Raw genomic sequence first — 54,598 nt, 5'->3', positions numbered from 1 at the left:
GTTGTCGAGCACATAGCGCCAGTGGCAGAGCATATCGAGGATGATGCCGCCGCCGTCGGCCTTGCGATAATTCCAGGAGGGGCGCTGGGCCGGCTGCCAGTCGCCCTCGAAGACCCAATAGCCGAACTCGCCGCGCACCGAGAGGATCTTGCCGAAAAAGCCGGAGTCGCGGAGCATCTTGAGCTTGAGCAGACCGGGCAAAAACAGCTTGTCCTGCACCACGCCATGCTTGAGGCCGGAGGCGCGGGCGGTCTTGGCGAGGTTGAGGGCCACGTCGAGGGAATCGGAAGTCGGCTTCTCGCAATAGACATGCTTGCCGGCGGCCAAGGCGCGTTCCAGCAGGCTGGCCCGCATCAGCGTGGTGCCGGCATCGAAGAACACGGTGTCGTCGGGGTTGGCGAGCGCGGCGTCGAGGTCGCTGCTCCAGCGCTTGATATCGTGCTTTTTGGCCAGGCGCTCGATCTTGTCGGCATCGCGGCCGACGATGATCGGGTCCACCACCAGGCGGTCGCCGTTGGACAGCACAACGCCGCCCTGGTCGCGGATCGCCAGGATCGAGCGCACCAGATGCTGGTTGTAACCCATGCGCCCGGTGACCCCGTGCATGATGAGTCCGAGCCGCCTGTCTGCCATTTGTAAACCTCCCATGCCGCATTCGGCGTGTAACTGATTGGTTACTTAGCTATACGCGATGAGGAATGGCGTCAAGCGGGATCGGTGGAGGACTTTGGGATGAGGGCTGCTGGGGCGACTGAACGGCGCCTCCTACAGTCCCAGCACCATCTTCAATCCGATGAGGCCCAGGAAGACCAGGATCATCCGGTCGAAGGCCTTGCGGCTGAGCTTGCCGCTGATCCAGTGGCCGACAGGCATGAAGGCGAGGATGGGGGCCAGCGCCAGCACGCCCTGCAGCATCCATTCGGGACGCATGACGCCGGCAGCCCACAAAGCCGGCAGCTGCACCACGGCAAAGGTGAGGAACATGGTCGAGACGGTGAAGACATGGGCATCGCGGTCGAGGTTCATCGAATGGATGAAGGTCACGCCAACAGGCGCCGAAATGCCCGTTGCGCCCTGCAAGGTGCCGCCGCCAAGGCCGGCCAGCGGCCCCAGGCGCCTGGCCAGAGGCAGGCCGAGCGACCAATGCGGCGTGGCGAGGCGCAAAGCGATATAGGCCAGCAGCAGCAGGCCGAGCGTCAGCACCAGCACCCGCTCGGGCAGGTTGGTCAGCGCCCAGGTGCCCACGCCGATGCCCACCACGCCCCCCACCAGGAACAGCGGCATGAAGGAGAGGCGCGGCGACCCCGCCTCGGCGCGGAAGCGCCAGACCTGCCAGGCATTGGTGACGATGAGCGGAATGGTCATCAGGCCTACGGCATGCTGCAGGCCGAAGGCGGCTGTCAGCACCGGCAGCGCGACCAGCGGCAGGCCCATGCCGGTGGCGCCCTTGACCACGGCCCCCGCCGTCAGGGCCAGGGTCATGATGACGATCGATTGCGGTTCCAAGCCCGTTCCCCAAATCTACTATCGGTTCAGGTTGCGTCGGTTGGCGCGCCAACGCAATGGCTATCTATTGGCAGCAACGGGAAAAACTTCCAGCACCGAAAACGTTTGCGGATAACCAGATAGTTACTTCACAGGTTGACTCTGCTGAAAATGCCCCCCAGTCTGCCCCGCGGCGGGCACTGGAAATATCCGGGCACCGCGCACCAAGGGAGGAACACGATGAACAGACGACTGCTGTTTGTCCTGGCTGGCGGCGCATCGGCGCTGTTGCTGGGCACATCTTTGGCCGCCGCGCAGGAGTGGAAGCCCGATCGGCCGATCAACCTGATCGTACCCTGGGGTGCTGGCGGCTCGACCGACCAGGTCACCCGCGTCACCGCACCCATCCTGGCCGAGGCGCTGGGCGTCGAGGTCGTGGTGGTCAACCAGCCGGGCGCCTCGGGCGCCATCGGCACCCAGGAAGTGCTCAACGCCGCCCATGACGGCTATACCTGGACCGCCAACGCCATCGCCAACAACGCGACCTACCATGTCTCGGGCCTCCTGGCGGACACCGATATCGACGACTGGCACATCTATCTTTCGGTCGCCAACGTGCCCGTGGTCAGCGTGCCGGCCGACAGCGAATTCACCGATTTCGGCCAGTTGCTCGAAGCGCTCAAGAGCCGCGGGCAGGGCATCACCGTCGCCACGGCCGGCATTACCTCCTCCGGCGGCACGGCCATTGCGGCGCTTTCCGACGCGGCCGATGGCTTCCAGTACAACATGATCACCTATGACGGCGGCGGCCCGGCCGCCATCGCCACCGCCTCGGGCGAAGCCATGGTCACCACCCAACTGGCGGTGGAACAGACCGAACTGATCCGCGGCGGCCGCCTCAAGGCCCTGGCCGTCTTGTCCGACCACCCGCTGGTGCTCGATGGCGTCGACCCGATCCCGCCGATCACCGACTGGCTGCCGGACATGGAACTGGCTCCCGACTATTTCGGCATATTCATCCCCTCCGACGCGCCGCCCGAAGTGCTGGCGACGGTCGACGCGATCTGGGCCGACAAGGTGATGAACTCGCCCGAGCTCAAGACCTATGCCGAAACCTTCGGCGCAGTCTTCGCCCCCTCCTATGGGCCCGAGGCCCGCGCGCTGGCCATGCCGGTCGCGATCCTGGAAGCCTGCTCGTCGGTGGCGCGCGGCGAGGCGGTCAACGATCCGTCCACCATCGGCATCGACTGCGAGACGCGGACGGAAGTCGGGAAGTAAGCTGCAGTCACGGGCCGCAAGGTCCGTGGCGGTTCCCTTCTCCCTCGAGGGAGAAGGTGCCCGAAGGGCGGATGAGGGGTGTCGCGCTACCCGCACCCATTGAAGCATGGGATGACGCAGGACCCCTCACCCGGTTCTTCCCGCTGAACGCGGAAGAACCACCCTCTCCCTCAAGGGGAGAGGGATAGAGGTGGCCTTACCGAGAGGACCAGCATGGACGTGCCGACCGAACCCAATGAAACCGCCGTCCGGGCGCGGGCCGATCTGTTGACATCAATCGTGCTGGTGGCGCTGGGCCTCACCATTTTCTACCTGTCCTGGACCATGCCGCGTCTCGAGGCGCGGCATATTCATCCCGCCACCATTCCGGGGCTGGTGCCGCTGATCCTGTCGGTGGCGCTGACCTTGTGCGGCACCCTGCTGGCCTGGCGCTCCTGGCATATCGAGGCCGAGGGCGGCTGGCGGGGGCTCGCTGCGGTCTTCACCACACGGCAGGCCATGCGCGTGCTGGTTATCCTGGGCCTGGCGCTGGTGCATACGCTGATCCTGGTGGGCTGGCTGCCCTTCTGGGCCGCGGCCATGCTGTTCATCTTCGCCTTCATCATGATTTTCGAAATCTGGATGGCCGATGGGCCCGTCAGTCCGCTGTCGTCGCTGGCCTGGGCCATCGCCATTGCCGTGCTGGGCGGCGGGGGCATCTACCTGGTCTTCGAACGCATCTTCCTCGTCCGCCTGCCCTAAGGAGCAAGCCATGTTCGACGGACTGCTCCTTCTCGGCCAGGGCATCGGCCACTTCCTCACCCCGGCCGCCTTGTTCAACGTCGTCTGGGCCACCCTGCTCGGCGTGGTCATCGGCATCCTGCCGGGGCTGACCGCCACCATGGGCGTGGCCCTGCTGGTCACGCTCACCTACAAGATGGCGCCCGACCAGGCGATCCTGACGCTGATGTGTGTCTATCTGGGCGCCATCTATGGCGGCAGCCGCACCGCCATCCTGCTCAATATTCCCGGCACGCCCGCCAATGCGGCGGCAACGCTCGACGGGCATCCGCTGGCCCAGCAGGGCCGGGCGGGGCTCGCCATGGGGCTGGCCACCACCTCGTCCACCCTGGGCACGCTGGTCGGCATTTTCTTTCTGGCCATCATCGCGCCATTCCTGGCCGAAGCGGCGCTGAAATTCGGCTCCTACGAATTCTTCTGGCTGGCTTTGTTCGGCGTGGTGATCTCGGGCCAGATGACCGGCAGCGATACCCCGCTCAAGGGCTATATTGCCGGCATTCTGGGCCTGCTCGTCGCCATGGTGGGCATGGAGACCTTGCATGCCCATCAGCGCTTCACCTTCGGCATTCCTGCTTTGGGCGGCGGCATCGACCTGATCCCGGCCATGGTGGGCGCGTTCGGTCTCTCCGAAATCCTCTCGGCCATGAAGCGCAACGCGGTGGCGCATGTCGCCTCGGTCAATGACCGGGTGGTGCCGACCTTCCGCGAAATCTTCCAGTATTGGAGGACCATCCTGCGCTCGGGCATTATCGGCACCTTCATCGGCATCATTCCCGGCGTGGGCGAGGATGTCGGCTCCTGGACCTCCTATGCCGCGGCCAAGCGGGCATCCAAGCATCCCGAGGAATTCGGCAAGGGCAGCCAGGAAGGGCTGATCGCGGCGGAAACCGGCGACAATGCGGTGGTCTCGGCGGCGATGATCCCGACGCTGACGCTGGCTCTGCCCGGCTCGGCGGCGGCGGCGGTGCTGATCGCGGCCATGTATATCCACGGCATAAGGCCGGGCCCGATGATCATGGTGGAGAACCCCACCTTCCTCTACCAGGTCGTGGCCATGCTGCTGCTGGCGACCCTGGCCAACCTGGTGTTCGGGCTGTCGCTGACCAAGCTGTTCATCCAGGTGCTGCGGGTGCCGCGGCAACGGCTGATGGCGGTGATCTATATTCTCTGCGTGGTCGGCAGTTTCGCCATCACCCAGCGCATGTTCGACGTCTATGTCATGCTGGCTTTCGGCGTCGTCGGCTTCATCCTGCGCGAGATGAAATATCCCATGGCGCCACTGGTGCTGGGGATCGTGCTGGGCGACCTGCTCGATCTCAACCTGCGGCGCGGATTGCTGTTGACCAATGGCGATCCCAGCCCGTTCTTTACCCGTCCGATCAGTGCTGTTATCTGCCTCATCATCGTCTTCACCATCCTGATGTCCATTCCGGCGGTATCCAAGCGTGTCAGATCCCTCTTCACCCGCGGCAGCCCCGCCCCAGCCGAAAGCTGAGGCGGCTCCGGCCAAGCGGGCGCGCAATTCGATCCGGACCAAGGCGGCGATCCTGGTCGCCGGCCGCGCCGAATTCGCCGAACGCGGCTTCGAGGGCGCGCGGGTGGATGCCATCGCGGCGCTGGCAGGGGCCAATAAACGGCTGCTCTACCACTATTTCGGCAACAAGGAAGACCTCTACCGGGCGGTTTTGCTCGATGCCTATCAGGAGATCAGGCGCGGCGAGCGGGCGCTGTCGCTCGACCAATACGGCCCGGTCGATGCCATGGACCGGCTGGTGCGCTTCACCTTCCGCCACTTCCTCGCCAATCCGTGGTTTCCGCGGCTGCTCGGCACCGAGAACATCGAAAATGCCCGGTTCCTCAAGACCCTGCCCGATATCCAGGCCTTGCATTCCCCGCTGGTGGGGCAAATCCGCACCATCGTCGAGCGCGGGGCGGAGCTGAAGATTTTCCGCCGCGACGTCGATCCGGTGCAGCTCTATATTTCCATCGCTGCCCTGGGCTTTTTCTACGTGTCCAACATGGCGACGCTGTCGGTGATCTTTGCGCGGGATTTGTCCGGCATCGACATGGTGCAGGAGCGCGAGGCGCAGGCGGTGCAGATGGTGCTGGACTACCTCTTCTCCCCTTGAGGGAGAAGGTGCCCGAAGGGCGGATGAGGGGTCACGAGTTATCCATCCGCATTGAAGCATGGGCGAGCGCAGCACCCCTCACCCGATTTTTCCGGCTGAACGCCGCAAAAATCCCCCTCTCCCTCAAGGGGCGGGGAAGAAGACCTATCCCAGCGGCGGCAGCACCGCGCTGGCCTTTTCCTTCAAGCGTTCGATCAGTTCCACCACGCGGGGCTCTTCGGCGCGCTCCTGCAGGACGTAGATGCCGATCAGGCTCTGCCGTGTCGGTTCAGTGATGCTGATGCGCCGCAGCCCGCGGCGGATGAATTCGTCTTCCATCACTTCGGTATGGCCGATCACCGCATCGGTGCGCTCGACATAATCGAGGCAGGCGGCCAGCGAATTGGAGGCGAAGACATATTTGCCCTGGTCGAACGGGGCGCTGCCGCCGGTGGTGCGGCTCCAGGCCTCGAAGAAGCGCTGATGGCGAATCTCGGGCAAGGAACTGGTCACGGCGGGATAGGCTTCCACTTCGGCAATGGAGCGCGGGCGGCTGAGCAGCGGATGGCCTTCATGCACGAAATAGCCCTGGCCGACCCGCGTCAGCGGGATCAGCCGGGCCCCGGTGCTGCGGCTCAGCCCTTCGATTTCATGGGCGACGAACAGCGATATGTCGCCACTCAGCAACTGGTCCATGCAGCGCAGCTGGTTGCCCAGGCTCACATGGATGCGCGCATTGGGATAGCTCGCGGAATAGTCGAGCACCATGTCGCGGATGAACAAGGTCCACCACGAATAGCCCGAGCCGATGCGCAAGCCCTGCTCGGTGCGGCCGCGCTGGTGAGCAATGGCATTGAGCGTATTGTCGTAGAGCCGGCGCATCAGCCGCCCGTTCTGGTAGAGCGTCTCGCCATATTCGGTCAGCTCCACCCCGCGCGGCGTGCGGATCAGCAGCGGCACGCCCAGATTTTCCTCGAGCTTGCGCATGTTGAAGGTCAGCGTCGGCTGGGTGACGAACAAAGCCGTCGCCGCGGCGCTGATCGTGCCGGCCTCGGCCACGGCGAGGAACTGGTTGAGCAGCTTGTCCATGGCGTGTCCCTAAGACATAGAAGAAATCTATATCGGACAGGATATTTCGTATTTTTCTTTTGGTCGAGACTGCGCCAGTCTAGGACCAGCAAGACAAAAACCGGCCGCCGGACGGCCAGGGGAGAGCGGCGCGTCCCGGCTGTGGGGGCGGCCTGAAACAGCGGGAATCCGGGGCGATCTGCCTCTGCGGGACACTTCCCCGATCGGGGAATTCACCAGCTTTCCGCATCTTCCATACAAGTGATTGCCTTGCCGCAAAAGTGTGTGCTATGTCGTAACCAGTCGGTTATTTGTGCAATTTGCGTAGGGAGATTCCGGGCAAAAAGCACGACCCGCGGCTTCGGTGACCATTGCCGATACCGTAACAGACGAAGTAACCGATTGGTGATTTAGCAGCGGGGAGGCTGCGGATCGCTTCCGTTCCGGACATCGGAACGATCACAGTTTCATGGGAGGAAAACCTGATGACTACTCGTATCGATCGCCGCCAGTTCCTGATGGGCACGTCTGCGCTCGTCGCTGCTGGCGCTGCTGGCGTGATGCCGGCCTGGGCCCAGGGCGCCGACCTGCGGCTGATCTTCTGGGGCGGCCAGGCCCGCGCCGATCGCACCTATGGCGTGACCGACCTTTACACCGCCGCCAATGGCGGGGCCGTCGAGGGCGAATTCCTCGCCTGGAACGACTACTGGCCCAAGCTGGCCACCCAGACGGCCGGCGGCAATGCCCCCGACATCATCCAGATGGACTACCGCTATATCGTCGAATACGCCAAGCGCAACGCCATCGCGCCGCTCGATGAATTCGTCGGCGGCGTGCTCAAGCTCGACGACTTCGACGCCGACCAGCTCGAAGGCGGCAAGGTCGACGGCAAGCTCTACGGCATTTCGCTGGGCGCCAACTCGGTGGCGACCCTGGTCAATACCACTGCCTTCGAAGAAGCCGGCGTCGAAGCCCCGACCAATGCCTGGACCTATGACGACCTGATGACCATGGGCGAGGCCTTCAACTCGGCCAATATCCGTGGCGGCATGAAGGCCATCTCGGACTCGTCCTACAACGAGCCCTCGCTCGACAACTGGCTGCGCCAGCGCGGCAAGGCGCTCTATACCGCCGACGGCAAGCTCGGCTTCGAAGAGCAGGACGCCGTGGAATGGTACCAGCTCTGGGCCAAGCTGCGCGAAGCGGGCGTCTGCGTCTCCCCCGACGACCAGGCGCTCGATACCGGCCCGCTGGAATCGACCATGCTGGTCCAGGGCAAGGCCGCGCTCATGCCGTCCAACTCCAACCAGCTCGTCGGCTACCAGGCCCTGGTGCAGGACAAGCTCAACATGGTCGGCTACCCCCGCATCGCCGCGGGCGTCGGCGGCGGTCACTATCGCAAGCCCTCGATGTTCTTCTCGGTCGGCGGCTCGTCCGCCAACAAGGAAGCGGCCACCAATTTTGTCAGCTACTTCGTCAACGACGTGGAAGCCGGCAAGATCCTGGGCGTGGAACGCGGTATTCCCTGCTCCGCCGCGGTTCGCGACGCCGTGTCGCCGACCCTGGACGAGGCCAACCAGATTGCGCTGAACTTCGTGGCCAACCTGGGCGACCTGCTTGGCCCGCTGCCCCCGCCGCCGCCGGCCGCTGCCGGTGAAGTCGATCTCTCCCTGATCCGTACGCTGGGCCAGGAAGTGGGCTTCGGCGCCAAGACTCCGGAACAGGCCGGCAAGGACCTGGTTACCGGCGCTGCCGAAATCCTCAGCCGAGCATAAGACATGACCGCGCGCTCCCTGGAATCGGGCGCTCCCGCAAGGGAGCGCGCGGCCTCACCCTCGCTCTGGGCTCGTATCTGGCAGAACGATGCCCCGGGCTATCTCTTCCTGCTGCCCTGGCTGATCGGCTTTTTCGGCCTCACCATCGGGCCGATCATCTCCTCGCTCTATCTCAGCTTCACCGACTTCGACCTGCTGACCGACCCCAACTGGGTGGGCGCCAGCAACTATGTCCGCATGTTTACCAACGACCCCAAATTCCTGGCGTCGATGCGCGTGACCATGGTGTTCGTCATCTTCTCGGTGCCGCTCAAGCTTGCCTTCGCGCTGGCCGTTGCCATGCTGCTCAACCGCGGCATGCGGGGCCTGCCGCTCTACCGGGCGCTGTTCTACCTGCCCAGCCTGCTCGGCGCGTCGGTGGCCATCGCCATCCTGTGGCGCCAGATCTTCGCCCGCGAGGGTCTGGTCAACGATTTCCTCTCCATCTTCGGCATTGTGGGCCCGAGCTGGATTTCGACGCCGCAATATTCGCTGTGGACCATCATCATCCTGGCGGTGTGGCAGTTCGGCTCGCCCATGATCATCTTCCTGGCCGGCCTGCGCCAGATTCCGCAGGACATGTATGAGGCGGCCAGCCTCGACGGCGCCAGCAAGTGGCGGCAATTCGTCAAGATCACGCTGCCGCTGCTGACTCCGGTGGTGTTCTTCAACGCCATCATCCAGACCATCGAGGCCTTCAAGAGCTTCACGCCGGCCTTCATCATCTCGGGCGGTACCGGCAATCCGATCAATTCGACGCTGTTCTACACGCTCTATCTCTACCAGGAGGCCTTCGGCTTCTTCCGCATGGGCTATGCCTCGGCGCTGGCCTGGGTACTGCTGGCGCTGGTGGGGCTGTTCACGGCCTTCTCCTTCCTCACGTCCAAATACTGGGTGCACTACGATGACTGATGCCCCCGCCAAGCTGACCGTGGTCGGCGCCAACCGGCTCACCCCGACGCAGCGCCGGATCGTCTCCGTGCTGATGCATGCTGCGCTGCTGACGGTGTCGGTGTTCATGCTCTATCCGCTGCTGTGGATGCTGGCGGCCTCGTTCCGGCCGGAAAACGAGATCTTCACCTCGGCCAGCATCATTCCTTCCGAATGGAGCCTGGACGCCTATGTGCGCGGCTGGAACGGATTGCGCACCGGCTTCGGCACCTTCTTCACCAACAGCTTCATCGTCTCGATCCTGTCGGTCTGCGGCAACGTGCTGGCCTGCTCGATGGCGGCCTTTGCCTTTGCCCGGCTGAACTTCAGGTTCAGGAGCTTCTGGTTCGCCATGATGCTGATGACGCTGATGCTGCCCTACCAGGTGACGCTGATCCCGCAATATGTGCTGTTCCGCCAGCTCGGCTGGGTGAACACGTTCCTGCCCCTGGTCGTGCCGAAATTCCTCGCTGCCGACGGCTTCTTCATCTTCCTCATGGTGCAGTTCTTCCGCGGCCTGCCCAAGGAGCTGGACGAGGCGGCGCAGATGGATGGCTGCTCCCCCTGGCGCATCTACTGGAAGATCATCATGCCGCTTTCCATGCCGGTGCTGGCCACGGCGGCGATCTTCACCTTCATCTGGACCTGGGACGACTTCTTCGGCCCGCTGATCTATCTCAGCGAGATGAAGTCCTACACGGTGATGCTGGGCCTGCGCACGTTCACCGACAGCACGGGCGAGAGCGATTATGGCGGGCTCTTCGCCATGAGCGTGCTGAGCCTCGTGCCGATCTTCCTGTTCTTCCTGTTCTTCCAGCGGCTGCTGATCGAAGGCATCGCCACGACGGGGATGAAGCGGTGAGTGACACCCTTTCTGATCGCCTCTCCCCTGAAGGGAGAGGTCGACCCGCAGGGTCGGGTGAGGGGTTCACACTCTCGGCTCGAGCGGAGGCGGCTTCACCCCTCACCCCAGCTCTGCCAGGTCGCTGCGCTCCCGGCGCCGCTACCCTCTCCCCTGAGGGGCGAGGGGGTCGCCCGGCGCCCGTTGATCCATCCAGTTTCCACCAAGGCCTCTTTCTATGACCGATATCAAATTTGCCGCCATCGGCATCAACCACAGCCATATCTACGGCCAGGTCGACTGCCTCAAGGATGCCGGCGCCCAGTTCGTCGCCTTTCATGCCGTCGAGGACGATCTCGCGGCGGCCTTCGGGGCGAAATATCCCGAGGCCAGGCGTGTCGGCGATGCCAGGGCCATCCTGGAGGATGCCTCCATTGCCGTGGTGCTGACCTCGGCCATCCCGGCCGATCGCGCCGCGATCTCGCTCGCCGCCATGCGGCACGGCAAGGACGTGCTGACCGACAAGCCGGGCATGACCACCTTCGCCCAGCTCGACGAACTCAGGCGCGTGCAGCAGGAAACGGGCCGCATCTACTCGGTGCTCTATTCCGAGCATTTCGAGGTGCGGGCGACGGTGGAGGCCGGCAACCTGATTGCCCAGGGCGCCATTGGCAAGGTGGTCAATACGGTGGGCCTGGGGCCCCATGCCATCCGCAACAACCAGCGGCCGGAGTGGTTCTTCGACCGCCAGCGTTATGGCGGCATTCTCTGCGATATCGCCAGCCACCAGTTCGAGCAGTATCTGTTCTTTTCCAACGCCATGGATGCCGAAGTGGTCTCGGCCAGCGTCGCCAATCGCGGCAATCCGGACCGGCCGGGCCTGCAGGATGTGGGCGACGTGCATCTGCGGACCGCCGATACATCGGGCTATATCCGCGTCGACTGGTTCACGCCGTCGGGACTGCCGACCTGGGGCGACGGGCGCCTGACCATCCTGGGCACCGAGGGCTATATCGAGCTGCGCAAATATATCGACATTGCCGGAAGGCCCGGCGAAAACCACCTTTTCATCGTCAACCATGAAGGCCCGCGTCACATCGACTGCTCCAGGGTCGAACGGCCCTTCGGCAGGCAGTTCCTGGACGATGTGCGCAACCGCACCGAGACGGCCATGCCGCAGGAGCGGTGCTTCAACGCCATGAAGCTGGCGCTGACGGCCCAAACATTGGCGGAACGCGGCACGGAGTGGGCGCAATGAGTTCGATTTTCAACGTCGCCGTCGTCGGTTGCGGCATCGGCCGCAGCCATATCGTGGAGGGCTACCTGCCCAATGCCGACAAGTTCAAGGTCAAGGCGCTCTGCGACCTCAATGTCGAGCGCATGACCCCGGTGGCCGACGAATTCGGCGTCGAACGCCGCGTCACCAGCTTCGAGGACGTTCTGGGCATGGAGGATATCGACGTGGTCGATATCTGCACCCCGCCGGGGCTGCATTTCTCCATGGTCATGGCGGCGCTCAAGGCCGGCAAGCATGTCATCTGCGAAAAGCCGCTGGTGGGTTCGCTCGCCCAGGTCGACGCGGTGATGGAAGAGGAAAAGCGGAGCCGCGGCATGCTGATGCCGGTGTTCCAGTATCGCTTCGGCAACGGCATCGAGCAGGCCAAGGCCATCATCGATGCCGGCATTGCCGGAAAGCCCTTCATGGGGACGGTGGAAACGCTGTGGCGGCGCGATGCGCCCTATTATGCCGTGCCCTGGCGCGGCAAGTGGGCCACCGAGCTGGGCGGCGTGCTGATGGGCCATGCCATCCACCCGCATGACCTGTTCACCTATCTCATGGGCGATATCGAGCGTGTGTTCGGCAGGGTCGCCACCCGCGTCAATCCGATCGAGGTGGAGGACACCATCTCGGCCTCGTTGCTGATGAAGAATGGCGCACTGGCCAGCCTCACGGCGACGCTGGGTTCGGCCGACGATACGACGCGCATTCGCCTAGCTTTCGAGAATGTCACCTTCGAAAGCGACCATGCGGCATATAATCCGGGCGAAAAGCCCTGGAAAATCCAGGCGCGCAATCCTGAAACGGCGGCCAGGATCGATGCGCTGCTCAAGGACTGGAGCCACGTACCATCGCGCTTCCAGACGCAGATGGCCCGCTTCCACGATGCACTCACGGGCGTCGGCCCGCTGCCGGTCACATCGGCGGATTCGCGCCGGTCGCTCGAACTGGTCACCGCCTTCTATCATTCGTCGGCAACCAACGAGGATGTCGTCCTGCCCATCGGCCCCGGCCATCCGCTCTACGAAAGCTGGGTTCCGGCCCAGTTCCGGGCGGCTTAGGAGAGTTCCATGTCGACACCCATCCAGATCCGGCAACTCGTCAAGGCCTATGGCGATATCGAAGTGATCCACGGCATCGATCTCGATATCGATCCGGGTGAGTTCACCGTCTTCGTCGGCCCCTCCGGCTGCGGCAAGTCCACCTTGCTGCGCATGATTGCCGGGCTTGAGCCGATTACCGGGGGAGACCTGCTGATCGATGGCGAGCGCATGAACGACGTGCCGGCGGCGCGGCGCGGCATTGCCATGGTGTTCCAGAGCTACGCGCTCTACCCGCATATGAATGTCTACCAGAACCTGGCCTTTGGGCTGGAAACGGCCAGGACGCCCAAAGCCGAGATCAAGGAGCGGGTGCAGCGCGCCGCGGAAATCCTGCAGATCGTGCCGCTGCTGCAGCGCAAGCCCAAGCAGCTCTCGGGCGGCCAGCGCCAGCGCGTCGCCATCGGCCGGGCCATCGTGCGCGAGCCGCGGATATTCCTGTTCGACGAGCCGCTCTCCAATCTCGACGCGGAACTGCGGGTGCAGATGCGCGTCGAGATCGCCAAGCTGCATAACGACCTCGGCAATACGATGATCTACGTCACCCACGACCAGGTGGAAGCCATGACCATGGCCGACAAGATCGTGGTCTTGCGCTCCGGCGTCATCGAGCAGGCCGGGGCGCCGCTCGAGCTTTACAACAATCCCAAGAACCTGTTCGTCGCCGGCTTCATCGGCTCGCCCAAGATGAACTTCCTCGCCGCCAGCGCCGATGGCGCCGCAATCAATGTCGCGGGCAACACCATCGACGTCAAACGCATGGTGACGGGCGCCACGACCATGGGCGTCCGCCCCGAACACATCACCCTGGCCGAGGGTAGCGGCATCAAGCTGGCCGATATACGGGTCGACCTGGTGGAAAATCTCGGCGGCCAGACCGTGGTCTATGCCACCACCGCCGACGGCCAGCCGATCAACATCGTGCTCGAAGGCCAGCGGCCGGTGGAACTGGGGTCCACCGTCGCCGCCCATATCGACCCGGCTCGCATCCACCTGTTCAACGCCGAAGGCAATGTGATCCAGGGGTAAGCGCCGCGGGAGCCTGTCGGCCCCCGCGCTCCCGCTCGATCATCACGGCCAGCCCCTCCAGGATCCGTTCCAGGCCGAAATCGAAGGCGCCGTCCGGGTCGCCCAGGCCGTAGAGTTCGCCGACCACCGGGCCGATGTGCCGCGACGGGGTAGGGAGTATGGCCCCGGCAAGCATGACGGGAACCTGTTCTACCCCGTCAGCCACATCGCCCGCTTGACTCATTCATACCTCCATGGCTATACATAAATTCATAGCCGACGAGGTATGAATTGTCTCAGCCATCGACTGCCCAGGATGTGATCTTCCGCACGCTTGCCGATCCGACGCGGCGCGCCTTGTTCGAGCGGCTGTGCCGGGAAGGCGAGGTTACGGTGGGGGCGCTGACGGCCCAGGCCGGGGTTTCCCAGCCGGTGGTGTCGCGGCATCTGGGCGTGCTCAAGCAGGCCGGGCTGGTGCGTGATCGCCATGCCGGCCGGCAGACCCATTACCGCGCCCTGCCAGGTGCGCTGGCGCCGCTGGTCGATTGGACCAGCGAAATGGCCGGCTTCTGGGAGGGCCGGTTCGACGACCTCGAAAATTTGCTCACAAGGATGGACCAATGACCGAAACGCCGCCCATCCGCACCGTCGTCATCGAACGCGAGGTCGCCTTTCCGCCCGAGAAGATCTGGCGGGCGCTGACCCAACCGCACCTGATCGAGGAGTGGCTGATGAAATCCGATTTCAAGCCGGTCAAGGGTCAGAAATTCACCTTCCGCAACCAGCCCAGGCCCGAGGTGAATGTGGTGGTGGATTGCGAAGTGCTCGATGTCGAGCCCAACAGGACGCTGTCCTATAGCTGGGAGGCTTTCGGGCTCGAAAGCGTCGTGACTTTCACCCTGGAGCCGACACCGGCCGGGACCGTTATCCGCATGGAGCAGACCGGCTTCCGGCCGGATCAGGACTTGGCCTTCAAGGGTGCGCGGGCCTCCTGGAAGCAGTTCATTGCCGCATTGGAGAAAGTCGTGGCCGACCTCGATTGAGGGTCAGCGCCCACATTCGTAACAAGGAGTATGACCATGAAGATCAAGGTAACGACCATCTATGTCGATGACCAGGACAAGGCGCTGGCCTTCTATACCGGCACGCTGGGCTTCACCAAGAAGAACGACTTCGGCAATGGCGGCTATCGCTGGCTGACCGTCGTTCCGGCCGAAGATCCCGAGGGTGTCGAGCTGCAGCTGGCCTCCAATGCCAATCCGGCGGGCAAGGCTTTCCAGCAGGCGACCTTCGAGCAGGGCCAGCCGGCCATCCAGTTCTTCACCGATGACGTCAGGGCCGATTGCGCCGCCATCAAGGCCAAGGGCGGGACGCTGCGGATGGAGCCGACCGACGTCACCGCCTCGACCATTGCCCAGCTCGACGATGGTTGCGGCAATATCATCCAGCTCACCCAGCTGAACTGGTAGGAGATCCTGCCATGGCAACGCGCAAGACCGCCAGCCAGTCCTTCTCCGCCGAAGAAATCGAGGCGATGAAGGACAAGGTCGCCGAGGAAAAGGCCGAAAAGGCCGCCCGCCGCAAGGGTGGCAGGAAACTCGACGGCGAAGCCGACCTGCTCGCCAAGGTCGCCGAGATGGAAGGGCTGGACAAGGAGCTGGCCGAGGGCCTGCATGCCCTGGTCAAGGCGCATGCGCCGAGCCTTGCGCCCAGGACCTGGTATGGCATGCCGGCCTGGGCCGGGGAGGACGGCAAGGCGGTGTGCTTTTTCACCCCCGCCGTCAAGTTCAAGGAGCGCTACGCCTCGCTGGGCTTCAACACTGGCGCAAAACTCGACGACGGCAATATGTGGCCGACCTCGTTTGCCCTGCTCAAGCTCGGCCCCGCCGAGAAGAAGGCCATCGGCGCCTTGCTGGAAAAGGCTGTCGGCTGACGCCGAAAAATCGGCCACACTGTCGAAATCGGGCCTGCTGACGCGTCATGTCAGCAGGCCTGGTGTTGATCAGGACTGCAGTGCCATGACCTCGTCCCTCGACAGGCCCAGGATGAGGTCTGCCGAGATTTCCGAACGGACCTCATGGTGAGCCTGTCGAACCACGAGGCCCCGGCCCAACAGAAGGACTGCCCGTGACCACCCCCGATTACGGCTCGATCATTATTCGCGGTGCCCGCGAGAACAATCTCAAGAATGTCTCGCTCGATATTCCCAAGCGAAAGATCAGCGTCTTCACCGGGGTTTCGGGCTCGGGCAAGTCGTCGCTGGTCTTTGGCACCATCGCGGCGGAAAGCCAGCGGCTGATCAACGAGACCTATCCCAGCTTCGTGCAGCAATTCATGCCGCGCTATGGCCAGCCCGATGCCGACCAGTTGGAAAACATCTCGGCCGCCATCATCGTCGACCAGCAAAGGCTGGGCGGCAATTCGCGCTCGACCGTCGCCACGGTGACCGATGCGGCGCAGATGCTGCGCGTGCTGTTCTCGCGGCTGGCCGAGCCGAAACTGGGGCCGCCCAGCCTTTATTCCTACAACGACCCGCGCGGCATGTGCCCGGACTGCGAGGGGATCGGGCAGGTGGCGGCCATGGACATGGCGGCGGTCATCGACGAGTCCAAGTCGCTCAACCAGGGCGCCCTGCTGCCCAAGGATTTTGCGGTCGATACCTGGTATTGGGAAATCTACAAGAATTCCGGCCTGTTCGACATGGACAAGCCGATCGGCAAATATTCGGCCGAGGAGCGGGAAAACCTGCTCAATCTCGATGATGGCCGCAAGATCAAGGTCGGCAAGATCGGGCTGACCTATGAAGGCGTGGTCGCCAAGCTCAAGAAGGGGCTGGGCTCCAAGGATCCCGAAAGCCTGCAGCCCCATGTGCTGCGCGAATACGAGAAGATTTTCACCCGCGCCACCTGCCCCGCCTGCCACGGCACCCGCCTCAACCAGGCGGCTTTGGGCAGCAGGGTCAACGGCAGGAACATTGCCGAGCTTTCGGCCATGCAGGTGAGCGAATTGGCCATCTTCGTCCGCGGCATCGAGGCGCCGCAGGTCGGGCCGATGCTCGAAGCGCTGGCGCAACGGCTGGAAAACCTCGTGACCATCGGGCTGGGCTATCTCAGCCTTGACCGCGAAAGCTCGACGCTTTCAGGCGGCGAAAGCCAGCGCGTCAAGATGGTGCGCCATCTCGGCAGCTCGCTGACCGATATCACCTATGTCTTCGACGAGCCTTCGGTGGGGCTGCATCCCCACGATGTGGGGCGCCTTGCCGGGCTGATGCAGCAGCTGCGCGACAAGGGCAATACGGTGCTTGTCGTCGAGCACAAGCCCGACATGATCGCCATTGCCGACCATGTGGTGGATATGGGGCCGTTTGCCGGCAGCAAGGGCGGCGAGGTGGTCTATGAGGGCGACTATGCGGGCCTGCTGACCTCGGGCACGCTGACCGGCAACCACATCAGGAAGCACCAGCCGATCAAGGACAAGCCTCGTAAACCCGATGGCGCGCTCAGGATCGAGCATGCCAGGCTGAACAATCTCAGGGATGTCTCGGTGTCCATCCCCCGCGGCGTGCTGACGGCGATTTCGGGCGTGGCCGGCTCGGGCAAGTCGAGCCTGATCCAGGGCTGCCTGCCCAAGGCCTATCCCGACACCATCATCATCGACCAGAACCTGGCGCGCGGCTCGCGCCGCTCCAATACCGCGACCTATACCGGCATTCTCGACAATGTGCGCAAGGCCTTCGCCAAGGAGAATGGCGTCGACGCGGCTTTGTTCTCGGCCAATTCCAAGGGCGCCTGCCCCGACTGCAACGGGCTGGGCGTCATCTATACCGACCTCGCTCACCTTGATCCGATGATCACCACCTGCGAGACCTGCGAGGGCAAGCGCTTCCTGCCCGAAGTGCTGGAGCATCACCTGCGCGGCAAATCGATCAGCGATGTCTATTTGATGAGCATTTCGGACGCGGTGGACTTCTTCACCGAGCCGGCCATTGCCAAGATATTGAAGAGTCTGGACGATGTGGGGCTGGGCTACCTGACGCTGGGCCAGCCGCTCTCGACCCTGTCGGGCGGCGAACGCCAGCGGCTCAAGCTGGCCGCCGAGCTGGGCAAGAAGGGCAATATCTACGTGCTCGACGAACCCACGACGGGCCTGCATATGAACGATGTCGATACGCTGATCGGGCTGTTCGACCGGCTGGTCGATGCCGGATCGAGCGTGATCGTCATCGAGCATAATCTGGATGTGATCTCGCGGGCCGACTGGGTGATCGACCTGGGGCCGGGGGCGGGCCAGGATGGCGGCACCATCCAGTTCGAGGGCGTGCCGGGGGACCTGGCGCGGGCGAAACATTCGCTGACGGGGCAGCATCTGGCGGCGCGGGGGTAGGGCCGAGCAGTGAGTGGGGTTGCTTCCGCACACACCGAGCCCCTACATCTTCCCCACCATGCCGGACCCATCCCCCACCGCCCGCACCGCGCTCAAGCTCGATATCGTCGTTATCGGCGCCGGGCAGGCGGGGCTCAGTTCCGCCTATCACCTCAAGCAGCTCGGCCTCGTGCCCGGCCGCGATTTCCTCGTGCTGGACCGGGCGCCGCAGCCTGGCGGGGCGTGGCAATATCGCTGGCCGTCGCTGACGCTTTCCACCGTCAATCGCGTGCATGACCTGCCGGGCCTCAGCTTTGCCGACAATGCCGGGGGCGATGACAGCGTCATGGCCTCGGTCGCCGTGCCGCATTATTTCGCCGCTTACGAGGAGCGTTTCGGCCTCGATGTGCTACGCCCCGCCACGGTGAGCGTCGTCTGCGACCGCGGTGGGCGGCTGCGCGTCGAGAGCGATCGGGGCCTGTTCTCGGCGCGGGGCATCATCAATGCGACTGGCACTTGGGAAAAGCCCTATATTCCCGACTATCCGGGGCGCGACAGCTTTGCCGGCCGCCAGCTCCACACCAACCAGTTCCACAGGGCGGAAGACTTTGCCGGCCAGCATGTGCTGGTGGTCGGCGGCGGTATTTCGGCCATTCAGCTGCTCGACCAGATCTCTGCGGTGACGCGGACCAGCTGGGTCACCCGCACGCCGCCGCGTTTCCGCGAAGGCCCCTTCGACCAGGAGGCGGGCCGCGCCGCCGTCAAGCTGGTGGAAGACCGCGTGCGCGCCGGCCTGCCGCCGAACTCGGTGGTTTCGGTGACCGGCCTGCCCATGACGCCGGCCATCGCGGCCATGCGTGCCCGCGGCGTGCTGGAGCGGCAGGAGATGTTTTCCGAGATCACGCCATCGGGCGTGCACTGGGCCGATGGCCGCAGTCTGGATGTCGACGTGATCCTCTGGTGCACCGGCTTCCGTTCGGCGCTCGATCACCTTGCCCCGCTGCAATTGCGGGAAGAGAGCGGCGGCATCACCATGACCGGGCGGCTGGCGACGCAGGTGGCGCGCGACCCGCGCGTGCATCTGGTGGGCTACGGGCCATCGGCCTCGACCATCGGGGCGAACCGGGCCGGTGCGGTCGCGGCGCGGGAATTGACGGAGTTTCTGGGGATTACCCTGCGCTGAGTTGGGGGTGGGTTGGCCGCGATATCGGGGCTATCCTCCGCCAAGATTCGCCTCGAGAGACCAAAACGTGAAAACCTACATCCTCCCCCATACCGGCCGCGCCGTATCCAGCGTCGTCCTCGGCCTGATGCGCATTGCCAAGATGAGCGATGCCGAGATCGCCACCCTGTTCGGCAGCGCCCGCGATGCCGGCATCGATGTGTTCGATCATGCCGATATCTATGGCGGGGAGCGCCATCGCTGCGAGCAGCGCTTCGGCGAGGCGGTGGCCCTCACGCCGGCCCAGCGCGAGCAGATCGTCATCCAGTCCAAGGTGGGCATCCGCAAGGGCTATTTCGATTTCTCCAAAGAGCACATCCTGACCAGTGTCGATGAATCGCTGGCGGCTTTGCGCACCGATTATCTCGACCTGTTGCTGCTGCACCGGCCCGATACGCTGGTGGAGCCCGAAGAGGTGGCCGAAGCCTTCGAGCAACTGGTCGCATCAGGAAAGGTGCGCCATTTCGGCGTTTCCAACCATACGCCGGGCCAGGTGGAATTGCTCAAGACGGCCGTGAAACAGCCGCTGCTGGCCAACCAGGTGCAGCTCTCCATCACCCATGCGCCGCTCTTCGCCCAGGGTGTCGCCGCCAATATGGCCGGGCTCGACCAGTCCATCTCGCGCGACAATGGCCTGCTCGACTATTCGCGGCTGAACAATATGATGCTGCAGGCCTGGTCGCCGTTCCAGAAGGCCTTTTTCGACGGCGTCTTCCTCGGCGACCGCGAGAATTTCGCCGCGCTGAACGACGCCATCGATGCCCTGGCCAGCCAGTATGGCGTGACGCCCACCGGCATCGCCGTGGCCTGGATCACCAGGCACCCGGCCCATATCCAGGTCGTGCTCGGCACCACCAATCCGGGGCGGGTGAGGGATGCGGCGGCGGGTTCGGATGTGGAGCTGACGCGCGAGGAATGGTACCGCCTGTTCCGGGCGGCGGGGCATACCCTACCCTAGGGCCAGGCGGCATAGGAGCCGTCGCGGCTGGCGCGCAGCCGTTGCACCTGCTGGCGATAGCGGCCCGGCGACACGCCCTTGAGCCGGCTGAAGAAGCGATTGAAATAGCCGGCGTCGCGGAAGCCCAGCGCGTCGGCGATTTCGCTCACCTGCAAAGCCGAGCGTTCCAACAGGCTCTCGGCATCCTCCAGCAGGCGCGCATGCACCAGCTCCAGCGGTGACCGTCCGGTGGCGCGGCGGATGGCCGAGGTCAGCCGGTCGGTGGAAATGCCCATGCTGCGCGCATAGTCGGCCACGCGCCACTGCGCCCTGGCATTGAGTTCGACCAGCTGCATGAAATTCTGCACCAGCACGCGCGGCGCGGCCTGCGGTTGCGCCACGACGCCGCCCAGCCGCCAGAAGGCGATGAGCACGAGGCATAGCCGGCTCATGATCGCCTCGCGCATGCCGGGCAAGTCCTCCAGCGTTTCGCGCCTGATATCCTCGAGATCGCGGAGGCTGGCGCGGGCCGCTTCGGCCTCGATGCGCATGCCGAGCAGCGGCCGGTCGATGGCCTGCCGCAAGGGGCCGGCAATCGAGCTGGCCGGCACCACGCGGCCCAGGGCAGCGTCCGACACCGTCATCACCACGCCGCGGGCGCCGGCCTCCAGCCGCACGCTGCCGCTCATGCCGCTGGGCAGCCAGATGACGCAGGGCGCTTCTATGGGGGTGACGCCACTCTCCAGCCGCACCGCGCCGCGGCCCGAGGCCAGCACGAAACCATGGGCACCCAACCGCGCCCGCGCCGCGGAAAACTCCCACTCCGCCGTCGATAGCGAGCCGGCAATATCGTCGACCTCGACATCCTGCACCAGGCCGGGGCCGGGCAGGGGGCGCATGGAAGTTTGGGTCATCGGGGCCCCTAAACGATCAAATGGCTGCAAAAGTACATTTATCTTTCCGTAATGTCCATTTTCGCCCGATCGGGCGCGAGCTACCGTTCGGGCCAAGGAGGGAACCGGACAACAAGACGATCGCCAGGATCGCCGCCGGATCCGCATCTGGGAGCGCCCGCAGCGGGCATGGAGGAGGAAGCTATGACCACATTACGCCGCAGAACCGTCTTGCAGGGCATGGGCGTCAGCGCCCTGGCCACGGCCCTGGCAGGCCTGCCGGTCCTCGCACAGGACCGCACGGCCATCCGCATCGGCTATGCCGTGCCAAAGACCGGCGCCAATGCCGCCGGCGCCGGCATTTCGACCATCCCCAACTACCTGCTCTGGGTGGATGACGTGAACAAGGCCGGCGGCCTGGAACTCAGCAAGCTGGGCGTCACCCTGCCGCTCGAAGTGGTCGAATATGACGATCGCTCGACCACCGAGGAACTGGTGCGCGCCATCGAGCGCCTGGCGACCCAGGACAATGTCGATTTCATCCTGCCGAGCTGGGGCACCGGCCCCAACCTGGCTTCCGGCCCCACTTTCGACCGCTTCGGCTATCCCCAGCTTGCGGCCACCGCCGTCACCGACATGGCGCCCGACCTGGTCCAGCGCTGGAAGCACAGCTTCTGGATGCTCGGCGGCGGGCATGATTACGCCAATGCGCTGGTCGCCCTGCTGGTCAAGCAGCGCGAGGCCGGCGCCATCAACAACAAGGTGGCCATCGCCTCGGTGGCCGACGGCTTCGGCATCGACCTCTCCAAGGCCGCGACGCCCGCTTTTACCGAGGCCGGGTTCGAGCTGGTCTATGACAAGACCTATCCGCTCGGCACCTCCGATTTCGCCCCCATCATCAACGAAGTCTCGGGGCTCGGCGTCGATACATTCGTGGCCTTCTCCTATCCGCCCGACACATTCGCCCTGACCCAGCAGGCCGTCGTCGCCAATTTCAGCCCCAAGGTCTTCTATCTCGGCGTCGGCACCGCCTTCCCGATCTATCCCAATGTGGCCGGTCCCAATCATGACGGCGTCATGGGGGTAGGCGGCATCGATCCGGACAGCGAGGCCCTCGCCGCCTATTTCGAGCGCCACACCGCGCTCAACGGCCAGGCGCCCGACAGCTGGGCCAGCGCCATCACCTATGCCAGCCTCGAAATCCTGCAGCAGGCCATCGAGCGGGTCGGCGATCTCGACCGCGAGGCGGTGGCCAACGAGATTTCGACCGGGGAGTTCGATACCGTCATCGGCAAGGTGAAGCTGGTGGACAACCAGTTGCGCGCGCTGTGGACCGTCGGCCAGTGGCAGGGCGGCAAGTTTGTTGGGTTGGCGCATACGGAACGGGACGGCGCGCGCGACCCGGTGGTGCCGAAGCCTGCTTGGGTTCCTGCGGCCTGAGGGGAGGGAATCGAGTGGAGCGACAGTCACCTCTCCCCTGAGGGGAGAGGTCGACCCGCAGGGTCGGGTGAGGGGTTCAGCGCCGCGTCCGGCACCGTGCCCGTTAGCCGACACTGAACCCCTCACCCCACCCCTCTCCCCTCAGGGAGAGGGAGCCTACGCTCAGTGGGACTGATGGAACCAGTCCCTCCACCTCCCCGCAAGGGGGAGGGAGCCCTATTGTGCCTGTTCAAACCCGGAGCGCCTCATGCTGCTCAGCGCCATCCTTACCGGCCTCGTTCTCGGGGGCACCTATGCCCTCGTGGCCATGGGCCTGACGCTGCAGTATGGCGTGGCGCGCATCATGAACCTGGCCTATGGCGACGTCATCATCGCTGCCAGCTTCGGCGCCTTCGTGCTGTTCACCGCCCTGGGCATCAATCCGCTGCTCGGCATGCTCGTCGTCATCCCCGCCGGCTTCGTGCTGAGCTGGCTGATCTATGCCGTTATGCTGCAGCCGCTGGCCCGCCGTTCGCGCGATCGCGGGCGGCTGGAGGGTGACTCCATCCTCGCCACCTTCGGCCTGCTCTTCGTCATCCAGGGCGTGGCTTTGGTCATCTTCGGCGCCGGCTTCCAGAGCTACAGCTTCCTCGCCGTGCCGGTCGATATTCTCGGCACCACCATCGCCGCCAACCGGCTGCTGGCCTTCGTTTTGGCGGTGGTCTTCGGCCTGGGCCTGTGGCTCATGCTGACCCGCACCCGCTTTGGCACCGTCATCCGCGCCGTCGCCGCCAATCCGGCCTCGGCGCCCCTGGTGGGTATCAATGTCGACAGCGCCGCCCGCTTCGCCTTCGCGCTGGGCGGCGCGCTCGCCGCGGCAGGGGGTGTCGTGGTCTCGATGTATCTCACTTTCTCGGCCACCATGGGCGTCATCTTCACCATGAAGGCGCTGATCGTCGTCATCATGGGCGGCGTCGGCAATCTCATGGGGGCGCTGGCTGCCGGGCTCATCCTGGGCCTTGTCGAAACGCTGGTCGCCAGCTTCATCGATCCCGGCCTGACGCTGGCCGCCACCTATCTCATCTTCCTCGCCGTGCTCGTCATCCGCCCGCAGGGCCTGTTCGGAAAGGCCGCGCGATGATGAAGCTGCTTGCCGCCCTCGTCGCCCTTGCCGCACTCGCCTTCGTGCCGGCCTTTGCCGGCCCCTATCCGCTCGGCCTGGGCATCGGCATTCTCGGCTATGGCGTGCTGGCCACCGCCTGGGCCATGTTCTCCGGCCCCACCCGCTATATCTCGCTGGCGACGGTCGCCTTCTTCGGGCTCGGCGCTTACACCGTCGCCGTGCTGGCCGATGTGTTGCCCTATCCGCTGGTGCTGCTGGTCGCGGCCCTGGTCGGGCTTGTGGTGGCGCTGATCGTGGGGCTGGCGACGCTGCGCCTCGCCGGCATCTATTTTGTCATCTTCACCTTCGGGCTGACCGAACTGGTGCGCCAGCTCGTGACCTATTACGAGGTCAACGTCACCCGCACGCTCGGCCGCTATGTCTTCCTGCCGATCGGCCCGGAACATATCTATTGGCAATTGCTGGCACTGCTCGCGGCAACGCTGGCCATTGCCTTCTGGGTCAGCCGCTCGCGCATTGGCCTGGCGCTGCGCGTCATCGGCGACGATCCCGATGTGGCCAGCCATCTCGGCGTGCGGATTACCCGCACCAAGCTGACGCTGTTCTCCATCTCCTGCGTCATCATGACCTTGGCCGGCGCCATCCAGGCGCCACGCTGGACCTATATCGAGCCGTCCATCGTGTTCAATCCGACCACATCATTCCTCGTCGTCATCATGGCCCTGCTCGGCGGCCCCAACAGGCTGTTCGGCCCGCTGCTCGGCGCTATCCCGCTCTTCCTGCTGTTCGAGTGGCTCTCCGCCAACTTCCCCAACCATTATTCGATCATCCTGGGCTTGCTCTTTATCGCCATCGTCTTCGTGCTGCCCAATGGCGTGCTGGCGGCCGGCGACAGCCTATGGTCGCGCCTGACCCGCAAGGCGGTGCGCCCATGAGCCTCCTCTCGCTCCGTGGCGTCACCAAAAGCTTTGGCGGCCTCACGGCCGTCAACGGGCTCTCCTTCGATCTCATCGCGGGCGAAACCGTCGGCCTGCTCGGCCCCAATGGCTCGGGCAAGACCACCGCGCTCAACCTGATTTCGGGCTATCTGCCGGTCAGCGACGGCATCATCGCCCTCTCCGGCGAGACCATCAGCACAATCGGCCCCGAGCGTATCGCCCATCGCGGCGTGGCCCGCACCTTCCAGCTGGTGCGCGCCTTGCCGTCGCTTTCGGTGGGTGAAAATGTGCTGGCGGCCCTGGCTTTCCGCAAGGCGCCGGTCTGGGGCAGGCAGGCCGAAAGCCATATCGAGCGCCTGCTGGCCGATGTGGGCCTTGCCGGCCGCGCCGCCCAGCCGGCCGACAGCCTCACCTATATCGATCTCAAGCGCATGGAACTGGCGCGGGCTTTGGCCTCCGATCCGCAACTGCTGCTGCTCGACGAATGGCTGGCCGGCCTCAACCCGACCGAATTGCGTGCCGGCATCGCCCTCATCACCAGCCTGCGCCAGCGCGGCATCACCATCCTGCTGGTGGAGCATGTCATGGACGCCGTCCGCGCGCTCTGCACCCGCTGCATCGTCATGAATGCCGGCAGCAAGATTGCCGATGGCCCGACCGCCGAGGTGCTGGCCGATGCCGAAGTCATCCGCGCGTATCTGGGGGACGACCATGCTTAGCGCCGGCCCCATCTCGCTGCATTATGGCAAGCATCTGGCGCTCGATGGCGTCTCGCTCGACGTCGCCGATGGCGAAACCGTCGTCGTGCTCGGCGCCAATGGCGCCGGCAAGTCGAGCCTGCTCAAGGCTCTTGCCGGGCTGGTGAAGCCCGCGCCCGGCGCGCGCGTCATGCTTGGCGGCGATGATCTCCTCGGCCGCCCCGCCCACAAATATCCCGAAGCCGGCATTGCGCTGGTGCCCGAGGGGCGCGGCATCTTTGGCGAGCTCACCGTGGCCGAAAATCTCGAACTCGGCGCCTATGTCAGCCATGCAAGGCCGCATGAGGCCCGCCAGCTTGCGCTGGTCTTCGACCTGTTCCCGCGCCTCGCCGAGCGGCGGCAACAGATTGCCCGCACCATGTCGGGCGGCGAGCAGCAGATGCTGGCCATCGGCCGGGCGCTGATGAGCTGTCCGCGCCTGCTGATGCTGGACGAACCCAGCCTGGGCCTCGCGCCCATCGTCACCACCGAACTCTTCGCCGCCCTCGCCCGCATCCGCCAGACCGGCATTGCCCTGCTGGTGGTGGAACAGAACGTCAAGGCGAGCCTAGCCATCGCCCATCGCGGCTATCTCATGGAAGCCGGCCGCATCACCGGATCAGGCACATCAGATGCCTTGCGCGGCGACGTCGCCGTGCAGCAAGCCTTCCTCGGCGCCGCAGCGCCATCAGTAGAAAACGGAGTGTCCCCATGACCGATCTCGGCCTGCTCATCAATAACGAGGAATTGCAAGCCACCGGCGGCGGGACTTTCACCCGCAACAATCCCATTACCGGGGAATTGGCGACCCGCGCCGCCGCCGCGACGGTGGATGACGCGTTGCGCGCCGCCGATGCCGCGGCGGCCGCCTTCCCCGGGTGGAGCCGGACGGCGCCCGCCGCCCGGCGCAGGATATTGCTCGCTGCCGCCGATCGGCTCGAAGCCCGCACGGATGATTTCATCGCGGCCATGGGTGCCGAAACCGGCGCCACGGCAGGCTGGGCCGGCTTCAATGTCATGCTCGCCGCCGAAATGCTGCGCGAAGCGGCATCCCTCACCACCCAGATTTCCGGCGAGATCATTCCGAGCAACCGCCCCGGCTCCACCGCTTATGGCGTGCGCCAGGCGGCCGGCGTGGTGTTGTCCATCGCGCCGTGGAATGCCCCGGTCATCCTCGGCGTGCGCTCGCTGGCCACGCCTTTGGCCTGCGGCAATACGGTGGTGTTCAAATCGAGCGAGATTTGCCCGCGCACCCACCGGCTGATCGCCGATGCGCTGTTCGAGGCGGGCCTGCCGCCCGGCGTGCTCAATGTGGTGTCCAACGCGCCTGAGGATGCGCCCGAACTGGTCGAGGCGCTGATCGCCCATAAGGGGGTGCGCCGCGTCAATTTCACCGGCTCGACCCGGGTCGGCCGCCACATTGCCGAAGTCTCGGCCCGCAACCTCAAGCCGGCTTTGCTGGAACTGGGGGGCAAGGCGCCCCTCGTGGTGCTCGACGACGCCGACCTCGAACAGGCCGTCGCCGCTGCCGCCTTCGGCGCCTACATGAACCAGGGCCAGATCTGCATGTCGACCGAGCGCATCGTGGTCGATGAGAAAGTGGCCGACCAGTTCGTCGCCGCGCTGGCTGCCAAGGCCGCCTCGCTCAAGGCCGGCGATCCGCGCCAAGGCAATACCCCGCTGGGGTGCCTCGTCGATCTCAGCGCCGCCCAGCGCATCGATGCGCTGATCAAGGATGCGGTGGCCAAGGGCGCCCGCGTCGTGGCCGGGGGCGGCATCGACGGCACCATCATGCAGGCCACGGTGGTCGATGGCGTCACCTCGGGCATGAAGCTCTATCGCGATGAATCCTTCGGGCCAGTCGTGGCAGTGATCCGTACCGGCAGCATTGACGAAGCGGTGCGGGTCGCCAACGATACCGAATACGGGCTTTCCGCCGCCGTGTTCGGCCGCGATGTCACTCGCGCCATGGGCGTGGCCGCCCGCATCGAATCGGGCATCTGCCACGTCAACGGCCCCACCGTGCATGACGAGGCGCAAATGCCCTTTGGCGGCGTCAAGGCGTCGGGCTATGGCCGCTTCGGCGGCAAGGCCGGCATCGCCGAATTCACCGAACTGCGCTGGATCACCGTACAGGACGGCCCGATCCACTATCCGATCTGAGGGGATATTGGACGCAGCCTACTGGCCGGATTTTGAGGTCTGCAGGTATCGAGCATCGTCCAGCAGGATTTGATTGCTGGCGTCATCTTTGAAAGCAACGAAGGGCCAGACTTGCGTCTGGCCCTTTGATCGTTTCTCCGATGATGGAGATTTGGAGCGGGCGATGGGATTCGAACCCACGACCCTAACCTTGGCAAGGTTATGCTCTACCCCTGAGCTACACCCGCGCTCCGTTGTCTTCGTGCTGCCTTGGCAGTCCGGCGACGCGCGCCTATATGCCCAATCGAAACGCCTATTGCAACCCACATTTTGGCGCGGATGCCATCTTGTCGTCGCCTTGTGGATTGAAGGGCTTGTCACATCACCGTTCGCGGGCGCAAGAAGGGCCGCGAATATCCCAGTTTGCTTGTGTCTAAGGGCCCTGTTTAGCTCATGTCCACTCCGTTCAATGGCGTTGCCCCTGCTCCCCAGTCCGCCCCTCCCGCCGGGGCACTGATCAAGGAATCGTCGGATCAGGCCTTCAAGGCCGACGTGATCGATGCCTCGCTCGACCAGCCCGTTCTGGTCGATTTCTGGGCGCCCTGGTGTGGCCCGTGCCGGCAGCTGACCCCCACGCTGGAAAAGGTCGTCAACGAGAAGGCTGGGGCCATCAAGCTGATCAAGATCAATATCGACGAGCATCCCCAGATTGCCGGCCAGCTCGGCGTGCAGTCGATTCCGGCGGTCTTCGCCTTTTCCGGCGGCCGCCCGGTCGATGGTTTCATGGGCGCCATGCCCGAGGGTGAGGTGCGCCGCTTTGCCGAGCGCGTCATTGCCGGCGCGCCGGCTCCGCAGCCGGACGAGGGCTCGATGGAAGCCCAGATCACCGAAGCGGTCGCCGCCGCCGAAGCTGCGCTGACGGCTGGCGATCTGGGCCGTGCCGCGCAGATCTTCGGCATGGTGCTGCAGCACCAGCCCGATCATGTCGCCTCGCTGCTCGGCCTGACGCGCGTCTACCTGGCCGCCAACGAGACCGAGCAGGCCAAGGCCACGCTCGACATGGTGCCCGAGGCCGAGCGTAAGGGCGATGCTTATACCACACTTGCCAATTCCATCCGCCTGCTGGGGGAAGCCGCCAATCTCAGCGAAACCGCGGCACTCGAAGCTGCCGTCGCCGCCAATCCGGACGACCACCAGGCCCGCTACGACCTGGCTCTGGCGCTCAATGCCGAAGGCAAGAGGCTGGAAGCCGCCGAGGCGCTGGTGACCATTTTCAAGCGTGACCGCACCTGGAACGAGGATGGTGCCCGCAAGAAGCTGCTGGAATTCTTCGAGGCCTGGGGCCCCAAGGACCCTGCCACTGCCAAGGGTCGCCGCCTGCTGTCGGCAGCCCTATTCTCCTGAGACAGCCGCCATGCTCAAGCGCCCTGCATCGCCGGCTGACCTGCCAAAATCGGTCCCGCTGTTTCCGCTCAGCGGAGCTCTTTTGCTGCCGTTTTCTCATCGCCCGCTCAATATCTTCGAGCCGCGCTATATCGAGATGGTGGATGCGGCCCTGCGCGGCGACCGGTTGATCGGGCTGATCCAGCCCGAGGATACCAGCGAGGAGAGCCCCAAGGGCCGCAGCCCGCTGCAGGCCATCGGCTGCCTGGGGCGGCTGACCCATTTCGAGGAAAGCGGCGAGGGGCGCTATTTCATCATCCTCGAAGGCGTTACCCGCTTCCGCCTCGCTCATGAGCTGACTGTGATGACGCCCTATCGGCAGGGGGTGATCGCGGCCGAGGATTTCGCCACGGATTTCGCCCGCGATTTTGGCGAGGACGCGGTGGATCGCGAGCGCTTCGTGCGGATGATGCGCGACTATGCCGAATTTGCCAGCATCGAGCTCAACTGGGACGAGATCGAGCGCACCGGCACGGCCGACCTAGTCAATTTCTGCTGCATGGTCGGCCCCTATGGTCCGGCCGAAAAGCAGGTTCTGCTGGAGGCGCAGACGCTAGAGCAGCGCGCCGAGACGCTGATTGCCATGACCGAATATGAAATCGCCCGCGGCGGCAGCGGCGGCGCCGCGCCGCTCAACTAATCATGAGCCAGACGCCGGCCATCGATCCGCGCCATGTCTTCGATGTAAAGACGCTCGAAATGCTGGTCTGTCCACTGACCAAGACGCGGCTGACCCTTTCGGCCGACCGGACCGAACTGATCTCGGTGGCGGCGAGGCTGGCCTTCCCCATCGTCAAGGGCGTTCCCCTGCTCACGCTGGAGGAAGCCCGCAGCGTCGAGCCGGAAGCCCTGCGGCAACTGCCCGAACTCAAGGGCGACGACTAGGGCGGGGGAATGACCTCGTAGCGGTCGCGGATATGCGCCGCGAAATAGCGCCCCTGCGACTCTGCCGCGCACAAGTCGTCGAACACCTCTTCGGGCACGTCGCGATAGCCATAGGGCTTGTCGTCGCCGGCGAACCACAAATGCAGCAAGCGCTCCTCCGCATCATACTCCGCCCGCCAGATCGCGCTGGAGTTCAGGCGCACCATGGTCAGATCGGCAACCCGCTGAGCAGCCTGGGCCCGCTGGCGCCGACGCCCGAGGCGGTGCGGATCAGCGCCGATTTGAGGGGGCCGGCGCGGTCGACCAGGCCCAGGCCGAAATCGCGCAAGGCCCGCACCGGGGCGATATCGTTGGAGAAGAGGCGATTGAGCCCGTCGGTCATGGCGGCCATGCTCGATGTATCGAGCCGGCGCCAGGCCTGGTAGCGGCCGAGCACGTCGTCGCTGCCATGGTCGAGCCCGAGGCGGATCGCCTCGATCACCACTTCGGCCAGGGCCGCCACATCCTTGAGGCCGAGATTGAGGCCCTGCCCGGCAATGGGATGGACCACATGGGCGGCGTCGCCCACCAGCGCCAGCCGCGGCGCGATGAAGCTCCGGGCGATCTGCAGCCGCAGCGGAAACCCCACAAGCTTTTCCTCTGTCGTAACGGCGCCCAGCGTCGAGCCCATTACGGCCTCGATCTCCCCCGCCAGTTCGGCCGGCGCCATGGCGAGGAATCGCGGCGCAGTCTCCGCGCTTTCGGTCCAGACCAGCGACGAACGATTGCCTGGCAGCGGCAGGCTGGCAAAGGGGCCGGCCGGGCGGAAATGCTCATAGGCCACCCCGTCATGCGGTAGCTCATGGCCAATCGTGGTGACGAGCCCGGTCTGCCCGTAGTCATTGGCGATGACGCCGATGCCGGCCATGCCGCGCAGGGCGGATTGCCCGCCATCTGCGGCCACCAGCAGCGGTGCGGTGAGGATGCGCCCGTCGTCCAGCAGCAGCCGGGCCGTGCCGGATTCAGCGCCATAGCCGGTGATCGTGGCCGGCGCGATGACGGAAATCCTGTCGGACACGACGTCGAGCAGCACCTGCCCGCTCACGCTGTTGGGCACCATATGGGCAAAGGCCTCGCCCGGCGCGATATCGCCGTCGAAGGTGAGGAAGAGCGGTCGCGAAATGTCGCCCGCACCCGAATCGGTGATCCGCATGGCCTTGATCGGCTGCGAGGCGGCTTCCATGGCCGGCCACACGCCCAGCGCCTCGAACACCCGGCGCACGCCGGCGGCAATGGCCGAGGCTCGGGCATCGCGCGGCACCGAAAGCGGCCGGCGGTCCACCAGCCCGACGCGGATGCCGCGCGCCGATTGCACCAGCGCCAAAGCCAGCGTCAGGCCAACCGGCCCGCCCCCTACGATCAGCACGTCAAAGGCTTGTTCGCTCATCCCGATCTCCTTGTCGCCATTGTGGCCCTGCCATGGTTTTGCGCAAGCGCGCCGATCGCCGCGGGCGATGCCTGTTTTTTGCCCAATCCTCCGCCGATCCGCCCAAACATTGGGCATTTTCGTGATGCGGAAGCAGGCGGGACGTCTATCAAATCCTTAACCCGTTGAAATTGTGAGCGCTTTTCCCGCTCGCGCCAGTTGGCACGGCTTTTGAGTCTAGTTTGCCATTCCAGACAGCGCCAAGCGCAAAGGGGCTCACATGAAACTGGTGATCGCAATTATCAAGCCATCACGCCTCGAAGAGGTTCGCCAGGCTCTCAATTCCTTGGATGTTCACGGGATGACCGTGACCGAGGTGAAGGGCTATGGCCGCCAGAAGGGGCATTCGGAAATTTATCGCGGCACGGAATACGCCGTTCACTTCCTGCCCAAGCTCAAGGTCGAGATCGCCGTCGACGACGCTCTCGCCGATGCCGTCAGCTCCGCCATCCGTGACAGCGCCCAGACGGGCCGCATCGGCGACGGCAAGATTTTCGTGCTCGATCTGCTCGCCGTCACCCGTATTCGCACCGGTGAAACCGGCGCTTCTGCCCTCTAGCGTCATCGGGAGAAAACAATGAAGACGTCAAAGATTTTGGGGAGCGCCGCACTCGCCTCCCTGCTGCTGGCCCTGCCGGCATTCGCCCAGGACGCTGCCGCGCCTGTCGTTGAAGAGGCCGCCGCCATCGTCGATAAGGGCGACGTGGCCTGGATGCTGGTCTCGACCATGGTCGTCATCGTCATGACCATTCCGGGCCTGGCCCTGTTCTATGGCGGCCTCGTCCGCGCCAAGAATATTCTGAGCGTTCTGACCCAGGTGTTCCTCGGCTTCTCGATGATATCCATTCTCTGGGTGGCCTATGGCTATTCGCTGGCCTTTGCTGGTCCGACCGAAGGCGGGCTCTCGGCTTTCGTGGGCGATTTCTCCAAGTTCTTCCTCTCCGGCGTGACGCTCGACAGCCGCGCCGCCACCTTCTCGGCCGGGTTCGAGCTGCCCGAATTGGTCTTCGTGACCTTCCAGCTGACCTTTGCCTGCATCACCTCGACCCTCATCGTCGGCGGCATCGCCGAGCGCATGAAGTTCGGCGCGCTGATGGCGTTCCTGGCCATCTGGTTCACCTTCTCCTACATCCCGATGGCCCACATGGTCTGGTCGGGTCCGGGCCTGCTCTTCGGCCTGGGCGCCTATGACTTTGCCGGCGGCACCGTGGTTCACATCAATTCCGGTGTGGCTGCCCTCGTCGCCGCCATCGTGCTTGGCCCGCGCATCGGCTACATGAAGGAGCCGATTGCCCCGCACAACCTGGTCTGGACCTATGTTGGTGCCGGCCTGCTATGGTTCGGCTGGTTCGGCTTCAACGCCGGCTCCAACCTCGAAGCCAATGCGCTGACCGCGGTTGCCCTCATCAACACCGTGCTGGCTCCGGCCGCCGCGGCTCTGGCCTGGGTCATCGGTGAAAAGATCACCCGCGGCCATGCTTCGGCACTCGGCGCTGTTTCCGGTGCCGTCGCCGGTCTCGTTGCCATCACCCCCGCCGCCGGCTTTGCCGGTGTCGGCGGCGCCATCGTGCTGGGCGCCGTGGCCGGCATCGTCTGCCTGTGGGCCGTGGTGAACCTCAAGCCCTGGCTCAAGTATGACGACAGCCTCGACGTGTTCGGCATTCACGGCATCGGCGGCATCGTCGGCGCACTGGGCACCGCCATCGTCGCCGCTCCCGGCCTCGGCGGCTATCCGCTGGGCGATGCTGCCGCCTACTCCATCGGCGGCCAGCTCACGATCCAGTTGACCGCCGTCGGTATCGCCATCGTCTGGTCGGGCGTCGTGGCCCTGGTCGCCATGCTCATCGTCAAGGCCATCTTCGGCGGCGCCCGTGTCTCCGAATCCTCCGAAAGTGATGGCCTCGACCTGTCGAGCCACGGCGAGCGCGCCTACAACTAAGCCTGATCGCCGGGCGGCTTTCCGTGGCCGCCCGGCCTGCCTTCCGACCAAGGATTGATCGTGGCGTGCGGCTCGTGTCCCTCTTGGCCCGCCACAGAGGCTTCCCACTCGCAAAACTGCACGGGCCGCACCCCACGATCAATGTCCCGCCGGTCCCTCCTCGCGACCAGCGGCCAACCTGGCCCGCCTCCTGGAGGCGGGCTTTTCTTTGTGCGCTGGTATGGCGTGGAGTGTCCGTTCCCCTCTGGGTCGATCTCTCTTCGGAGAGATGACGCCGGCGCCACTCGGTACGTCCAAAATCCCATGGTTAGCCTTGGGTTAACCCGACCTCGCTAATCTGGCGGCATAGTGGGCCCGGTCTCAGCCGGGCAGTATTGAGTTCGCCCATGCCCAGTTCCCCCTCGCCAGTACTCGATGAAATCCGCTCCGTGCCGCAGCGTTCGCGCAGCGCCGCCTCGAGGGCAGCGCCGGTGCCGCCCCCGGCATTGGCGATTCGCATCCCGGTGCGGCTGGTCGGCCTGGTGCTGCTTGCACTGGTGGCGGTCTGCCTCGTGGCCCTGGCCTCCTGGTCGGTCGACGATCCGAGCTTTTCTTACGCCACGGCCAAGCCGGCGGCCAACTGGCTGGGTTTTCCCGGCGCCGTCATAGCCGACGCCCTGTTCCAGGTGCTGGGGCTTGCCGCTTTGGCGCTGCTGGTGCCGCCGGCGCTCTGGGGCTGGGCTTTTGCCCGCCGCCGCATGCCCACTCATATGGGCCTGCGCAGCCTGGCCTGGCTCGCCGCGACCGTGCTGGGCGCCGGCGTGCTGTCCTTCGTCGCCATGCCCGCCACCTGGCCGCTGCCCACCGGCCTGGGTGGCCTGCTGGGCAATGGCTTCACCACCCTGGCCGCTCTCGTTACCGGCGAAGCCCCGCAGGCGGTGACTGCGGTGCTCTTTGCCATCATCATCGCCATTCCGGCTCTGGCTGCCTTCTGGATCGCCATGGGCCTGGGCACGGCCATGCCAACAGGCCCGCGCAAGGTCGCGCCGCTGGCTGCGGGCCGCAAGGGCGCCGCTGCCCCGGTCGAGGATGACGAACCCGAAACCAACCCGGTTGTCGATATCGTGCTCGGCGCGCTGGTCCATACCGGCTATTCCCTGCGCACCGCCTTCCGCCGTGCCCGCGCCAGCCATGCCGAACGCCGCGCCGCCGAAGCCGCCAGCTGGCGCGACGACGAGATCGAGCCGAGCATGGATAGCCATGCGCCATCGGGCGAACGCCGCGAGCCTTCCATCGCGCCGCGCCGCATTCATGCGCCTGCCGAACCGGGCTTCGAGCCCGAAATCTCGCCGCGCATCAATGCGCGTCCAAGCTACGACGATACCGAGCTCGACTACCCCGACGAGGCCGAGGACGATACCCCCTTCGTGCCCGATGCTGCCCCGGTCGCCGGCCATCAGCAGCGCGGCGATTCGCGCTTCCATCCGGTCGATCCGGCCAAGCCGCGCGTCGCGGCGCCCGCTCCGCGTCCGGCCCCGGGCCAGCGCATGATGCGCGAAGCCCAGGCCAGTTTTCTCGACGAACCCGGCGGCTTCGAGCTGCCGCCGCTGAGCCTGCTCTCCGAGCCCCGGCATCTGGGCCCGTCGCCCGAGCATGCGCCGGAGCGGCTGGAAGCCATGGCGCGGCGCCTGGAAGAGGTGCTGAGCGATTTCGGCGTCAAGGGCGACATCATCAATGTCCGCCCCGGCCCGGTCGTGACCCTGTTCGAGCTGGAGCCGGCCCCCGGCATCAAGTCGAGCCGCGTGATTTCCCTCGCCGACGATATTGCCCGTTCCATGTCGGCCATTTCCGCTCGCGTTGCCGTGGTGCCCGGCCGCAATGCCATCGGCATCGAATTGCCCAACCAGGTCAGGGAAACTGTCTATTTCCGCGAAATGCTGGCCAGCTCCGATTTCGAGAAGATGAAGGGCAAGCTGCCCATCTGCCTCGGCAAGACCATTGGCGGCGAGCCCGTCATTGCAGACCTCGCGCGCATGCCGCATCTGCTCATTGCGGGCACCACCGGCTCGGGCAAGTCGGTGGGCATCAATACCTTCATTCTCAGCCTGCTCTACCAGATGACGCCCGAGCAATGCCGCATGATCATGATCGATCCCAAGATGCTTGAACTCAGCATCTATGACGGCATCCCCCATCTGCTGACCCCCGTCGTCACCGACCCGCAAAAGGCGGTCGTGGCGCTCAAATGGGCGGTGCGCGAGATGGAAGATCGCTATCGCAAGATGAGCAAGATTGGCGTCCGCAATATCGACGGCTTCAACCAGCGCGTCACCGAATCCAAGGCCAAGGGCGAGGTCATCACCCGCACGGTGCAGACCGGCTTCGACCGCGAAACCGGCGAGGCCATCTTCGAGAGCGAGGAATTCGATCTCGAGCCGCTGCCCTATATCGTCGTCATCGTCGACGAAATGGCCGACCTGATGATGGTGGCGGGCAAGGATATCGAAGGCGCCATCCAGCGCCTGGCCCAGATGGCCCGCGCCGCCGGCATCCACATCATCACCGCCACCCAGCGCCCCTCGGTCGACGTCATCACCGGCACGATCAAGGCCAACTTCCCGACCCGCATCTCGTTCATGGTGACGAGTAAGATCGACAGCCGCACCATCCTGGGCGAGCAGGGCGCCGAACAGCTGCTGGGCAATGGCGACATGCTCTACATGGCCTCGGGCGGCCGCACCAAGCGCCTGCACGGCCCCTTCGTGGCCGACAGCGAAGTCGAGGCCGTGGTCAACCATCTCAAGAGCCAGGGCGCGCCCGACTATCTCGACTCGATCACCGAGGAAGAGGATGAAGGCGGCGAATTCGGCGAGGAAGCATTCGGTGAAGCCGGTGGCGGCTCGGGCGACGAGCTTTATGACAAGGCCGTCCATATCGTGTTGAGCGACAAGAAGGCGTCCACCTCCTATGTGCAGCGGCGCCTGGGCGTCGGCTATAACAAGGCAGCGACCCTGATCGAACGCATGGAACGCGAAGGGGTGATTTCGCAGGCCAACCATGCCGGCAAGCGCGAAATCCTGGTGGGCAACAACGCGGATGGGTATTAGCCACTTTCGCGGTCCGGGGCTCCAAGCGCAATCGAAGGGACTCGACTCTATTTCAGTTTGCACTTATATAAGCAGCAACTGAAATAAGGAGTTCCCCATGGCTTTCGATCTCGCCGCCCATCTGGGCGCCATGACCCGCGAAGTGCATAACCTGGAAAAGGACGGCCAGCCCGCCAAGGCGGTTTTCGCTTCTCGCGTCTATGATACCACGCCGCCCGACCTGTGGGATGCTTTGACCCGGCCGGAGCGAATCAAGCGCTGGTTTGCCCCCGTCAGCGGCGATCTCAAGCTGGGCGGCCGCTACTCGGTGGAAGGCAATGCCAGCGGCACCGTGCTTGAATGCGAGCCGGAAAAGAAGGTGGCCCTGACCTGGGAATTTGCCGGGGCAATCTCATGGGTCAACCTGACGCTGACGCCTGAAGGCGCCGGCACGCGGCTTGAACTGGAACATATCGCCCATATCAGCCCGCATTGGGATCGGTTCGGTCCGGGTGCGGTCGGCATCGGCTGGGATCTGAGCTTCATGGGCCTGGCGCGTTACCTTGCCGATCTGAGCTTTGAAATGCCGCCCGAGGCGGCTGCCCAATGGTATGCCACTGACGAATACAAGTCTTTGGTGCGCACCACCGGCGACGGCTGGGGCCAGGCGGATATCGCCGCCGGTGCAGACCGCCGGCACGCGCTGGAGGCGGCCGAGGCGACCAGAAAATTCTATACGGGCGAGGCCCCCCCGGAAAACTGATGCACGCTTTCGACGTCCTGGGCGATCCCGTCCGCCGCCGCATTCTCGAACTCCTCGCCGAGCGTGAGCACACGTCCGGCGAGGTGGTGGAGGTCATATCGGCCGAATTCGGCATTTCCCAGGCCGGCGTCAGCCAGCATCTCAAGGTTCTGCGCGAAGCCGGCTTCGCCCGGGTGCGGCCCGAAGGCACGCGGCGGGTCTATGCGCTCGACGCCACGCCCTTGCGCGATATCGACGACTGGCTGGAGCGTTTCCGGGTGTTCTGGCCCATCCGGCTCGACGCTCTGGCCACCGAAGTCGCCCGCGGCAAGAAGGCGCGGGGCGAGCTCTGACCACTGCCGACGGAACCACCTGTTGCCGTAATTGCTTTCTAGGCTAGCCTAGAGACAACAGTCAGCCAGGGGACCTTCCTCCATGATTCGCCGCGATGCCTTGCTGCTCGGCCTTTCCGCCGCCTTTGCCCTGAGCGTGCCCGCCTGGGCGCTCGACCGGGCCTTGACCCCCGAGGAGCAGCAGCTCATCGTCGATATCGGCACCCACAATTCGGCGATCCGCACCATGGTCGGCCGGTTCCTGCAGATCGACACCAATGGCGGCCGCACCGAGGGAACCTTCTTCCTCGAACGCCCCGACAAGATCGCCTTCCGCTATGCCCCGCCCAGCCGCGAGGAAATCGTCTCGGTCGGCCGCGGCTTCTACGTGCTCAACCGGCGTGACGAGACCTATTACGCCTATCCGCAGGATTCGATTCCGCTGCGGCAGTTCCTGGGCGACCAGATCAACCTGCTCAATGCCAATGTGGTCGATGTCACCTCGTCGGATGGCTACATGTCGATCACGGTCATCGACGAGACGGTGGCGGGCACCGTCCAGGTGTCGCTGATCTTCGATACCGACACCCTGGAACTGGCGCAGTGGAGCCTGGTCGAGCCCAGTGGGGCGGAACTGACCTTCTCGCTCTACGACGTGGAAAAGAACGTCGAGATTCCGCGGGCTTTCTTCTCCATCCCGGCGACCTACAAGCCGATGGAACAGTAGGCTCTTTCTGACCTCTCCCCCAAAGGAAGCGGTAAGAAGGGCCTATCTCCCCAGCATATAGATCGCCACCAGCCCGGCGGCACCCACCGCGATCCGCCACCAGGCGAAGGGGGCAAAACCGTATTTGCCGACAAAGCCGAGCAGGTATCGCACCACCAATGCCCCGACGATGAAGGCGGCGGCAAAACCCACGCCGACATTGAGCGCGAGGCTGGTGTCGATCAACTCGCGGCTCTTGTAGAGATCGTAGCCGAAAGCGCCGATCATGATCGGCAGGGCGATGAAGAAGGTGAATTCGGCCGCCGCCCGCTTGGACGCGCCGAACAGCATGGCGCCCACCACGGTCGAGCCCGAGCGCGACACGCCGGGCACCAGGCTCAGCATCTGGAACAGGCCCACGATCAGCGCCAGATGCCAGGGAAAGTGGTAGATATCGTCATATTTCGGCGTGAGTTTCAGGCGATCGACGACCAGCAGGATGACGCCGCCGATCAGCAAGGTCCAGCAGATGAGCTGCGCCGATTCCCAGAGATCGCCCTGGATGAAATCGCGCAGCAGGACGCCCGCCACCACCGCCGGCAGGCAGGCGAGAATGACCGCCAGCGCGAATTGCCAGGCATAGGCCTTGCCGGTCAGCGCATCGCGGATCAGCATGCCCAGCTTGGCGAAATAGACCGTGATCACGGCCAGGATCGCCCCGAGCTGGATGAGCACGATGAAGGTGGCCGGCTGGCTCAGCCCGAAGAAATGGCCGGCCAGCAGCAGGTGGCCGGTGGAACTGACGGGCAGGAATTCGGTAAGCCCTTCGAGAATTCCAAGGATCAGCGGCACAAAAAGACCTTGATCGGCGTTCATTTGATCCCCTAATTCAGTCCAGCGGGCCGGTAATGCTGGCAAGCTCTAGCGCTGTTCGCGATGTCAGCCAAGCAGCGGCCTCAAAAAGAGACGAGCGTCCAGATGCCGAGCCTCATCCATCATCCCCTCGATCCGTCCTCGCGGCTCATCCGCCTGATGTGCGCCGAATATGGCGTGCCGCTGGACATGGAGGAGATCAAGCCGTGGCTGCGCGAGCCGGAACTGCTGGAGATCAACCCGGCCGCCACCCTGCCTATCCTGATCGGCGATGGCGACCAGCCCATTGTCGGCGTGCTGGCGACCATCCACACGGTGGAAGACCTCTATACCCCGACCTCGGTCGAAGGCCTGATCCCGGCCGAACCGGGGCCGCGCGCCGAGATGTGGCGGATGATCGAATGGGTCATCGTCAAGCTCAGCGACGAAGTGACCCGCTATGTGCTGGAAGAAAAGATCGTCAAGCGCGACCATAAGGGCGCGACGCCGGACCCGGCCGTTCTGCGGGTGGCCAAGGCCAATCTCAACGAGCATATGCTCTATTTCAACTGGCTCTTCGCCAACCGGTCCTGGCTGGCAGGCGACACCCTGACCCTGGCCGATTTCGCCCTGGCGGCGCATCTGTCCACCCTCGACTATCTGGGCGATATCGACTGGGGCAAGGCCGGGGAGACCCGCGACTGGTATTCCCGCATCAAGTCCCGCCCGGCATTTCGGACCCTGCTCAATGACCGCGTCGTGGCCATGCCGCCGCAAAAGGGCTATGCCGACCTTGATTTCTGACACCAATTTTGTATATACAAAGGCATAGCTAATGCAGATCGATGGCTTCGATTGGGATGCCGGAAATCTGGAGAAATGCAGCAGCCACGGTGTCTCGCTGGTCGAGATCGAAAGCCTCTTCACAAGGCCGCACCGCATAACGCCGGATATGAAGCATTCCGGGGACGAAGAGCGGTTCCTCGCCATCGGCCACACCGATGCTGGCCGACCACTCTTCCTGGTGTTCACCACGCGGCTGAACGCTGGTCGGCTGTTAGTCCGGCCGATCAGTGCGCGGTACATGCATGTCAAGGAGTTCAGGCGCTATGAGTGGTAGGAAAGTCCCGCATTTCAAGTCCGATGAGGAAGCCGCCGCCTTTCTCGATCAGGACCTGTCCGATCTCGATTTCAGCCAGTTCAAGCCGTCGCCCTTCGAGTTCCATCCCAAGGCGGCGCAGTTGAACATGCGGCTGCCGGCGTCGCTGCTGGAGGCGTTGAAGAGCAAGGCCAAGGAGCGTGGCATTCCCTACACCCGCTATATTCGCCAGTTGCTCGAGCACGATATCGCCGGACGGTGACCCAGCTCGATACTGAAACCCTCGTCGCCGAACTGCGCGCCCGCGCATTGGCGCTTGGCTTTGACAGTTTCGGCATTGCGCCGGCCGATGCGCGGCCGGATCTGCCTGAAAAGCTCAATGCGGCGCTGGCGGCGGGCTGGCATGGCGATATGGAGTGGATGGCGGAAACCGCGGCGCGGCGGGGCTCTCCGCGGGGCATGTGGCCCGAAGCCCGGTCGGTGATCGTGCTGGGGATCAACTATGGGCCGGAGAGCGATCCGCTGGCCATCCTGGGCGAAAAATCGCTCGGCACCATCTCGGTCTATGCACGCAACCGGGATTATCACGAGATCATCAAGGGCAAACTCAAGGACATGGCGGGGCTGCTCGCGCGGCGGTCGGGCGCCGAGGTCAAGGTTTTCGTCGATACCGCGCCGCTGATGGAAAAGCCGCTGGCCGAGGCGGCGGGGCTCGGCTGGCAGGGGAAGCACACGGTCCTGGTGAGCCGGGAATTCGGTTCCTGGCTGTTTTTGGGTGCTATTCTAACCTCGGCCGAGCTGCCGGGGGATAACAAGCATGAGGAGAGCTGCGGCAGCTGCACGCGCTGCCTCGATATCTGCCCCACCAATGCCTTTCCGGCCCCTTTCCAGCTCGATGCCCGCAGGTGCCTCGCTTATCTCACGGTCGAGCATAAGAATCAGATTCCATTGGCTTTTCGCATCGCCATGGGCAATCGCATCTATGGCTGCGACGATTGCCTGGCGGTCTGCCCCTGGAACAAATTCGCCTCGGTGAGCCGCGAGGCAAAATTGCGGGCGCGGCAGGAGCTGGAACGGCCCCGGCTGGCGGACCTGGTGCAGCTCGACGATGCCGGGTTCCGGGCGCTGTTCGCCGGCTCGCCGATCAAGCGTATCGGGCTGGCGCGATTCCTGCGTAACGTCCTGATTGCCATCGGCAATTCCGGGGACGCATCGCTGATCCCGCTGGTCGAGGCGCGGCTCGATGCCGGTGAAACCATCGTGCGCGGCGCGGCGATCTGGGCGTTGCGGCGATTGGCGCCGGAGCGGGCCGAGCAGCTTCGGCTTGCCTATCTGGCGTGGGAAGGCGATAGCTCGGTGGCTGCCGAATGGACCGGGGATATCTGATGGACGCCTTCTTTTTCGGGCTGGGTTTTTCCTCCCGGGCCGCGTTAGCACGCTTAGGACCTGGTTCACACACTGTTAACGTTTCGGGTAGCGTCAGGACACAAAACAAGGCCGATCTGCTCACCGGACAGGGGGTGGATGCGCATGTTTTCGATGGCACCGCGCCGGGCGTCACCCTGGGTCCGAGCCTGCGCAAAGCCAGCCATGTGATCTTCTCGATTGCCCCCGGCGCCGAGGGCGATCCGGCATTGCTGCATCACCGGGCCGATCTCGACGCGGCGGAGAACCTGCAATGGCTCTGCTATTATTCCACGGTCGGGGTCTATGGGGATTTCGGCGGCGCCTGGATCGATGAAAGCGCGCCCCTGGTGCCGCGCAACGAGCGCAGCGACCGCCGGGTGCTGGCCGAACAGGTCTGGCGCGACTATGCGCGGGCGCGTGGCGTGAAGCTGGCGATATTGCGGCTGGCCGGCATCTATGGGCCTGGCCGTTCGACTTTCGACAAGCTCCGCGATGGCACGGCGCGCCGGGTGATCAAGCCCGGCCAGGTGTTCAATCGCATCCATGTCGAGGATATCGGCAGGGTGACGGCCCTGGCCGCCGCGGCGCGGCTCGACGGCACGTTCAACCTGGCCGATGACGAGCCGGCGCCGCCGCAGGACCTGGTCGGCCATGCGGCCGGCCTCATGGGCATGCAACCGCCGCCGGAAGTGCCCTACGAGCAGGCCGAATTCACGCCGATGCAACACAGCTTCTATGCCGACAACAAGCGCGTCTCCAACGCCGCCATCAAGCAGGCGTTGGGAATCGAACTGCTCTATCCCACTTATCGGGAAGGGCTCGCCGCCATTTACGAGACCGAGACATGACCCTGTCGCCCGCCAAATCCGCCCCCGACCGCATCGTGCTCGAAGGCCGCTATGTGCGGCTCGAACCGATCGAGCGGAAACACGCCGCCGATATCCTTGCCGTCTCGACCATGCCCGGCGGCGCCGAGCGCTATCGCTGGCTGTTCAGCCATGCCCCCGCGATGCTGGCCGATGTGGAGGCCCGCATAGACCAGAGCAATGCCGGGCCCGACCGCTATGTGGCGGTGGTCGATATCAGGACCGGCAGGGCGGTCGGACAGCAGGGCTGGATGCGTATCCGTCCCGAGCATGGCTCGATCGAGATCGGCGGCGTCTATTGGGGCCTGCCCATGGCGCGCACGCCGCTGGCCACCGAAGCGCTCTACCTGTTCGCCCGGCACGCCTTCGACGACCTGGGTTATCGGCGCTTCGAATGGAAATGCAACAACCGCAACGAGCCCTCCAAGGCGGCCGCCACCCGCTTCGGCTTCAAATATGAGGGCGTGTTCCGCCAGGACATGATCGTCAAGGGCGAGAACCGCGACACCGCCTGGTTCGCGATGATCGACGCCGAATGGCCGGCGCTGCGGGCGGAGTATGAGCGGTGGCTGAGCCCGGAGAATTTCGGGGCGGACGGGGTGCAGAAGACGAAGTTGGGCGCGCGGGGGTAGGGTTTGCGTTCTGGCGGCCGCACTCTCAGTCGACTCCCTCCCCCTTGAGGGGAGGGTAGCAAAGCCGGGCCGACAGGCCCTGGCGTAGCTAGGGTGGGGGTATCGGAGGCTCCTCGTACGTCGCGTTCGCGGAGAGATACCCCCACCCTGCTCGATTCAACGGGCTTAGCTGACGCTAAGTCCTATCTCGCTTCCCTCCCCACAAGGGGGAGGGTGGGTCCGGTGGCTGCCACCTATCCCTTCACCAGCCGCATCACCGCGTCCCTCAGTTGCGCCAGATCCTCGTCCCGGCTGAGCCGGTGGTCGCCATCGGGGATCAGGGTCAAGGTCACCGGGTCGTGCAGGATGTGGGTGACCAGCTTGATGGCGTGGGCCTGGGGCACGTCGGGGTCGGCGCCGCCCTGCAGGATGGTGACCGGGCAGCCGGTTTCGATGACGCCGCCGAACAGCAGGTGATTGGCGCCGTCCTCGATCAGGGCGCGGGTGATGCGGTAGGGTGTATCGGAATACTGGCTGGGCTGGTCGACATAGCCGTTATTCTGCAGCGATTCGTGCTCCTCGGGAGTGAAGGCGGGCAGCATCAGCTCCTGCGTCATGTCGGGGGCCGGCGCGATCAGCACGAGGCCGTGGGCATGGGCGCCGCGCGCCAGCAGGGCGCGGGCCAGCAGCAGAGCCAGCCAGCCGCCCATGGACGAGCCGACGATGATCTGGGGGCCGTTGGTGGTGGCCAGGACCGCCTCGGCCTCTTCGAGCCAGCGGCTGATGGTGCCCTGGTTGAAGTCGCCGCCCGATATGCCGTGACCGGAATAATCGAAGCGCGTGACCGCCAGCCCCTGTTCGGCGCCCAGCGCGTCGAGCGCCATGGCCTTGCCCCCCATCATGTCCGAGCGGAAGCCGCCGAGCCAGAAAATGCCGGGGGCCTTGCCTTCGCGCCGCGCGACGGCAATGTCGCGTGCGGCGGCGCCCGTGCCCACGGGGATGCGGAAGCTCTGCGGAGGTGATAGGATCATGGCACTTTCCGGTAAGGTGGATACGAAGCGTTAGCCAAGCTGGGCATCGACGCGGCGTTTCTGGCGTTTCAATGGCGCAACAGGCCGGATTTTCTGGTGGTTTGCCAGTTGACTTATGGTCCGCGTAACACGATTTTATGCGCGATTTCACCACCCGGCTTAACAACGCAAGGATCCTTTGCCATTCGTCGTCCCATGAGACCCGTCGCGCCCCAGAAAGATGGGCCGCCCTCTAATGAAGATATCACCAGCGCCGATGTTCAGCTCATCGATGCTGAAGGCGAGAACCGCGGGATCGTCAATACCCGCGCGGCCCTCGCAGAAGCCCAGGAACAGGGGCTGGACCTCGTTCTGATCTCTCCCAACGCCGTCCCGCCGGTCGCCAAGATGCTGGACCTCGGGCGCTTCAAGTATGCCGCGCAGAAGAAAGCTGCCGAGGCCCGCAAGAAGCAGAAGGTGATCGAGGTCAAGGAAGTCCAGCTGCGTCCGAATATCGACACGCATGACTACGAGACCAAGATGAAGGCGGTGGAGCGCTTCCTCGACGATGGCGACCGCGTCAAGGTCACCATGCGCTTCCGCGGCCGCGAAATGGCGCACCAGGAACTGGGCATGATGCTGCTCGTCAAGGTCAAGGACCAGTTCGAGGCCGTCGCCAAGGTGGAAAGCCAGCCGCGCTCGGAAGGCCGCCAGATGGTCATGGTGCTGGCGCCCAAGTAAGGGGTGTCGGGTTTGGAATAGAAAAAGGGCAGGTCCGGTGGGCCTGCCCTTTTGTTTGGCGCCGCGGCGGGGCTCCCTCTCCCCCTGGAGAGGGTGGGGGTGCGGGGTTCAGCACTGGTGAAAGACGCAGTGCCAGACGCAACGCTGAACCCCTCACCCGGCGCTATGCGCCGACCTCTCCCCTCAGGGGAGAGGCGACTTCTGCGACTTCATCGGCGGTGGGGATGGCCGGCTGGGCGCCGGGCTTGAGGCAGGCCAGGCTCGCCGCGACGGCGGCGCGGCGCATGGCGGCTTCCAGGTCTAGGCCGGCATCGAGCCCGGCGGCGAGATAGCCGCAGAAGGTGTCGCCGGCGCCAACCGTATCGACGGGCTTGACCGGCAAGGCGGGGACCGCGATGGCCTTGCCTTCCGCGGTGACGGCACGGGCGCCATCGCCGCCCAGCGTCACGATGACGGTCTGGTGGTGCCTGGCGGCCCAATCGGCCATGGCGGCATCGAGCTGGTCCATGCCGCTTCCGGTCAGCAGGGCAAATTCGGTTTCATTGGCGATGAGGATGGCCGCCTTGGGCGCGAGGGCGGCCGTGCTGTCGAGGAAGGGGGCGGTATTGAGGATGGCGGTGATGCCCTGGGCTTTCGCCAGGTCCAGCGCCCGCTCGGTCGCCGCCTGCGGGATTTCCTGCTGCACCAGCATGACGCCCCCGCTGACGCCCTTGAGGGCGGCATCGGCATCGGCGGCAGTCATGGCGCCATTGGCGCCCGGCAGGATGGCGATGACGTTTTCGCCGTGGCTGTCGACGAAGATCATGGCAATGCCGGTGGCGCCGTCGACCACCTTCATGGCGGACAGGTCCACGCCATCGGCTTTGAGCAAGGCGAGGGCGAGATCGGCAAAGGCGTCGTTGCCGACGCCCGAAACGTGGCGCACTTCGGCCCCGGCGCGGCGGGCGGCCAGGGCCTGGTTGGCGCCCTTGCCCCCGGCCGCCATCGAAAAGGTGCCGCCGGCCACGGTTTCGCCCGGCTTGGGCAGGCGGCTGACAGTGCCGATCTGGTCGAGATTGGTGGAGCCGAAGACGGTAATCATGCGAGCATCTTTTCCATGGTGTTCCAGTTGCGCGCCGTATCGAGCGCGCCTTTGCCGAGCCTGGCATAGAGGGGCTTCAGCACCGCCTCGATGCCTTCGGTATAGCGCCCATTGGGCTGGCGATAGCCGGCGATGTAAATCTCGCGCCGGTCTATGCGCAGGATTTTGGTGTGGCCGGGCAGGCTGTCGAGGGTCACGCCGGCCGGCAGCGGCTGGTCGAACAGCACCACATGCCGGGCCACGTCGGCGCCGGGATCGAGGCTGGCGAAGGGATGGCCTTCCAGCATGGCGCGCATTTCGGCCTCCGAGCGCAGCACCACGCCGACGGCAAAGCCGAAACGGGCCTCGATCAGCTTTTCGAGCTGTGCCTTGATCGTTTCGGCCTTGCCCGCGGCCGCGAAGCGCACATTGCCGCTGGCCACCACCGTCTTGACGGCGGTGAAGCCCGCCTCTTCGAGGCAGGCGCGCAGTTCGGCCATCTTGACCTGCCGCTTGCCCAGATTGATGCCGCGCAGGAAGGCGAACCAGAGGCCCATCAGGATTTCGCTTTCTGCGGATAGATGGTTTCGCCCTTTTCCAGCATCTCGACGAAGCCTGCTATCTTCCTGGCCCGAGCGGCCGGGGTCTTGAGATTGATGACGCGGAAGATCAGCGAGAAGCGGTTTTGCGCGGTGAGCGTGCGGTAGAAGTCCATGGCGGCGGGGCTGGCTTCGATCGCTGCCAGCAGGTCCGGGGGCGGATCCATGGTCGTCCGGTAGGAAGCGTCCCAGCGGCCGTCGGATTTGGCGAGTTCGACATGGCGCAGGCCGTGCCCGGTCATTTTGCCTTCATCGACCAGGCGGGCGACATTGGCCTTGTTGACGTCGCTCCAGGCGCTCTTCGGCTTGCGATGGGTATAGCGCTGCACGAAGCTTTCGGCGTCCCAACTCTTCTTGATCGCGTCGATCCAGCCCCAGCACAACACGACATCGATCGCTTCGACCGGCGTGATGGTGGGCTTGCCGCTGGCCTTCTTGAAGATGCGTATCCAGACTTCGTCTTGCTTGTCGTGGTTTTGCGCCAGCCAGTCGTAGAATTCGTCCTTGCTGGCAAACTCCCGGACCTTGGCCGGATCGACGACAACAGGAGCCATGGCTAGACCTCGGTCACACCGGCATCGGCGAGGATGGCTTGGAGCCTGGGATCGAGCAGGTCGGCCGGCGGCAGCTGGATGCCGAAGGCGCCCGAAAGCACCTCGCGCATTTCGGCCACGCTGGTCAGCAGCCGGCTTTCGGAGGGCTCGCCGGCACTATGGATGGTGAACCGGTTGTTGCGCAGGGCCAGCCGCTTGCCTGATGGCGACAGTGCTACGCGCAGCTCGCGGGTAAAGGGGGAATCGGTCGAGAGCATGAGATTGCTCGCGGCATAGTCGTCGGCGCTTTTTTCGGTGGTGTCGAACACGTAGAGCGCCCGCCAGTCCTCGCCGATCCGGGCTTCGAGCACCCAGTCCGGCTCGCCGCCGGTAAGGCGGAAGGTTTCGTGCGGGGTGGCTTGCTCGCTATCGGCCCGCAGCCGGAGCGGCGCCGTCAGCGTCAGCCCGCCAAAGCCGACATCGGCAATATAGGTGGCGCCCCCGATATCGACGGCCAGCAGCATATGCGTGGGCGGCCGGCCGGCCGCGCCGGGATCGGTCCACAGCACGCGCGCGGCCAGGCCCCGCACGGTGAAATCGAGATCGCGCAGCATCGCCATCAGCAGCAGGTTATGCTCGTAGCAATAGCCGCCGCGGCGGTCGGTGAGCAGCTTCTTTTCGAGGCTCGGCAGGTCGAGATTGACCGGCAGGCCCAGCAGCGGATTGAGGTTTTCGAAGGGGATCGCCGCCGGATGCAGCGCATGAATGAGTTCGAGAGTCGCCAAGGTCGGGGCGATCGATCCGGCGAAGCCGATTCGCTCGAAATAGGCGTTGAGATTGACCTTTTGGCTCATTGGCCACCCTTGCCGCAGTTTTCGTCCGGCGTGCAATATGGTCGATGAGGCCGCCGCTGTCACCGCCAGGGATGGCGATTTAGCCCGCGAGAGGGGCTGGACACGGCAGGATTGGTCCTAAGCCTGGGCCCTGCGGACGCGGATGACCACGTCGACATGGCTGACCTTCATGCCCTTGGGGGCCTCGGGCAGGCTGGCGAATTCGACCGAGGACGCGGGAATGTCGATCATCCGCTGCTCGTCTTCCACGTAGAAGTGATGATGGTCGGACGTGTCGGTGTCGAAATAGGAGCGCGAGGCATCCACCGCCACTTCGCGCAGGAGCCCCGCTTCGTGGAACTGGTGCAGCGTATTGTAGATGGTGGCCAGCGAGACATTGACGCGGGCATCGGAGGCCTCGCCATGCAGCTGCTCGGCGCTGACATGGCGGTGCGGCCCGCCGAACAGCAGCTCGGCCAGCGCCACGCGCTGACGGGTCGGGCGAAGACCGGCCATGCGCAGGACCGCGGTGAGGCAGGGCTTGCGCGACGGCATGGAACGGGCGGTCTGGGTACGATCGGTCATTGGGTCCTTGAACGTCGGAAGGGCCGGAATTGCTGGCTTCCTTATAGCTATGGCAGGAATTTCACACAAGCGGCAGGGGCGCCGCAGGCCCGGCTCTGCGCAGAATGGTCAAGAGGGCCTGACTTGACCCTCCCCCCGCGCGCCTATACGAGACGAAATACAAGGTTATCAGGGGTATCAAGGCATGGCCGAGCGGCAAAACGCATTTGGGTATGACGAGCTGCTGGCGCATGGCCGCGGCGAACTGCCCGGCCAGATGGACGCCCGCCTGCCGGCTCCCCCCATGCTGATGTTCGACCGCATCACCCAGATCGACGAGACCGGTGGCGCCTATGGCAAGGGCCAGGTGCGGGCCGAACTCGACGTCAATCCGGACCTGTGGTTCTTCAAATGCCACTTCATTGGCGATCCGGTCATGCCCGGCTGCCTCGGGCTGGACGCGGTGTGGCAGATGACCGGCTTTTTCCTCGGCTGGATCGGCCAGCCCGGCCGCGGCCGGGCCCTGGGCGGCGAGATCAAGTTCACCGGACAGGTGACCGACGACGTCAAGCTGGTCGAATACGGCATCGACATCAAGCGCGTCATGCGCTCGCGCCTGACGCTGGGCATTGCCGATGGCTGGGTGAAGGCCGATGGCAAGTTGATCTACGAGGCCAAGGATTTGCGCGTCGGGCTGTTTACCGACGCCCAGTTGCACGATCAGAAGGCAAGCGCCTGAAGCGGCCTTAAAGCCGCGCCGATCCGAACCATATAATGAGGCGCCGGCCCCAAGGGCGCCCGAGCAAGACGACAAAGCGAGGACACGATGAGACGAGTTGTCGTAACCGGCATGGGTATCATTTCCTCGATCGGCAATTCGCTGGACGAGGTGACCGCAAGCCTGCGCGCCGCCAAACCGGGCATTGTCGCCGCGCCCGATTATGCCGAGCTGGGTTTCCGCAGCCAGGTCAAGGGCGATCCGGGGCTCGATCCGTTCGAGATTCTCGACCGCCGCGTCACCCGCTTCATGGGCAAGGGCGCCGCCTGGAACTATCTCGCCATGCAGCAGGCCATAGCCGATGCGGGGCTGGAGGAAAGCGACATTTCCAACCCGATGACGGGCATCGTCATGGGGTCGGGCGGCGCTTCGACCCGCACCATCGTCGAGGCCGCCGACATCACCCGCAAGAATATGAGCCCCAAGCGCATCGGACCGCTGGCCGTGCCCAAGGCGATGGGGTCCACCGCCTCGGCGACTTTGGCCACGCCCTTCGGCATCAAGGGCATCAACTATACCATCACCGCCGCCTGCGCGACCTCCAAGCATTGCATCGGCAATGCCATGGAACAGATCATGCTGGGCAAGCAGGATATCGTCTTTGCCGGCGGCCACGAGGACCTCGACTGGACGCTCAGCGACCTGTTCGACGCCATGGGCGCCATGAGTTCCGACTTCAATGCCACCCCGGAAAAGGCCAGCCGCTGCTATGACGCGGCCCGCGACGGGTTCGTGATTTCGGGCGGCGCCGGGGTGCTGGTGCTGGAAGAATACGAGCATGCCAGGGCGCGCGGCGCCAGGATCTGGGCCGAGCTGGTGGGTTATGGCGCCACTTCGGACGGGCTCGACATGGTCGCCCCCTCGGGCGAAGGCGCCGAGCGCTGCATGCGCATGGCGCTGAAAAACGTCAGGCAGAAGGTGGATTATATCAACCCGCATGCCACCTCGACCCCGGTGGGCGACCTGCGCGAGATCGAGGCGATCCGCGCGCTGTTCGGCAACGAGGACAAATGCCCGCCCATCTCTGCCACCAAGTCGCTGACCGGCCACAGCCAGGGCGCGACCGGCGTGCATGAATCGATCTATTCAATCCTGATGATGAAGCACCGCTTCATCGCCGAAAGCGCCAATATCGAAGTGCTGGACCCGGCCTTCGAGGACATGCCGATCCTGCGCCAGCGGCGGGATGACGTGGATCTGGGCGTGGTGCTGAGTAATTCGTTCGGCTTCGGCGGGACGAACGCGGCGCTGGTGTTCAAGCATCCGGATGCTTGATTGGGCTTTGGGCCACTGATCTACCCCATACACCGAGTCCCCCCTTCTCCCCTTGAGGGAGAAGGTGCCCGAAGGGCGGATGAGGGGTCTCTTCTCTTGCTTCTGGCATGGGCGAGCGCAGCACCCCTCACCCTGGCCTTCCGCTGAACGCGTCAGGCCGTCCCTCTCCCTCAAGGGGAGAGGGGAAGTGGTTCAATACCCGAACTCGCTGAACCGCCCGCCCTTGCCGTCATAGGTCAGGACGCGGCCGATCAGTGGCTCGCCGATGCCGGTGATGAGCTTGATCGCTTCCATGGCCATCAGCGTGCCGATGACGCCGGTGAGCGGGCCGAGGATGCCCGTGGCTTCGCAGCTGGGCAGGTCGGCGTCGTCGGCCTCGGCGGGGTAGAGGTCGCCAAAGCGGGGGCCGCCGGGGGCGAAGACGGTGACCTGGCCGTCGAACATGGAGACGGCCCCGGAGACCAGCGGCAGGCCGAGGCTTTCGCAGGTGGCGGCGACGATGCGGCGGGTACTGAGATTGTCGGTGCCGTCGAGGACCAGGTCGTAGCCGGTGTGGATGGCCGCGGCATTGGTGGCGTCGAGGCGGGTGGTGTGGATGACGATGCTGACATGCGGATTGAGCGCATGGGCGAAGCGGCCGGCGCTTTCGGCCTTGCTGTCGCCGACGGTGGTGTGGATCACCTGGCGATGCAGGTTGGAGAGCGACACCGTATCGTGATCGACGATACCCAGCGTGCCGATGCCGGCGCCGGCGAGATAGGCGATGGCCGGACTGCCCAGCCCGCCTGCGCCCACCACCAGTACTCTGGCGCGCTTCAGCGCCTGCTGGCCCGCCCCGCCCATGCCCTTGAGCACCAGGTGCCGGCTATAGCGGCTTGTTTCCTCTGGTGAGAGCGGATCAGAGGCCAAGCGGCACCGCGATGAAGCGCCGGTCGGGGCCTTCGAAGCCCCCCGGATAGACCGAGATCAAGGCCACGGCATCGTCGACCGAGCCGGCATTGAAGGGCAAAACCACGCTATGAAGGCGGTAGGTCATCGGGCAGCCGCGCGAGCGGGGCAGGGCGCCGTCGCGGTGGATCAGCCGTTCGCCGCCCTCGTCGGCGATCACCAGTTCATAGCCCAGCGGCTCGACCGAGAACCAGTCGGCGCAGGGCGCCGCCGCCGTGGTGGGAAAGCTGCGCAGGCGCAGTTCATGGTCGCCCGTGACCTCGCCGGGACTGTAGCCGGGCGCGCCGAAATGCAGGCTCTGCCCGTCATTGCCGGGCGTGCCGTCGCCGATCAGTGCAGCAAATTCGGCCGGCACGTCGATGCCGAAGCCTGCAAGGTCGTCGGCCGCCTGCAACCGCACTTCGGCGCGGATATGGCTGAGCGTGAAGCCTTCGTCATCGGCCTGTTCGCGGATCGGCGTGCCGACGACCCAGGAATCTCTGTTGAGATCGACGATATAGAGGCTCGAATAGGCAAAGCCCGAGCCGTCCTGGATGCCAAATTCCTCGAAGGCGAAATATTGTCCGCTATCGGAATAGCCGATGATATCGACCAGCGCCCGGTCGCCGGCCAGAGCGGGACTGGCCAGCAGCGCCAGAGCGGCGCAAAGACTAGCGCCCCGTCGAGCCATACCCGCCTTCGCCGCGTTCGGTTGCATCGAGCGCCTCCCGTTCCTCGAATATGACCCGGCTGACCGGCGCCACCACCATCTGCGCGATGCGCTCGCCCCGGCGCACCGTAAAGGGCATGGTGCCATGATTGATCAGCAGCACCTTGACCTCGCCCCGATAGTCCGCATCGACCGTACCGGGGGAATTGAGCACGGTGATGCCGTGTTTGGCGGCGAGGCCCGAGCGTGGGCGAATCTGGGCTTCGTAGCCGAGCGGCAGGGCAATAGTGAGACCGGTGGGGATCATCGCCACCGCGCCGGGGGCGATGTCCACCACCACATCGGGCGCCAGCGCCGCCGCGAGGTCGAGCCCGGCTGCGCCCGGCGTCTGCTGGCGGGGCAGCGGCAGGCCCTCGCCATGCGCGAGCCAGACCAGGCCGATCGAAACAGGATCGCTCATCGGTAGCGACGCTCCACCGCTGCACGGACTCAAATGTTGCGGCGGCAATCTAGGGTTAAGTCATTGAATCGGCAAGCGGCTTACCAGGATGACAGGGTGACCAGCCGATAGAGCAAAGCCAGCATGGCGAGCCCGGTCACCCCGATCAGCCCCAGCAGCGCCCAGCGCAGCAGGCGATCGCGGCGCGGCGTCAGCTTGCCGGCATGGTAATCGGCCAAAGCCAGTTCGGCCTGCGCGGCGATAACCGGCAGGCGGCCCGCCGCTTCAGCAATGACCTTGAAATGATCCTTGAAGTCTTCCAGGCGCCCGAGCGGCCCGGCTTCCTTGCGCAGCCAGTCGCCCACCACCGGCTCGGCCACGGTCCAGATATCGAGATCGGGATCGAGCGCGCGGGCCACGCCCTCCACCAGCACCATGGATTTCTGCAGCAGCACCAGCTCGGGGCGGGTCTGCATGTCGAACAGGTCGGTGATGGTGAAGAGCTGACCCAGCACCTTGGCCATGGAAATATCCGACGCGGTGCGGCCATGCAGCGGCTCGCCGATGGAGCGGATGGCCAGGGCGAAGTCGTCGACCGACTGATCCCCGGGGACATAGCCGATGTCGAAATGCCGCTCGGCCACCAGGCGATAATTGCGGGTGATGAAGCCGTAGAGGATATCGGCAAGGAACCGCCGTTCCTTGCGGTTGATGCGGCCCATAATGCCGAAATCGACGGCGATGACGTCGCCGGTTTTCGGATCGGCGAAGAGATTGCCCGGATGCATGTCGGCGTGAAAGAAGCCGTCGCGGATGGCATGCCGCAGGAAGCTCTGCAGCAGCTTTGATGCCAGCGCCTTGCGATCGACGCCCGCTGCGTCGAGCGCCGCATGCTCGCGGATGGGGATGCCGTCGACCCAGCTCGTGGTCAGTACATTCTGGGCGACATGGTCCCAGCTCACGGTGGGAATGACGAAGCCGGTATCGTCCTTGATATTCTCGGCCATTTCGGAAATGGCGGCGGCTTCGAGCCGCAGATCGAGTTCGAGCCGGGCAGAGCGGTCGAGGGTTTCGACGACTTCGGTGGGGCGCAGCCGGCGCGTCGAGCGCACCAGCCCTTCGGCCAGGCGCGCCGCGGCATAGAAGCTCTCGATATCGGCCATGAAGCGGGCCTCGACGCCGGGGCGGAGGATTTTGACCGCCACGGTCCGGGGCAGGCCGCTGGCCGGCTTGAGCCGCGCCTTGTGCACCTGGGCGATGGAGGCGGCGGCGACGGGCGGGGAAAGCTCGGTGAGTTCGGCCGCCCTGTCGCCCAAAGCGGCGGCGAGAATGGCGGGGACCAGGGCCGGGTCGAACGGCTCCATCTTGTCCTGGAGGCCCGAGAGGTCATTGGCGATCTGGGCGCCGACCACATCGGGGCGGGTCGCCAGTGTCTGGCCGAATTTCACATAGGTCGGGCCCAGCCGGTTGAGCGCCTTGTTGAGGCGTTCCACATGCCCGGTCCTGCGCACGCTGGGGCGCTCCACCAGCCGCCCGAGCCAGATGCCGAAGCGCAGCGGCGCGAGGGCCGGGGGAAGCTCGCCGGGAATGGACAGCGCGCCTTCGCGGGCCAGGACATAGCCGGCCCGGAACAGGCGGAAATAGGCGGAGAGGATCATGTTTCTTCCTTACCTCTCCCTTCGGGGGAGAGGTCGGGCTTGGCAAGGCGAAGTCGTCGCCCGATCAAATCTTCCACCCCGAGAACAGTGTGGCGATATTGCCGGTGAAGGGCGTGTGCTTGACCCTGCTGAAGCCGGCCGTGGCCAGCATGGCGGAGAAGGCCTGCGGATTGGGGAATTTGCGGATCGATTCCACGAAATACTGGTAGGGCTGGGCATCGCCGGTCACCAGCCTGCCCATGGGTGGGATGACGCGGTCGGAATAGAGCTTGTAGACCGTGTCGAACCCCGGCACGTCGACCTGGGAAAATTCGAGCACGAGGATGCGGCCGCCGCGCTTGAGCACGCGATGGGCCTCGTTGAGCGCCTTTTGAACGCGCGGCACGTTGCGGATGCCGAAGGCGATCGTATAGGCGTCAAAGCTGTTATCCGCGAAGGGCAGTTCCTCCGCATTGGCTTCGACGAAGCTCGCCTGCGCCGGATAGCGCCAGGACTTGGCGCGTTCGGCGCCGACGCGCAGCATGTCGGCATTGATGTCGGACACCACGACTTCGGCATAGCCGACCGAAGCATTGATGATGCGCTCGGCGATGTCGCCGGTGCCGCCGGCCATGTCGAGCACCCGGTAGGGGCGC

Annotated in this window: 60 protein-coding genes and 1 tRNA gene (2 of these 61 cut by a window edge); 41 read left to right on the top strand and 20 right to left on the bottom strand. The window is 65.0% G+C overall.

Features of this window, described 5'->3' with window-relative positions; genetic code table 11:
* Together ASD04_RS09645 and ASD04_RS09640 are read right to left on the bottom strand one after the other, a co-directional pair.
* Positions 1–633, bottom strand: partial view of a Gfo/Idh/MocA family oxidoreductase gene (locus ASD04_RS09645; RefSeq protein ID WP_056255792.1) — the 5' portion only. 519 nt of this gene lie to the left of the window's left edge; 633 of the gene's 1,152 nt are visible here — the first part of the coding sequence; it begins with the start codon at positions 631–633; the stop codon falls past the left edge of the window.
* A 132-nt stretch (positions 634–765) separates the two neighbouring features.
* Positions 766–1,506, bottom strand: coding sequence for a sulfite exporter TauE/SafE family protein (locus tag ASD04_RS09640; RefSeq protein ID WP_056255791.1), 741 nt, complete (start codon positions 1,504–1,506; stop codon positions 766–768).
* A gap of 219 nt (positions 1,507–1,725) precedes the next feature.
* Here ASD04_RS09640 and ASD04_RS09635 point away from each other — a divergent pair, with 219 nt between their 5' ends.
* From ASD04_RS09635 to ASD04_RS09620, 4 genes are all read left to right on the top strand, one after another.
* Positions 1,726–2,763, top strand: coding sequence for a tripartite tricarboxylate transporter substrate binding protein (locus ASD04_RS09635; protein WP_056255789.1), 1,038 nt, complete (start codon positions 1,726–1,728; stop codon positions 2,761–2,763).
* 213 nt (positions 2,764–2,976) lie between these two features.
* Positions 2,977–3,504, top strand: a complete 528-nt coding sequence (locus ASD04_RS09630) for a tripartite tricarboxylate transporter TctB family protein (RefSeq protein ID WP_056255787.1) — start codon at positions 2,977–2,979, stop codon at positions 3,502–3,504.
* Between the two features lie 10 nt (positions 3,505–3,514).
* Positions 3,515–5,038 carry a tripartite tricarboxylate transporter permease gene (locus ASD04_RS09625; RefSeq protein WP_056255785.1) on the top strand — a complete coding sequence of 508 codons (1,524 nt, stop codon included), beginning with the start codon at positions 3,515–3,517 and terminating at the stop codon, positions 5,036–5,038.
* Positions 4,989–5,672, top strand: coding sequence for a TetR/AcrR family transcriptional regulator (locus tag ASD04_RS09620; protein WP_056255783.1), 684 nt, complete (start codon positions 4,989–4,991; stop codon positions 5,670–5,672). The genes ASD04_RS09625 and ASD04_RS09620 overlap by 50 nt, the downstream gene beginning before the upstream one ends.
* A gap of 144 nt (positions 5,673–5,816) precedes the next feature.
* Here the strand turns inward: ASD04_RS09620 and ASD04_RS09615 are convergent, their stop codons facing one another.
* Entirely contained in the window at positions 5,817–6,740 is a 924-nt protein-coding gene (locus tag ASD04_RS09615) for a LysR family transcriptional regulator (RefSeq protein ID WP_056255781.1), read from the bottom strand.
* A 464-nt stretch (positions 6,741–7,204) separates the two neighbouring features.
* On the opposite strand from ASD04_RS09615, the gene ASD04_RS09610 reads away from it, so the two are divergent.
* The 6 genes from ASD04_RS09610 to ugpC all read left to right on the top strand — a co-directional run bounded on the left by ASD04_RS09610 (position 7,205) and on the right by ugpC (position 13,712).
* On the top strand, positions 7,205–8,494 hold the full coding sequence (locus ASD04_RS09610) for an extracellular solute-binding protein (RefSeq protein ID WP_056255779.1): 1,290 nt from the start codon (positions 7,205–7,207) through the stop codon (positions 8,492–8,494).
* A 3-nt stretch (positions 8,495–8,497) separates the two neighbouring features.
* Positions 8,498–9,445: a sugar ABC transporter permease gene (locus ASD04_RS09605; protein ID WP_056255778.1), complete on the top strand. Its 948-nt coding sequence runs from the start codon at positions 8,498–8,500 to the stop codon at positions 9,443–9,445.
* Positions 9,438–10,325, top strand: coding sequence for a carbohydrate ABC transporter permease (locus ASD04_RS09600; protein WP_056255772.1), 888 nt, complete (start codon positions 9,438–9,440; stop codon positions 10,323–10,325). Before ASD04_RS09605 ends, ASD04_RS09600 begins: the two co-directional genes overlap by 8 nt.
* A 217-nt stretch (positions 10,326–10,542) precedes the next feature.
* Positions 10,543–11,562, top strand: coding sequence for a Gfo/Idh/MocA family oxidoreductase (locus tag ASD04_RS09595; RefSeq protein ID WP_056255769.1), 1,020 nt, complete (start codon positions 10,543–10,545; stop codon positions 11,560–11,562).
* On the top strand, positions 11,559–12,644 hold the full coding sequence (locus tag ASD04_RS09590) for a Gfo/Idh/MocA family oxidoreductase (protein ID WP_056255768.1): 1,086 nt from the start codon (positions 11,559–11,561) through the stop codon (positions 12,642–12,644). Before ASD04_RS09595 ends, ASD04_RS09590 begins: the two co-directional genes overlap by 4 nt.
* Before the next feature lie 9 nt (positions 12,645–12,653).
* Positions 12,654–13,712 (top strand): sn-glycerol-3-phosphate ABC transporter ATP-binding protein UgpC, encoded by a 1,059-nt coding sequence (gene ugpC / locus ASD04_RS09585; RefSeq protein ID WP_056255766.1) that lies wholly within the window; start codon positions 12,654–12,656, stop codon positions 13,710–13,712.
* Here the strand turns inward: ugpC and ASD04_RS09580 are convergent.
* Positions 13,681–13,935, bottom strand: coding sequence for a hypothetical protein (locus ASD04_RS09580; RefSeq protein ID WP_056255764.1), 255 nt, complete (start codon positions 13,933–13,935; stop codon positions 13,681–13,683). The genes ugpC and ASD04_RS09580 overlap by 32 nt on opposite strands.
* Positions 13,936–13,982: 47 nt before the next feature.
* Here ASD04_RS09580 and ASD04_RS09575 point away from each other — a divergent pair, with 47 nt between their 5' ends.
* The 7 genes from ASD04_RS09575 (at position 13,983) to ASD04_RS09545 (ending at position 20,233) form a co-directional block, all read left to right on the top strand.
* Positions 13,983–14,315 (top strand): metalloregulator ArsR/SmtB family transcription factor, encoded by a 333-nt coding sequence (locus ASD04_RS09575; RefSeq protein WP_056255763.1) that lies wholly within the window; start codon positions 13,983–13,985, stop codon positions 14,313–14,315.
* Positions 14,312–14,734, top strand: coding sequence for an SRPBCC domain-containing protein (locus ASD04_RS09570; RefSeq protein WP_056255761.1), 423 nt, complete (start codon positions 14,312–14,314; stop codon positions 14,732–14,734). Before ASD04_RS09575 ends, ASD04_RS09570 begins: the two co-directional genes overlap by 4 nt.
* A gap of 36 nt (positions 14,735–14,770) precedes the next feature.
* Entirely contained in the window at positions 14,771–15,160 is a 390-nt protein-coding gene (locus ASD04_RS09565; RefSeq protein ID WP_056255759.1) for a VOC family protein, read from the top strand.
* A gap of 11 nt (positions 15,161–15,171) precedes the next feature.
* Positions 15,172–15,624, top strand: a complete 453-nt coding sequence (locus tag ASD04_RS09560) for a hypothetical protein (RefSeq protein WP_056255758.1) — start codon at positions 15,172–15,174, stop codon at positions 15,622–15,624.
* 194 nt (positions 15,625–15,818) lie between these two features.
* Positions 15,819–18,074 carry an excinuclease ABC subunit UvrA gene (locus tag ASD04_RS09555; protein WP_082531124.1) on the top strand — a complete coding sequence of 752 codons (2,256 nt, stop codon included), beginning with the start codon at positions 15,819–15,821 and terminating at the stop codon, positions 18,072–18,074.
* A gap of 13 nt (positions 18,075–18,087) precedes the next feature.
* Positions 18,088–19,236: an NAD(P)-binding domain-containing protein gene (locus ASD04_RS09550; protein ID WP_348271017.1), complete on the top strand. Its 1,149-nt coding sequence runs from the start codon at positions 18,088–18,090 to the stop codon at positions 19,234–19,236.
* Positions 19,237–19,303: 67 nt separating this feature from the next.
* Positions 19,304–20,233, top strand: coding sequence for an aldo/keto reductase (locus ASD04_RS09545; protein WP_156461191.1), 930 nt, complete (start codon positions 19,304–19,306; stop codon positions 20,231–20,233).
* Here the strand turns inward: ASD04_RS09545 and ASD04_RS09540 are convergent.
* Positions 20,230–21,126 (bottom strand): AraC family transcriptional regulator, encoded by an 897-nt coding sequence (locus ASD04_RS09540; RefSeq protein ID WP_056255752.1) that lies wholly within the window; start codon positions 21,124–21,126, stop codon positions 20,230–20,232. The two genes, ASD04_RS09545 and ASD04_RS09540, sit on opposite strands and share 4 nt — an antisense overlap.
* A 183-nt stretch (positions 21,127–21,309) precedes the next feature.
* On the opposite strand from ASD04_RS09540, the gene ASD04_RS09535 reads away from it, so the two are divergent.
* The 6 genes from ASD04_RS09535 to ASD04_RS09510 all read left to right on the top strand — a co-directional run bounded on the left by ASD04_RS09535 (position 21,310) and on the right by ASD04_RS09510 (position 27,485).
* Entirely contained in the window at positions 21,310–22,545 is a 1,236-nt protein-coding gene (locus ASD04_RS09535) for an amino acid ABC transporter substrate-binding protein (RefSeq protein WP_056255750.1), read from the top strand.
* Between the two features lie 247 nt (positions 22,546–22,792).
* Positions 22,793–23,665: a branched-chain amino acid ABC transporter permease gene (locus tag ASD04_RS09530; protein WP_056255749.1), complete on the top strand. Its 873-nt coding sequence runs from the start codon at positions 22,793–22,795 to the stop codon at positions 23,663–23,665.
* Complete coding sequence (locus ASD04_RS09525; RefSeq protein WP_056255746.1) at positions 23,662–24,582, top strand: branched-chain amino acid ABC transporter permease; 921 nt, start codon at positions 23,662–23,664, stop codon at positions 24,580–24,582. The genes ASD04_RS09530 and ASD04_RS09525 overlap by 4 nt, the downstream gene beginning before the upstream one ends.
* Positions 24,579–25,304 carry an ABC transporter ATP-binding protein gene (locus ASD04_RS09520; protein WP_056256567.1) on the top strand — a complete coding sequence of 242 codons (726 nt, stop codon included), beginning with the start codon at positions 24,579–24,581 and terminating at the stop codon, positions 25,302–25,304. Before ASD04_RS09525 ends, ASD04_RS09520 begins: the two co-directional genes overlap by 4 nt.
* Complete coding sequence (locus ASD04_RS09515; protein WP_056255745.1) at positions 25,297–26,037, top strand: ABC transporter ATP-binding protein; 741 nt, start codon at positions 25,297–25,299, stop codon at positions 26,035–26,037. Before ASD04_RS09520 ends, ASD04_RS09515 begins: the two co-directional genes overlap by 8 nt.
* Entirely contained in the window at positions 26,034–27,485 is a 1,452-nt protein-coding gene (locus ASD04_RS09510; RefSeq protein ID WP_056255743.1) for an aldehyde dehydrogenase, read from the top strand. Before ASD04_RS09515 ends, ASD04_RS09510 begins: the two co-directional genes overlap by 4 nt.
* Before the next feature lie 152 nt (positions 27,486–27,637).
* On the opposite strand, the gene ASD04_RS09505 is transcribed toward ASD04_RS09510, so the two are convergent.
* A tRNA-Gly gene (locus ASD04_RS09505) sits at positions 27,638–27,712 on the bottom strand.
* 205 nt (positions 27,713–27,917) lie between these two features.
* Between ASD04_RS09505 and ASD04_RS09500 the strand changes: the two genes are divergently transcribed.
* The 3 genes from ASD04_RS09500 to ASD04_RS09490 are packed head-to-tail and all read left to right on the top strand — an operon-like array spanning position 27,918 to position 29,792.
* Positions 27,918–28,868 (top strand): co-chaperone YbbN, encoded by a 951-nt coding sequence (locus ASD04_RS09500; RefSeq protein WP_056255741.1) that lies wholly within the window; start codon positions 27,918–27,920, stop codon positions 28,866–28,868.
* Between the two features lie 10 nt (positions 28,869–28,878).
* Positions 28,879–29,547, top strand: coding sequence for an LON peptidase substrate-binding domain-containing protein (locus ASD04_RS09495; protein ID WP_056255739.1), 669 nt, complete (start codon positions 28,879–28,881; stop codon positions 29,545–29,547).
* Between the two features lie 2 nt (positions 29,548–29,549).
* The gene (locus ASD04_RS09490; protein WP_056255737.1) at positions 29,550–29,792 is read left to right on the top strand and encodes a Trm112 family protein; all 243 of its coding nucleotides are present in this window, start codon (positions 29,550–29,552) and stop codon (positions 29,790–29,792) included.
* Here ASD04_RS09490 and ASD04_RS09485 read toward each other — a convergent pair.
* Together ASD04_RS09485 and ASD04_RS09480 are read right to left on the bottom strand one after the other, a co-directional pair.
* Positions 29,789–29,998, bottom strand: coding sequence for a KTSC domain-containing protein (locus tag ASD04_RS09485; protein WP_056255736.1), 210 nt, complete (start codon positions 29,996–29,998; stop codon positions 29,789–29,791). The genes ASD04_RS09490 and ASD04_RS09485 overlap by 4 nt on opposite strands.
* 2 nt (positions 29,999–30,000) lie before the next feature.
* Complete coding sequence (locus tag ASD04_RS09480) at positions 30,001–31,218, bottom strand: FAD-dependent monooxygenase (protein ID WP_056255734.1); 1,218 nt, start codon at positions 31,216–31,218, stop codon at positions 30,001–30,003.
* Between the two features lie 259 nt (positions 31,219–31,477).
* On the opposite strand from ASD04_RS09480, the gene ASD04_RS09475 reads away from it, so the two are divergent.
* The 6 genes from ASD04_RS09475 to ASD04_RS09450 all read left to right on the top strand — a co-directional run bounded on the left by ASD04_RS09475 (position 31,478) and on the right by ASD04_RS09450 (position 38,062).
* Complete coding sequence (locus ASD04_RS09475) at positions 31,478–31,816, top strand: P-II family nitrogen regulator (protein WP_056255733.1); 339 nt, start codon at positions 31,478–31,480, stop codon at positions 31,814–31,816.
* 18 nt (positions 31,817–31,834) lie between these two features.
* Complete coding sequence (locus ASD04_RS09470; RefSeq protein WP_056255731.1) at positions 31,835–33,196, top strand: ammonium transporter; 1,362 nt, start codon at positions 31,835–31,837, stop codon at positions 33,194–33,196.
* Between the two features lie 386 nt (positions 33,197–33,582).
* Positions 33,583–36,282 carry a DNA translocase FtsK gene (locus tag ASD04_RS09465; protein WP_082531122.1) on the top strand — a complete coding sequence of 900 codons (2,700 nt, stop codon included), beginning with the start codon at positions 33,583–33,585 and terminating at the stop codon, positions 36,280–36,282.
* A gap of 97 nt (positions 36,283–36,379) precedes the next feature.
* Positions 36,380–37,024, top strand: a complete 645-nt coding sequence (locus ASD04_RS09460; protein ID WP_056255729.1) for an SRPBCC family protein — start codon at positions 36,380–36,382, stop codon at positions 37,022–37,024.
* Positions 37,024–37,356, top strand: coding sequence for a metalloregulator ArsR/SmtB family transcription factor (locus ASD04_RS09455; RefSeq protein WP_056255728.1), 333 nt, complete (start codon positions 37,024–37,026; stop codon positions 37,354–37,356). Before ASD04_RS09460 ends, ASD04_RS09455 begins: the two co-directional genes overlap by 1 nt.
* 82 nt (positions 37,357–37,438) lie before the next feature.
* Positions 37,439–38,062 carry an outer membrane lipoprotein carrier protein LolA gene (locus tag ASD04_RS09450; RefSeq protein WP_056230864.1) on the top strand — a complete coding sequence of 208 codons (624 nt, stop codon included), beginning with the start codon at positions 37,439–37,441 and terminating at the stop codon, positions 38,060–38,062.
* Between the two features lie 42 nt (positions 38,063–38,104).
* On the opposite strand, the gene ASD04_RS09445 is transcribed toward ASD04_RS09450, so the two are convergent.
* Positions 38,105–38,917, bottom strand: coding sequence for an undecaprenyl-diphosphate phosphatase (locus ASD04_RS09445; RefSeq protein ID WP_056255725.1), 813 nt, complete (start codon positions 38,915–38,917; stop codon positions 38,105–38,107).
* 102 nt (positions 38,918–39,019) lie between these two features.
* On the opposite strand from ASD04_RS09445, the gene ASD04_RS09440 reads away from it, so the two are divergent.
* The 6 genes from ASD04_RS09440 (at position 39,020) to ASD04_RS09415 (ending at position 42,897) form a co-directional block, all read left to right on the top strand.
* Positions 39,020–39,697, top strand: a complete 678-nt coding sequence (locus tag ASD04_RS09440) for a glutathione S-transferase family protein (RefSeq protein ID WP_056230860.1) — start codon at positions 39,020–39,022, stop codon at positions 39,695–39,697.
* Positions 39,698–39,728: 31 nt separating this feature from the next.
* Positions 39,729–40,013, top strand: a complete 285-nt coding sequence (locus tag ASD04_RS09435) for a BrnT family toxin (protein ID WP_056255724.1) — start codon at positions 39,729–39,731, stop codon at positions 40,011–40,013.
* Complete coding sequence (locus ASD04_RS09430; RefSeq protein WP_056255722.1) at positions 40,003–40,254, top strand: BrnA antitoxin family protein; 252 nt, start codon at positions 40,003–40,005, stop codon at positions 40,252–40,254. Before ASD04_RS09435 ends, ASD04_RS09430 begins: the two co-directional genes overlap by 11 nt.
* Positions 40,251–41,378 (top strand): tRNA epoxyqueuosine(34) reductase QueG, encoded by a 1,128-nt coding sequence (queG, locus tag ASD04_RS09425; protein ID WP_056255720.1) that lies wholly within the window; start codon positions 40,251–40,253, stop codon positions 41,376–41,378. The genes ASD04_RS09430 and queG overlap by 4 nt, the downstream gene beginning before the upstream one ends.
* Positions 41,379–41,512: 134 nt before the next feature.
* Complete coding sequence (locus ASD04_RS09420; protein ID WP_244488292.1) at positions 41,513–42,247, top strand: NAD-dependent epimerase/dehydratase family protein; 735 nt, start codon at positions 41,513–41,515, stop codon at positions 42,245–42,247.
* Positions 42,244–42,897, top strand: coding sequence for a GNAT family protein (locus tag ASD04_RS09415; RefSeq protein WP_056255716.1), 654 nt, complete (start codon positions 42,244–42,246; stop codon positions 42,895–42,897). Before ASD04_RS09420 ends, ASD04_RS09415 begins: the two co-directional genes overlap by 4 nt.
* 233 nt (positions 42,898–43,130) lie before the next feature.
* On the opposite strand, the gene ASD04_RS09410 is transcribed toward ASD04_RS09415, so the two are convergent.
* Positions 43,131–43,907: an alpha/beta hydrolase gene (locus ASD04_RS09410; protein ID WP_056255714.1), complete on the bottom strand. Its 777-nt coding sequence runs from the start codon at positions 43,905–43,907 to the stop codon at positions 43,131–43,133.
* A 183-nt stretch (positions 43,908–44,090) separates the two neighbouring features.
* Here ASD04_RS09410 and infC point away from each other — a divergent pair, with 183 nt between their 5' ends.
* Entirely contained in the window at positions 44,091–44,627 is a 537-nt protein-coding gene (gene infC / locus ASD04_RS09405) for a translation initiation factor IF-3 (protein ID WP_200940256.1), read from the top strand.
* A gap of 163 nt (positions 44,628–44,790) precedes the next feature.
* Here infC and ASD04_RS09400 read toward each other — a convergent pair whose 3' ends face one another.
* The 5 genes from ASD04_RS09400 to irrA form a co-directional block, all read right to left on the bottom strand.
* The gene (locus ASD04_RS09400; RefSeq protein WP_056255710.1) at positions 44,791–45,708 is read right to left on the bottom strand and encodes a ribokinase; all 918 of its coding nucleotides are present in this window, start codon (positions 45,706–45,708) and stop codon (positions 44,791–44,793) included.
* Positions 45,705–46,244: a DUF1697 domain-containing protein gene (locus tag ASD04_RS09395; protein WP_056255708.1), complete on the bottom strand. Its 540-nt coding sequence runs from the start codon at positions 46,242–46,244 to the stop codon at positions 45,705–45,707. The genes ASD04_RS09400 and ASD04_RS09395 overlap by 4 nt, the downstream gene beginning before the upstream one ends.
* Positions 46,244–46,840, bottom strand: a complete 597-nt coding sequence (locus tag ASD04_RS09390) for a YdeI/OmpD-associated family protein (RefSeq protein ID WP_056255707.1) — start codon at positions 46,838–46,840, stop codon at positions 46,244–46,246. Before ASD04_RS09390 ends, ASD04_RS09395 begins: the two co-directional genes overlap by 1 nt.
* A 2-nt stretch (positions 46,841–46,842) precedes the next feature.
* On the bottom strand, positions 46,843–47,673 hold the full coding sequence (locus ASD04_RS09385; RefSeq protein ID WP_082531120.1) for an arylamine N-acetyltransferase: 831 nt from the start codon (positions 47,671–47,673) through the stop codon (positions 46,843–46,845).
* Positions 47,674–47,790: 117 nt separating this feature from the next.
* Entirely contained in the window at positions 47,791–48,207 is a 417-nt protein-coding gene (gene irrA / locus ASD04_RS09380) for an iron response transcriptional regulator IrrA (RefSeq protein ID WP_056256561.1), read from the bottom strand.
* 214 nt (positions 48,208–48,421) lie between these two features.
* On the opposite strand from irrA, the gene fabA reads away from it, so the two are divergent.
* A complete protein-coding gene (fabA, locus tag ASD04_RS09375) occupies positions 48,422–48,955 on the top strand; it encodes a 3-hydroxyacyl-[acyl-carrier-protein] dehydratase FabA (RefSeq protein WP_056255705.1) in 534 nt (177 codons plus the stop codon).
* An 87-nt stretch (positions 48,956–49,042) separates the two neighbouring features.
* On the top strand, positions 49,043–50,269 hold the full coding sequence (gene fabB, locus ASD04_RS09370; RefSeq protein ID WP_056255702.1) for a beta-ketoacyl-ACP synthase I: 1,227 nt from the start codon (positions 49,043–49,045) through the stop codon (positions 50,267–50,269).
* Positions 50,270–50,461: 192 nt separating this feature from the next.
* Here the strand turns inward: fabB and moeB are convergent, their stop codons facing one another.
* The 5 genes from moeB to ubiE form a co-directional block, all read right to left on the bottom strand.
* The gene (gene moeB, locus ASD04_RS09365; RefSeq protein ID WP_056255700.1) at positions 50,462–51,178 is read right to left on the bottom strand and encodes a molybdopterin-synthase adenylyltransferase MoeB; all 717 of its coding nucleotides are present in this window, start codon (positions 51,176–51,178) and stop codon (positions 50,462–50,464) included.
* Positions 51,168–51,887 carry a DUF2259 domain-containing protein gene (locus ASD04_RS09360; RefSeq protein ID WP_056255699.1) on the bottom strand — a complete coding sequence of 240 codons (720 nt, stop codon included), beginning with the start codon at positions 51,885–51,887 and terminating at the stop codon, positions 51,168–51,170. The genes moeB and ASD04_RS09360 overlap by 11 nt, the downstream gene beginning before the upstream one ends.
* Positions 51,868–52,326, bottom strand: coding sequence for a dUTP diphosphatase (gene dut / locus ASD04_RS09355; RefSeq protein WP_056255697.1), 459 nt, complete (start codon positions 52,324–52,326; stop codon positions 51,868–51,870). Before dut ends, ASD04_RS09360 begins: the two co-directional genes overlap by 20 nt.
* Positions 52,327–52,406: 80 nt before the next feature.
* A complete protein-coding gene (gene ubiB, locus ASD04_RS09350; RefSeq protein WP_056255695.1) occupies positions 52,407–53,963 on the bottom strand; it encodes a 2-polyprenylphenol 6-hydroxylase in 1,557 nt (518 codons plus the stop codon).
* Positions 53,964–54,027: 64 nt separating this feature from the next.
* On the bottom strand, positions 54,028–54,598 hold the 3' portion of the coding sequence (gene ubiE, locus ASD04_RS09345; RefSeq protein ID WP_056255693.1) for a bifunctional demethylmenaquinone methyltransferase/2-methoxy-6-polyprenyl-1,4-benzoquinol methylase UbiE. Its footprint extends 194 nt past the window's final position; 571 of the gene's 765 nt are visible here — the last part of the coding sequence; its start codon lies beyond the right edge, outside the window; its stop codon occupies positions 54,028–54,030.

This window comes from Devosia sp. Root436 (assembly GCF_001426345.1).
Classification (GTDB): Bacteria; Pseudomonadota; Alphaproteobacteria; order Rhizobiales; family Devosiaceae; genus Devosia.
The sequence above is the reverse complement of the archived record's forward strand: the minus strand, read 5'-3'. Positions and strand labels throughout refer to the sequence as shown.

Bases quoted from the DNA above. Each gene is read 5' to 3' on its own strand.
- ASD04_RS09635 (WP_056255789.1), top strand. From the start codon at position 1,726: ATGAACAGACGACTGCTGTTTGTCCTGGCTGGCGGCGCATCGGCGCTG.
- ASD04_RS09630 (WP_056255787.1), top strand. From the start codon at position 2,977: ATGGACGTGCCGACCGAACCCAATGAAACCGCCGTCCGGGCGCGGGCC.
- ASD04_RS09625 (WP_056255785.1), top strand. From the start codon at position 3,515: ATGTTCGACGGACTGCTCCTTCTCGGCCAGGGCATCGGCCACTTCCTC.
- ASD04_RS09615 (WP_056255781.1), bottom strand. From the start codon at position 6,740: ATGGACAAGCTGCTCAACCAGTTCCTCGCCGTGGCCGAGGCCGGCACG.
- ASD04_RS09610 (WP_056255779.1), top strand. From the start codon at position 7,205: ATGACTACTCGTATCGATCGCCGCCAGTTCCTGATGGGCACGTCTGCG.
- ASD04_RS09605 (WP_056255778.1), top strand. From the start codon at position 8,498: ATGACCGCGCGCTCCCTGGAATCGGGCGCTCCCGCAAGGGAGCGCGCG.
- ASD04_RS09600 (WP_056255772.1), top strand. From the start codon at position 9,438: ATGACTGATGCCCCCGCCAAGCTGACCGTGGTCGGCGCCAACCGGCTC.
- ASD04_RS09595 (WP_056255769.1), top strand. From the start codon at position 10,543: ATGACCGATATCAAATTTGCCGCCATCGGCATCAACCACAGCCATATC.
- ASD04_RS09590 (WP_056255768.1), top strand. From the start codon at position 11,559: ATGAGTTCGATTTTCAACGTCGCCGTCGTCGGTTGCGGCATCGGCCGC.
- ugpC (WP_056255766.1), top strand. From the start codon at position 12,654: ATGTCGACACCCATCCAGATCCGGCAACTCGTCAAGGCCTATGGCGAT.
- ASD04_RS09580 (WP_056255764.1), bottom strand. From the start codon at position 13,935: ATGAGTCAAGCGGGCGATGTGGCTGACGGGGTAGAACAGGTTCCCGTC.
- ASD04_RS09570 (WP_056255761.1), top strand. From the start codon at position 14,312: ATGACCGAAACGCCGCCCATCCGCACCGTCGTCATCGAACGCGAGGTC.
- ASD04_RS09565 (WP_056255759.1), top strand. From the start codon at position 14,771: ATGAAGATCAAGGTAACGACCATCTATGTCGATGACCAGGACAAGGCG.
- ASD04_RS09560 (WP_056255758.1), top strand. From the start codon at position 15,172: ATGGCAACGCGCAAGACCGCCAGCCAGTCCTTCTCCGCCGAAGAAATC.
- ASD04_RS09540 (WP_056255752.1), bottom strand. From the start codon at position 21,126: ATGACCCAAACTTCCATGCGCCCCCTGCCCGGCCCCGGCCTGGTGCAG.
- ASD04_RS09535 (WP_056255750.1), top strand. From the start codon at position 21,310: ATGACCACATTACGCCGCAGAACCGTCTTGCAGGGCATGGGCGTCAGC.
- ASD04_RS09530 (WP_056255749.1), top strand. From the start codon at position 22,793: ATGCTGCTCAGCGCCATCCTTACCGGCCTCGTTCTCGGGGGCACCTAT.
- ASD04_RS09525 (WP_056255746.1), top strand. From the start codon at position 23,662: ATGATGAAGCTGCTTGCCGCCCTCGTCGCCCTTGCCGCACTCGCCTTC.
- ASD04_RS09520 (WP_056256567.1), top strand. From the start codon at position 24,579: ATGAGCCTCCTCTCGCTCCGTGGCGTCACCAAAAGCTTTGGCGGCCTC.
- ASD04_RS09515 (WP_056255745.1), top strand. From the start codon at position 25,297: ATGCTTAGCGCCGGCCCCATCTCGCTGCATTATGGCAAGCATCTGGCG.
- ASD04_RS09510 (WP_056255743.1), top strand. From the start codon at position 26,034: ATGACCGATCTCGGCCTGCTCATCAATAACGAGGAATTGCAAGCCACC.
- ASD04_RS09500 (WP_056255741.1), top strand. From the start codon at position 27,918: ATGTCCACTCCGTTCAATGGCGTTGCCCCTGCTCCCCAGTCCGCCCCT.
- ASD04_RS09495 (WP_056255739.1), top strand. From the start codon at position 28,879: ATGCTCAAGCGCCCTGCATCGCCGGCTGACCTGCCAAAATCGGTCCCG.
- ASD04_RS09490 (WP_056255737.1), top strand. From the start codon at position 29,550: ATGAGCCAGACGCCGGCCATCGATCCGCGCCATGTCTTCGATGTAAAG.
- ASD04_RS09485 (WP_056255736.1), bottom strand. From the start codon at position 29,998: ATGGTGCGCCTGAACTCCAGCGCGATCTGGCGGGCGGAGTATGATGCG.
- ASD04_RS09480 (WP_056255734.1), bottom strand. From the start codon at position 31,218: ATGAGCGAACAAGCCTTTGACGTGCTGATCGTAGGGGGCGGGCCGGTT.
- ASD04_RS09475 (WP_056255733.1), top strand. From the start codon at position 31,478: ATGAAACTGGTGATCGCAATTATCAAGCCATCACGCCTCGAAGAGGTT.
- ASD04_RS09470 (WP_056255731.1), top strand. From the start codon at position 31,835: ATGAAGACGTCAAAGATTTTGGGGAGCGCCGCACTCGCCTCCCTGCTG.
- ASD04_RS09465 (WP_082531122.1), top strand. From the start codon at position 33,583: ATGCCCAGTTCCCCCTCGCCAGTACTCGATGAAATCCGCTCCGTGCCG.
- ASD04_RS09460 (WP_056255729.1), top strand. From the start codon at position 36,380: ATGGCTTTCGATCTCGCCGCCCATCTGGGCGCCATGACCCGCGAAGTG.
- ASD04_RS09455 (WP_056255728.1), top strand. From the start codon at position 37,024: ATGCACGCTTTCGACGTCCTGGGCGATCCCGTCCGCCGCCGCATTCTC.
- ASD04_RS09450 (WP_056230864.1), top strand. From the start codon at position 37,439: ATGATTCGCCGCGATGCCTTGCTGCTCGGCCTTTCCGCCGCCTTTGCC.
- ASD04_RS09445 (WP_056255725.1), bottom strand. From the start codon at position 38,917: ATGAACGCCGATCAAGGTCTTTTTGTGCCGCTGATCCTTGGAATTCTC.
- ASD04_RS09440 (WP_056230860.1), top strand. From the start codon at position 39,020: ATGCCGAGCCTCATCCATCATCCCCTCGATCCGTCCTCGCGGCTCATC.
- ASD04_RS09435 (WP_056255724.1), top strand. From the start codon at position 39,729: ATGCAGATCGATGGCTTCGATTGGGATGCCGGAAATCTGGAGAAATGC.
- ASD04_RS09430 (WP_056255722.1), top strand. From the start codon at position 40,003: ATGAGTGGTAGGAAAGTCCCGCATTTCAAGTCCGATGAGGAAGCCGCC.
- ASD04_RS09415 (WP_056255716.1), top strand. From the start codon at position 42,244: ATGACCCTGTCGCCCGCCAAATCCGCCCCCGACCGCATCGTGCTCGAA.
- ASD04_RS09410 (WP_056255714.1), bottom strand. From the start codon at position 43,907: ATGATCCTATCACCTCCGCAGAGCTTCCGCATCCCCGTGGGCACGGGC.
- ASD04_RS09400 (WP_056255710.1), bottom strand. From the start codon at position 45,708: ATGATTACCGTCTTCGGCTCCACCAATCTCGACCAGATCGGCACTGTC.
- ASD04_RS09395 (WP_056255708.1), bottom strand. From the start codon at position 46,244: ATGGGCCTCTGGTTCGCCTTCCTGCGCGGCATCAATCTGGGCAAGCGG.
- ASD04_RS09390 (WP_056255707.1), bottom strand. From the start codon at position 46,840: ATGGCTCCTGTTGTCGTCGATCCGGCCAAGGTCCGGGAGTTTGCCAGC.
- ASD04_RS09385 (WP_082531120.1), bottom strand. From the start codon at position 47,673: ATGAGCCAAAAGGTCAATCTCAACGCCTATTTCGAGCGAATCGGCTTC.
- irrA (WP_056256561.1), bottom strand. From the start codon at position 48,207: ATGCCGTCGCGCAAGCCCTGCCTCACCGCGGTCCTGCGCATGGCCGGT.
- fabA (WP_056255705.1), top strand. From the start codon at position 48,422: ATGGCCGAGCGGCAAAACGCATTTGGGTATGACGAGCTGCTGGCGCAT.
- fabB (WP_056255702.1), top strand. From the start codon at position 49,043: ATGAGACGAGTTGTCGTAACCGGCATGGGTATCATTTCCTCGATCGGC.
- ASD04_RS09360 (WP_056255699.1), bottom strand. From the start codon at position 51,887: ATGGCTCGACGGGGCGCTAGTCTTTGCGCCGCTCTGGCGCTGCTGGCC.
- dut (WP_056255697.1), bottom strand. From the start codon at position 52,326: ATGAGCGATCCTGTTTCGATCGGCCTGGTCTGGCTCGCGCATGGCGAG.
- ubiB (WP_056255695.1), bottom strand. From the start codon at position 53,963: ATGATCCTCTCCGCCTATTTCCGCCTGTTCCGGGCCGGCTATGTCCTG.